Annotated in this window: 51 protein-coding genes and 1 pseudogene (1 of these 52 cut by a window edge); 29 read left to right on the top strand and 23 right to left on the bottom strand. The window is 74.1% G+C overall.

Translation table 11 applies throughout. The features are described from left to right. Nucleotides 1-133 precede the first annotated feature (133 nt). Nucleotides 134-373, bottom strand: coding sequence for a chaplin (locus ACZ6J5_RS03620; RefSeq protein WP_469387178.1), 240 nt, complete (start codon nt 371-373; stop codon nt 134-136). 409 nt (nt 374-782) lie between these two features. Here ACZ6J5_RS03620 and ACZ6J5_RS03615 point away from each other — a divergent pair, with 409 nt between their 5' ends. The 9 genes from ACZ6J5_RS03615 (at nt 783) to ACZ6J5_RS03575 (ending at nt 11,836) form a co-directional block, all read left to right on the top strand. Next, entirely contained in the window at nt 783-1,871 is a 1,089-nt protein-coding gene (locus tag ACZ6J5_RS03615) for a DUF3344 domain-containing protein (protein ID WP_469387176.1), read from the top strand. Beyond that, a complete protein-coding gene (locus ACZ6J5_RS03610; RefSeq protein WP_469387174.1) occupies nt 1,765-2,988 on the top strand; it encodes a glycosyltransferase in 1,224 nt (407 codons plus the stop codon). The genes ACZ6J5_RS03615 and ACZ6J5_RS03610 overlap by 107 nt, the downstream gene beginning before the upstream one ends. Then, complete coding sequence (locus tag ACZ6J5_RS03605) at nt 2,985-4,418, top strand: sugar transferase (RefSeq protein WP_469387172.1); 1,434 nt, start codon at nt 2,985-2,987, stop codon at nt 4,416-4,418. Before ACZ6J5_RS03610 ends, ACZ6J5_RS03605 begins: the two co-directional genes overlap by 4 nt. A gap of 2 nt (nt 4,419-4,420) precedes the next feature. Beyond that, on the top strand, nt 4,421-5,755 hold the full coding sequence (locus ACZ6J5_RS03600) for an O-antigen ligase family protein (RefSeq protein ID WP_469387170.1): 1,335 nt from the start codon (nt 4,421-4,423) through the stop codon (nt 5,753-5,755). Between the two features lie 616 nt (nt 5,756-6,371). Next, entirely contained in the window at nt 6,372-8,135 is a 1,764-nt protein-coding gene (murJ, locus tag ACZ6J5_RS03595) for a murein biosynthesis integral membrane protein MurJ (protein WP_469387443.1), read from the top strand. After that, on the top strand, nt 8,050-8,871 hold the full coding sequence (locus tag ACZ6J5_RS03590) for a polysaccharide deacetylase family protein (RefSeq protein WP_469387169.1): 822 nt from the start codon (nt 8,050-8,052) through the stop codon (nt 8,869-8,871). Before murJ ends, ACZ6J5_RS03590 begins: the two co-directional genes overlap by 86 nt. A 20-nt stretch (nt 8,872-8,891) precedes the next feature. Then, complete coding sequence (locus tag ACZ6J5_RS03585) at nt 8,892-10,028, top strand: glycosyltransferase (RefSeq protein WP_469387441.1); 1,137 nt, start codon at nt 8,892-8,894, stop codon at nt 10,026-10,028. 12 nt (nt 10,029-10,040) lie between these two features. Further along, nucleotides 10,041-10,697 carry a YveK family protein gene (locus ACZ6J5_RS03580; RefSeq protein ID WP_469387167.1) on the top strand — a complete coding sequence of 219 codons (657 nt, stop codon included), beginning with the start codon at nt 10,041-10,043 and terminating at the stop codon, nt 10,695-10,697. Then, entirely contained in the window at nt 10,694-11,836 is a 1,143-nt protein-coding gene (locus tag ACZ6J5_RS03575) for a GNAT family N-acetyltransferase (protein ID WP_469387165.1), read from the top strand. The genes ACZ6J5_RS03580 and ACZ6J5_RS03575 overlap by 4 nt, the downstream gene beginning before the upstream one ends. Nucleotides 11,837-12,460: 624 nt before the next feature. On the opposite strand, the pseudogene ACZ6J5_RS03570 reads toward ACZ6J5_RS03575, so the two are convergent. Beyond that, nucleotides 12,461-13,576, bottom strand: a pseudogene (locus ACZ6J5_RS03570) (glycoside hydrolase family 26 protein); the annotation flags it as partial. Nucleotides 13,577-13,735: 159 nt separating this feature from the next. On the opposite strand from ACZ6J5_RS03570, the gene ACZ6J5_RS03565 reads away from it, so the two are divergent. Next, nucleotides 13,736-15,052, top strand: a complete 1,317-nt coding sequence (locus ACZ6J5_RS03565) for a carboxylate--amine ligase (protein WP_469387163.1) — start codon at nt 13,736-13,738, stop codon at nt 15,050-15,052. Nucleotides 15,053-15,174: 122 nt separating this feature from the next. Further along, nucleotides 15,175-16,434 (top strand): FAD-dependent oxidoreductase, encoded by a 1,260-nt coding sequence (locus ACZ6J5_RS03560; RefSeq protein ID WP_469387161.1) that lies wholly within the window; start codon nt 15,175-15,177, stop codon nt 16,432-16,434. 69 nt (nt 16,435-16,503) lie between these two features. On the opposite strand, the gene ACZ6J5_RS03555 is transcribed toward ACZ6J5_RS03560, so the two are convergent. After that, a complete protein-coding gene (locus ACZ6J5_RS03555; protein WP_469387159.1) occupies nt 16,504-16,737 on the bottom strand; it encodes a chaplin in 234 nt (77 codons plus the stop codon). Nucleotides 16,738-16,895: 158 nt separating this feature from the next. Continuing rightward, a complete protein-coding gene (locus ACZ6J5_RS03550) occupies nt 16,896-17,099 on the bottom strand; it encodes a hypothetical protein (protein WP_469387157.1) in 204 nt (67 codons plus the stop codon). A 118-nt stretch (nt 17,100-17,217) separates the two neighbouring features. Between ACZ6J5_RS03550 and ACZ6J5_RS03545 the strand changes: the two genes are divergently transcribed. Further along, on the top strand, nt 17,218-18,246 hold the full coding sequence (locus tag ACZ6J5_RS03545; RefSeq protein ID WP_469387155.1) for an LCP family protein: 1,029 nt from the start codon (nt 17,218-17,220) through the stop codon (nt 18,244-18,246). Nucleotides 18,247-18,287: 41 nt separating this feature from the next. Here the strand turns inward: ACZ6J5_RS03545 and ACZ6J5_RS03540 are convergent, their stop codons facing one another. Both ACZ6J5_RS03540 and ACZ6J5_RS03535 read right to left on the bottom strand, forming a co-directional pair. Next, complete coding sequence (locus ACZ6J5_RS03540) at nt 18,288-20,315, bottom strand: thioredoxin domain-containing protein (RefSeq protein WP_469387153.1); 2,028 nt, start codon at nt 20,313-20,315, stop codon at nt 18,288-18,290. A 166-nt stretch (nt 20,316-20,481) separates the two neighbouring features. Further along, nucleotides 20,482-20,877: a rodlin gene (locus tag ACZ6J5_RS03535; protein ID WP_329423445.1), complete on the bottom strand. Its 396-nt coding sequence runs from the start codon at nt 20,875-20,877 to the stop codon at nt 20,482-20,484. A gap of 295 nt (nt 20,878-21,172) precedes the next feature. Here ACZ6J5_RS03535 and ACZ6J5_RS03530 point away from each other — a divergent pair, with 295 nt between their 5' ends. Beyond that, nucleotides 21,173-24,346 (top strand): tetratricopeptide repeat protein, encoded by a 3,174-nt coding sequence (locus ACZ6J5_RS03530; RefSeq protein ID WP_469387151.1) that lies wholly within the window; start codon nt 21,173-21,175, stop codon nt 24,344-24,346. Between the two features lie 129 nt (nt 24,347-24,475). Here ACZ6J5_RS03530 and ACZ6J5_RS03525 read toward each other — a convergent pair whose 3' ends face one another. Further along, nucleotides 24,476-24,709, bottom strand: a complete 234-nt coding sequence (locus tag ACZ6J5_RS03525) for a hypothetical protein (protein WP_469387149.1) — start codon at nt 24,707-24,709, stop codon at nt 24,476-24,478. Then, on the bottom strand, nt 24,702-25,583 hold the full coding sequence (mca, locus tag ACZ6J5_RS03520) for a mycothiol conjugate amidase Mca (protein ID WP_469387147.1): 882 nt from the start codon (nt 25,581-25,583) through the stop codon (nt 24,702-24,704). Before mca ends, ACZ6J5_RS03525 begins: the two co-directional genes overlap by 8 nt. Before the next feature lie 110 nt (nt 25,584-25,693). Between mca and ACZ6J5_RS03515 the strand changes: the two genes are divergently transcribed. The 4 genes from ACZ6J5_RS03515 (at nt 25,694) to ACZ6J5_RS03500 (ending at nt 31,741) form a co-directional block, all read left to right on the top strand. Continuing rightward, entirely contained in the window at nt 25,694-26,095 is a 402-nt protein-coding gene (locus ACZ6J5_RS03515; RefSeq protein ID WP_469387145.1) for a DUF4307 domain-containing protein, read from the top strand. A 190-nt stretch (nt 26,096-26,285) separates the two neighbouring features. Next, nucleotides 26,286-26,783: a transcription elongation factor GreA gene (gene greA / locus ACZ6J5_RS03510; RefSeq protein WP_469387144.1), complete on the top strand. Its 498-nt coding sequence runs from the start codon at nt 26,286-26,288 to the stop codon at nt 26,781-26,783. Between the two features lie 108 nt (nt 26,784-26,891). Continuing rightward, a complete protein-coding gene (locus ACZ6J5_RS03505; RefSeq protein WP_469387142.1) occupies nt 26,892-29,303 on the top strand; it encodes a protein kinase domain-containing protein in 2,412 nt (803 codons plus the stop codon). Between the two features lie 23 nt (nt 29,304-29,326). Then, nucleotides 29,327-31,741 (top strand): protein kinase domain-containing protein, encoded by a 2,415-nt coding sequence (locus tag ACZ6J5_RS03500; RefSeq protein ID WP_469387140.1) that lies wholly within the window; start codon nt 29,327-29,329, stop codon nt 31,739-31,741. Between the two features lie 52 nt (nt 31,742-31,793). Here the strand turns inward: ACZ6J5_RS03500 and ACZ6J5_RS03495 are convergent, their stop codons facing one another. The 3 genes from ACZ6J5_RS03495 to ilvA all read right to left on the bottom strand — a co-directional run bounded on the left by ACZ6J5_RS03495 (nt 31,794) and on the right by ilvA (nt 35,176). Continuing rightward, on the bottom strand, nt 31,794-32,657 hold the full coding sequence (locus ACZ6J5_RS03495; protein ID WP_469387138.1) for an ABC transporter permease: 864 nt from the start codon (nt 32,655-32,657) through the stop codon (nt 31,794-31,796). Beyond that, a complete protein-coding gene (locus tag ACZ6J5_RS03490) occupies nt 32,654-33,712 on the bottom strand; it encodes an ATP-binding cassette domain-containing protein (protein WP_469387136.1) in 1,059 nt (352 codons plus the stop codon). The genes ACZ6J5_RS03495 and ACZ6J5_RS03490 overlap by 4 nt, the downstream gene beginning before the upstream one ends. A gap of 231 nt (nt 33,713-33,943) precedes the next feature. Continuing rightward, the gene (ilvA, locus tag ACZ6J5_RS03485) at nt 33,944-35,176 is read right to left on the bottom strand and encodes a threonine ammonia-lyase (RefSeq protein ID WP_469387134.1); all 1,233 of its coding nucleotides are present in this window, start codon (nt 35,174-35,176) and stop codon (nt 33,944-33,946) included. A 170-nt stretch (nt 35,177-35,346) separates the two neighbouring features. Between ilvA and ACZ6J5_RS03480 the strand changes: the two genes are divergently transcribed. From ACZ6J5_RS03480 to ACZ6J5_RS03470, 3 genes are read left to right on the top strand one after another with little or no spacing between them, the layout of a single operon-like run. Next, complete coding sequence (locus ACZ6J5_RS03480; RefSeq protein ID WP_362472986.1) at nt 35,347-35,874, top strand: MarR family winged helix-turn-helix transcriptional regulator; 528 nt, start codon at nt 35,347-35,349, stop codon at nt 35,872-35,874. A 31-nt stretch (nt 35,875-35,905) separates the two neighbouring features. Then, nucleotides 35,906-36,370: a sigma factor-like helix-turn-helix DNA-binding protein gene (locus tag ACZ6J5_RS03475; RefSeq protein WP_469387132.1), complete on the top strand. Its 465-nt coding sequence runs from the start codon at nt 35,906-35,908 to the stop codon at nt 36,368-36,370. Continuing rightward, nucleotides 36,367-36,618: a hypothetical protein gene (locus ACZ6J5_RS03470; protein WP_469387130.1), complete on the top strand. Its 252-nt coding sequence runs from the start codon at nt 36,367-36,369 to the stop codon at nt 36,616-36,618. The genes ACZ6J5_RS03475 and ACZ6J5_RS03470 overlap by 4 nt, the downstream gene beginning before the upstream one ends. Before the next feature lie 43 nt (nt 36,619-36,661). Here ACZ6J5_RS03470 and ACZ6J5_RS03465 read toward each other — a convergent pair whose 3' ends face one another. After that, nucleotides 36,662-37,816, bottom strand: coding sequence for a cystathionine gamma-synthase (locus ACZ6J5_RS03465; protein ID WP_469387128.1), 1,155 nt, complete (start codon nt 37,814-37,816; stop codon nt 36,662-36,664). Nucleotides 37,817-37,888: 72 nt separating this feature from the next. Between ACZ6J5_RS03465 and ACZ6J5_RS03460 the strand changes: the two genes are divergently transcribed. Both ACZ6J5_RS03460 and msrA read left to right on the top strand, forming a co-directional pair. Then, nucleotides 37,889-38,995: a hypothetical protein gene (locus ACZ6J5_RS03460; RefSeq protein ID WP_469387126.1), complete on the top strand. Its 1,107-nt coding sequence runs from the start codon at nt 37,889-37,891 to the stop codon at nt 38,993-38,995. A 96-nt stretch (nt 38,996-39,091) separates the two neighbouring features. Further along, nucleotides 39,092-39,751, top strand: coding sequence for a peptide-methionine (S)-S-oxide reductase MsrA (gene msrA, locus ACZ6J5_RS03455; RefSeq protein ID WP_469387124.1), 660 nt, complete (start codon nt 39,092-39,094; stop codon nt 39,749-39,751). A 7-nt stretch (nt 39,752-39,758) separates the two neighbouring features. Here msrA and ACZ6J5_RS03450 read toward each other — a convergent pair whose 3' ends face one another. The 3 genes from ACZ6J5_RS03450 to ACZ6J5_RS03440 all read right to left on the bottom strand — a co-directional run bounded on the left by ACZ6J5_RS03450 (nt 39,759) and on the right by ACZ6J5_RS03440 (nt 41,643). After that, a complete protein-coding gene (locus ACZ6J5_RS03450) occupies nt 39,759-40,022 on the bottom strand; it encodes a hypothetical protein (protein ID WP_469387122.1) in 264 nt (87 codons plus the stop codon). 81 nt (nt 40,023-40,103) lie between these two features. Beyond that, nucleotides 40,104-40,493 (bottom strand): DUF1330 domain-containing protein, encoded by a 390-nt coding sequence (locus ACZ6J5_RS03445; RefSeq protein ID WP_469387120.1) that lies wholly within the window; start codon nt 40,491-40,493, stop codon nt 40,104-40,106. 106 nt (nt 40,494-40,599) lie between these two features. After that, nucleotides 40,600-41,643: an NAD(P)-dependent alcohol dehydrogenase gene (locus ACZ6J5_RS03440; RefSeq protein ID WP_469387118.1), complete on the bottom strand. Its 1,044-nt coding sequence runs from the start codon at nt 41,641-41,643 to the stop codon at nt 40,600-40,602. A 129-nt stretch (nt 41,644-41,772) separates the two neighbouring features. Between ACZ6J5_RS03440 and ACZ6J5_RS03435 the strand changes: the two genes are divergently transcribed. Continuing rightward, nucleotides 41,773-42,648 (top strand): helix-turn-helix domain-containing protein, encoded by an 876-nt coding sequence (locus ACZ6J5_RS03435; protein WP_469387116.1) that lies wholly within the window; start codon nt 41,773-41,775, stop codon nt 42,646-42,648. Nucleotides 42,649-42,720: 72 nt separating this feature from the next. On the opposite strand, the gene ACZ6J5_RS03430 is transcribed toward ACZ6J5_RS03435, so the two are convergent. Then, nucleotides 42,721-43,989 carry a L,D-transpeptidase gene (locus ACZ6J5_RS03430; RefSeq protein ID WP_469387114.1) on the bottom strand — a complete coding sequence of 423 codons (1,269 nt, stop codon included), beginning with the start codon at nt 43,987-43,989 and terminating at the stop codon, nt 42,721-42,723. A 202-nt stretch (nt 43,990-44,191) separates the two neighbouring features. Further along, a complete protein-coding gene (locus tag ACZ6J5_RS03425; protein WP_469387112.1) occupies nt 44,192-44,533 on the bottom strand; it encodes a hypothetical protein in 342 nt (113 codons plus the stop codon). Between the two features lie 109 nt (nt 44,534-44,642). Here ACZ6J5_RS03425 and ACZ6J5_RS03420 point away from each other — a divergent pair, with 109 nt between their 5' ends. Beyond that, nucleotides 44,643-44,912 carry a hypothetical protein gene (locus ACZ6J5_RS03420; RefSeq protein ID WP_469387110.1) on the top strand — a complete coding sequence of 90 codons (270 nt, stop codon included), beginning with the start codon at nt 44,643-44,645 and terminating at the stop codon, nt 44,910-44,912. 135 nt (nt 44,913-45,047) lie between these two features. Here the strand turns inward: ACZ6J5_RS03420 and hutH are convergent, their stop codons facing one another. From hutH to ACZ6J5_RS03395, 5 genes are all read right to left on the bottom strand, one after another. Continuing rightward, the gene (hutH, locus tag ACZ6J5_RS03415; RefSeq protein ID WP_469387439.1) at nt 45,048-46,589 is read right to left on the bottom strand and encodes a histidine ammonia-lyase; all 1,542 of its coding nucleotides are present in this window, start codon (nt 46,587-46,589) and stop codon (nt 45,048-45,050) included. A gap of 474 nt (nt 46,590-47,063) precedes the next feature. Continuing rightward, entirely contained in the window at nt 47,064-48,179 is a 1,116-nt protein-coding gene (locus ACZ6J5_RS03410; RefSeq protein WP_469387108.1) for a GGDEF domain-containing protein, read from the bottom strand. Nucleotides 48,180-48,301: 122 nt separating this feature from the next. Then, nucleotides 48,302-49,123, bottom strand: a complete 822-nt coding sequence (locus ACZ6J5_RS03405; protein WP_469387106.1) for an enoyl-CoA hydratase/isomerase family protein — start codon at nt 49,121-49,123, stop codon at nt 48,302-48,304. A gap of 40 nt (nt 49,124-49,163) precedes the next feature. Beyond that, the gene (locus tag ACZ6J5_RS03400) at nt 49,164-50,396 is read right to left on the bottom strand and encodes an adenylate/guanylate cyclase domain-containing protein (protein WP_469387104.1); all 1,233 of its coding nucleotides are present in this window, start codon (nt 50,394-50,396) and stop codon (nt 49,164-49,166) included. 180 nt (nt 50,397-50,576) lie between these two features. After that, entirely contained in the window at nt 50,577-51,428 is an 852-nt protein-coding gene (locus ACZ6J5_RS03395; protein WP_469387102.1) for a biotin--[acetyl-CoA-carboxylase] ligase, read from the bottom strand. A 134-nt stretch (nt 51,429-51,562) separates the two neighbouring features. Between ACZ6J5_RS03395 and ACZ6J5_RS03390 the strand changes: the two genes are divergently transcribed. The 4 genes from ACZ6J5_RS03390 (at nt 51,563) to ACZ6J5_RS03375 (ending at nt 54,281) form a co-directional block, all read left to right on the top strand. Next, nucleotides 51,563-53,164 (top strand): acyl-CoA carboxylase subunit beta, encoded by a 1,602-nt coding sequence (locus ACZ6J5_RS03390; protein WP_469387101.1) that lies wholly within the window; start codon nt 51,563-51,565, stop codon nt 53,162-53,164. 43 nt (nt 53,165-53,207) lie between these two features. Beyond that, the gene (locus ACZ6J5_RS03385) at nt 53,208-53,420 is read left to right on the top strand and encodes an acyl-CoA carboxylase epsilon subunit (protein WP_469387099.1); all 213 of its coding nucleotides are present in this window, start codon (nt 53,208-53,210) and stop codon (nt 53,418-53,420) included. A gap of 74 nt (nt 53,421-53,494) precedes the next feature. After that, a complete protein-coding gene (gene mmpB, locus ACZ6J5_RS03380) occupies nt 53,495-53,623 on the top strand; it encodes a morphogenic membrane protein MmpB (RefSeq protein ID WP_469387097.1) in 129 nt (42 codons plus the stop codon). Nucleotides 53,624-53,675: 52 nt separating this feature from the next. Further along, entirely contained in the window at nt 53,676-54,281 is a 606-nt protein-coding gene (locus tag ACZ6J5_RS03375; RefSeq protein WP_469387095.1) for a nucleoside triphosphate pyrophosphatase, read from the top strand. A gap of 57 nt (nt 54,282-54,338) precedes the next feature. On the opposite strand, the gene ACZ6J5_RS03370 is transcribed toward ACZ6J5_RS03375, so the two are convergent. Then, nucleotides 54,339-54,764: a hypothetical protein gene (locus ACZ6J5_RS03370; protein ID WP_469387093.1), complete on the bottom strand. Its 426-nt coding sequence runs from the start codon at nt 54,762-54,764 to the stop codon at nt 54,339-54,341. Nucleotides 54,765-55,137: 373 nt separating this feature from the next. Between ACZ6J5_RS03370 and ACZ6J5_RS03365 the strand changes: the two genes are divergently transcribed. After that, a protein-coding gene (locus ACZ6J5_RS03365) for an acetyl/propionyl/methylcrotonyl-CoA carboxylase subunit alpha (protein ID WP_469387091.1) crosses the window boundary here: on the top strand, nt 55,138-55,313 show its beginning. The gene runs 1,579 nt beyond the window's last position; the window shows 176 of its 1,755 coding nt (coding positions 1-176); the start codon lies at nt 55,138-55,140; the stop codon falls past the right edge of the window.

Raw genomic sequence — 55,313 nt, 5'->3', positions numbered from 1 at the left:
GTTGCACCGGACGGCGCACGGGGGTGCGTCCGAACGAGTCACCACCCAGTGAGCAGACGGCGAAAGGCCGGCGCGCCACCCCTGGCGGGGGTGGCGCGCCGGCCTCGGAAGGACCACGATCCGGCGTGCGAGATCAGGCGTTGATGCAGGTGTTGCCGAACGACGGGTTCAGGGCGCCGATCACGTTGACGGTGTTGCCGCAGATGTTGACCGGGACGTGGACCGGGACCTGCACGACGTTGCCGGACAGGACGCCCGGGGAACCGATGGCCGCGGCCTCTGCACCGGCGTCGGCGGCGGCGACACCGGCGGTGCCGGCGACGGCGGCGGCGGCACCGAGGGACAGGACGACGGCCTTCGCGATACGGGACATGAAGAGGATCTCCTCGATCGATGGGAAGCGACGGGTTCCACGCGGGCTGATCTGCCTGCGAGGTCGGCGCGGACGGTTCAGCCCGGCTCCTTCAACAACGGCCCGGGAATTCATCGGTTGCTCTCCCGAACGGGTGACGTTCAACCGATCTTTGGGCCATAGGAGGGTCATTCGAGTGACCGCGCCTGGAAAGGGGCAACACGCTCAACGAGGAACCGGCCGGAAGGATACGGAAGTTAGCGTTTGTGAGCATCTAATGCTTACTATCGCCCGCCGTGGGGGTTATAACGTTCCCGAACGTTGCTTCCGGTCCCGTCACGCGTTCTTGCATTTTGCGCGGACGACACCTTCCTCTCTCCCGGTCTACACGGGTCTTCCCTTCCTTCTCTCATCAAAGTGGAGAACCTGTATGCGGAATTCAGCGGTTCATGCCGTACGCCGGGGCGTGCTCTGCGCCGTGTCGTGCGCGGCCCTCTCCGCCGCGCTCCCGGCCGCATCCGCCGTCGCCCCTCCCCCCTCGGAAGCCACCCGACTCCCCTTCGCGCCGAGGTACCAGGCCGTGCTGCACGGCGGCATCGTCCGTGCCGCGAACGCCTCGGCCAAGGGGACGCTGGGCACCGAGTCCGTCAACGACGACGCCACGATGGGGTACGTGGACGTCGACGACGACGCCAACACCTACAACTCCAGCAGCGCCGAGCTGCGCGTCCCCGACGGCGCCCGGGTCACCTGGGCCCGTCTCTACTGGGGCGGCAACCTGCGCGTCGGCGAGCAGAAACCCCCCAAGGACAACGGGCGGGTGCTGATCGCCGAGCCCGGCGGCGACTACAAGGCGCTGCTCGCCGACACCGCCACCGGTCACCGGACCGGCGACGGCGCCGACGCCTTCCAGGCCAGCGCCGACGTCACCGAACTCGTCCGCTCGGCCCGCTCGGGGCTGTGGACCGTCGCCCAGGTCAACGTCGCCATGGGCCGCTCGGCCGTCGGCGGCTGGGGCGGCTGGACGCTGGTCGCCGCGTACGAGAAGGCCGACGAGCCGCTGCGCCGACTGGCCGTATGGGACGGTTTCGAAACGCTCGGTCCGAAGAACCGCGAGCTGGGAATCCCGGTCGGCCTCGGCAAGGACCGCATTCCCGAGGGAGCCGACGGCTCGCTCGGACTTGTCGCCTATGACGGCGACCGAGGGACTTCCGGGGATTACCTCGCGGTGGAATCCGAACGGGCTAAGACCGTCCGGCGGAGCAGGCTCTCCGATTCCGCGAATTCCGCGGACGACGTGATGAACTCCAGCATCACGGAATCGGGAACAAGTCGGATGGAACGACTGCCCGCTCATCAGAACACCCTGGGGTACGACTCCGACGTCTTCGATCTGCGGGGGGCGCTGCGCCATGGGGCCGATCGTTTCCACATCCGCGTCGGCACCCGGACGGACACCGTCTGGCTCGGCGCGCTCTTCCTCCAGGCGCGGGTCGAACGGGCCGGCGCCCGGCGCTGACGTGCTGCACGCGGTCCAGCCGGGCGACGGCGGGGTCGCCCGGGTCGTCACCGACCTGGTCCGCGCCCAGCGGGCGGACGGGCTGCGGGTCGCCGTGGCCTGCCCGCCCGGCACCGAACTCGCCGCGGCCGTAGAGGCCGAGGGCGCCGACACGTACGCCTGGCGCGCGGGCCGGGACCCCGGTCCCGGGACCCTGCGCGAGACCCGGGAGCTCGGCCGGCTGCTCCGTACCGCGCGCCCGGCGCTCGTCCACGCGCACAGCGCCAAGGCCGGGCTGTGCGCCCGGCTCGCGCTGCGCGGACGGGTTCCGACGGTGTATCAGCCGCACGCCTGGTCCTTCGAGGCGGTCGAGGGGACGACCGAGGCGCTCGCCCGCCGCTGGGAGCGCTGGGCCGCCCGCTGGACCGACCGGATCGTCTGCGTGAGCGAGGCGGAGCGGCGCACCGGCGAGGCGGCCGGGGTGCGGGCCTCCTGGGCGGTGATCCACAACGGGGTGGACGCCGTGCGCTTCGCGCCCGCCGAGCCGGAGCCCGGTCCGGGCGCGGACGGGACGGCCGGGCCGCTCGTCGTCTGCGTGGGGCGGCTGTGCCGGCAGAAGGGGCAGGACGTGCTGCTGGCCGCCTGGCCCGCCGTGCTCGACACCGTGCCCGGCGCCCGGCTCGTCCTGGTCGGCGAGGGCCCCGACGGGGAGGCCCTGCGGGCCGCCGCCGGGCCCTCGGTGCGCTTCGCCGGCGCCGTGGCCGACACCGCCCCCTGGTACCGGGAGGCCGACCTCGTCGTGCTGCCGTCCCGCTGGGAGGGCATGGCGCTCGCGCCCCTGGAGGCGATGGCGAGCGGGCGGCCGGTGGTCGTCGGCGACGTGGACGGGGCGCGGGAGAGCCTGCCGCCCGGTCACGAGGAGACCTGTCTGGTCCCGCCCGGGGACCCGGCCGCCCTCGCCGCCGCGCTCGGCCGCCTCCTCGGCGATCCCGGGCTGCGGCGCTCGCTGGGCCGGGAGGCCCGCGAGCACGTACTCAGCAGATTCGATGTGCGGCGCACCGGCGCGGCCGTCGCGGAGCTCTACCGCGAACTGGCCGGAGTGCGGTGCACGCAGCACAGAGAGCCGATTGCGCAGTGACTACCGAAAGCACCAGCCTTCCCTCCTCGCCGGGCTCCTGGCCCTCGGCGGGCTCCTTCGCGGGCCTCGGCTCCCTGGCGCCGCCGCGCGGCGGCGCCGACCGGGTCACGCTGCCGCCGCGGCGCCCGGCCCGCCGGCGGTCCACCGCCGTGCCGCTGCTGGCGGCCGACGCGGTCGCCGTCCTGCTCGCGGTCTGCGCGCTGTCCGTGGCGCACCGCCGCTGGGAGCTCTCGCTGCTGGTCGTCGGCCTCGTCGTGCTGCTCGACGGCCGGGCCGGGCTCTACCGCCCGGCCGCCCCGCTCACCGGGCCCCTGGACGAACTGCCCGCGCTGGCCTCCCGCGCCGGGGTCGCCTGGTGCGTGACGGCCGCCGCGGTCGCCGCGTACGCCCCGGCGCTGGCGATCGGCCCGCTGCGGCTGTGCGGGGCGTACGCCGCGCACCTGGCGGCCGTCGTGACGGTGCGCGGCCTCGTGCACGCCCGGCGCCGGCGGACGGTCCGGGCGCACCCCCGGTCGGCGCTGGTGGTCGGGGCGCCCGCGGCGGCCCGGCGGTTCGCCGCGGCGCTCGCGCAGCACCCGGAGTACGGCATCCGGCCGGTGGGCCTGGTGGCCGGGCGGACGGACGGCGAGCGGGGGCTGCCGGTGCTCACCGGCACCGAGGAGATCCACCGGGCGGTCATCCAGAACACCGTCCGCGACGCCGTCTTCCTCACCCCGGACGACGGCCTGGTGACGCTCTTCCAGCAGTACGGCTGCATCACCTGGCGGGTCGGCGGCGAGCCGCGCCCCGGCGCCATGGGCGACCACCTGTACGGCTACGGCAGCCACCGTCTGGTGCCGGTCGGGGAGCGGCGCGGGCTGACCGCGAAGCGGGCCCTGGACGTGGCGCTGGCCGCCCCGGCGCTCGCGGTCGCGCTGCCGGTGCTGCTGCTGTGCGCGCTGGCGGTGCGGCTCGCGGACGGGCCCGGGGTGCTGTTCCGGCAGGAGCGGGTGGGCCAGAACGGGCGCCTGTTCACGCTGCTGAAGTTCCGTACGCTGCGCCCGGCCGACGAGACGGAGTCGGCGACCCGGTGGAGCGTCGCCGACGACCGCCGGATGAGCGCCGCCGGGCACTTCCTGCGCAAGACCTCGCTGGACGAGCTGCCGCAGCTGTGGAACGTGCTGCGCGGCGACATGAGCCTGGTCGGGCCGAGGCCCGAACGGCCCTTCTTCGTGGCCCAGTTCAGCCGGGTGCACGCGGGCTACGCGGCCCGGCACCGGATGCCGGTGGGGCTCACCGGTCTGGCCCAGGTGCACGGACTGCGCGGCGACACCTCGATCGAGGACCGCTGCCGCTTCGACAACCACTACATCGACCACTGGTCGCTCTGGCAGGACGTGTGCATTCTGCTGCGCACGGCGGCCGGGCTCGTGCGACCGACGGGGAGCTGACGATGGCGACGGCCGTTTCGCTGCCGGGGACCGGCGGCCGGACCTCCCCGGCCGCCCCCGGGGTACGGGAGTGGGCGCGCCGGGCCGGGGCCCTGTCGCCGGTGCTCGCGGTGATCGCCCTGCTGCTCGTGCCGGGCGGCGGGGGTGGCGCGCAGGGCGGGACCGGCGGCACGGGCACGGTCGCCGACGCGGCTTCCGGGCTGCTGGTGCTGATCTGCCTGGTGCGGGTGGTGCGTTCGGGGGCCCGGCCGCTGAGCCGGGCGGCGGCGGTCGTGCTGGGGCTGCCGGTGCTCGGCATCTGCCTGGCCGCGATCACCTCCAACGACCCGGGCGCCAGCCTGCCGGGCGTGGCCCGCTACGTACAGATCTTCGTGCTCGTCCCGGCCGCCGTGCTGCTGCTGATCCGCGACCGGCGCGACTTCGCGGTGGTGGCGTGGGCGCTGGTCGCGCTGGCGCTGCTGGAGGGCGGGGTGGGCGTCGTGCAGTTCCTGACCGGCACCGGCGCCTCCTACCAGGGCGCGGACATCCGCGCGGTCGGCACCTTCGGGGCGACCGACGTGATGGGGATGGCGACCGTCGTCGCGTACGGGCTGGTCATCGCGACCGGGCTCGCGCTGGGCGGCACGGCGGGCCGGGCCCGTACGGCCGCCCTGGTCTGCGCCGGGCTGCTGTTCGTGCCGCTGGTGCTCTCCTTCAGCCGGGGCGCCTGGATCGCGACCGTGCTGACCGTGGCCGTCCAGCTCCTCCTGTCGGGGATCCGGCGGGCCGGGCGGGTGGCGCTGGTGGCGGGCGCGCTGGGCGTGGTCCTGGTGGGCGGGCTCGGCATCGGCTCGGACATGGTCAAGGAGCGGGTCACCAGCATCACGCAGGTCGCCGGGGCGCCGGACCAGTCGGTGACGGACCGGTACACGATGTGGGCCGCGGCGGGCCGGATGTGGCGCGCCGAGCCGCTGACCGGCGTGGGCCTCAAGGGCTTCCCCGCGTACCGCGACTCGAACGCCTCGCTGGCGCTGTCCTCGGGCAGCGACACGGCGGGCGCCGGCGCCGTCTTCCAGCGGCAGCCGCTGCTGTCGCCGCACAACATGTACCTGCTGGTCCTCAGCGAGCAGGGCCTGATCGGACTGCTCGCCCTCGCGGGCAGCTGGGCCGCGCTGCTGGTGGCGGCGCTGCGGCGGCGGCGCCGGGGCGCGGACTGCGCGCTGGTCGCCGTCGGGCTGCTGGCCTGGCAGCTCATCGACTTCTTCTACGCGGACATCGGCGGCCCCTCGACGGTCCTGATGTCGGTCGTCCTCGGCCTGGCCGCCTGGTGGTCGCTGGCGGAGGTGCGCCGTGCGTGACCCGTGGTCCGGCCCGCCGGACCCGACGGACACCGCCCCGGTCCCGCCCGCCCCGCTCTCGGGCGCGCGGGACCGGGGCACGCCCGCGAGCGGACGCCCGGGCGCCCCGGCGGGCCCGGCGGGCGGCGGCGCGGACCCGTGGACGGCCGGTCCGCCGGAGGACGCGCTGTGCGTGCCGCCGCCGGACGGGCCCAGGCCCGGGGACGGGCGGGGCGAGCGGGGCACGCGGGGCACGCGGGACGCGGCCGGACCCCTCGGGGGTCCGACGGCGTCCGGCGTGCCCGGCGGTCCCGGCGTGCCCGGCTCCCCCGTCGTCGACCCCTGGAGCGCCGCCGGTTCGGTCGAGGACACGCTGGACCTGCTCTGCGGGCTGCCGCCGGGGCGCGGGCACGGGGCGTGGGCCCTGGCCGGGGCGCCGGGCGCGCACGCCGCGGCGGTCGCCGGGCGGGCGGCCCGCGCGGCCGGAAGCCCCGCGCACCGGGGCGCCGCCGCGAGGACCGGGCGCCGGGCGGGGCACGAGACGGCACCGGCGGCGGAGCACGAGGGCCGTCCGTCGCTGCTGGGCGGGCGCCCGCTGGCCGGCGGCGCCCGCCCCCTGGAGTCCGCCGCGCGGCCGGTGCCGCCGCCCTCCGCCGAGCAGGGCTGGCGGCCGCAGGAGGCTCCCTCCCCCGCCGCGGCCTCCGGCGCCCGCGCCACGACCGGCACCGGCCGGCACGCGCGCCGGAAGGGCGGCCGCCCGGCCGCCGCCGGCTCCGGGCGCTTCCTGCTGCGGGCCGCGTTCGTGACGGCCGCGCTCACCGCCGTCGGCGCCGTGCTCGGACTCGTACGGGACCAGATCCTGGCCCGGTACTTCGGCGCGGGCGCGGAGACCGACGCGTTCCTGGTCGCGTGGACGGTGCCGGAGTTCGCCTCGACGCTGCTCATCGAGGACGCGATGGCGCTGATCCTCGTACCGGCGTTCTCCCGCGCGCTGGCCCGCCGTCCGGGCAGCCTGTTCGGGGACCCGGTGCGGGCCCTCGTCCGGGCCACGCTGCCGCGCCTGGTGCTCTCCGTGGCCGTGGTCTCCGCCGTGCTCGTGGCCGCCGCGCCGCTGCTGGTGTCCGCGCTGGCGCCGGGCCTGCCGGACCCGCGGCTCGCCGTCGACTGCACGCGCCTGACGGCGACCTGCGTGCTCTCCTTCGCGCTCGCCGGCTACTGCTCGGCCGCGCTGCGCGCGCACGGCTCCTTCCTGCCGCCGGCCGCGATCTACGTGGCGTACAACATCGGCATCATCGGCACCATCCTGGTGCTCCGGGAGCCCTTCGGGGTGCGGGCCGCCGCGGCCGGGGTCGCCGTCGGCGGCTTCCTGATGGTGCTGGTGCAGGCGCCCTCGCTGGTCCGGGAGCTGCGCAGCCGCCCCGTACCGAAGGAGGAGCCCACGCCCGTACCCGCCGGGGACGGGCGGCTGCTGGTGCTCGGGGTGATCGCGCCGGTCGTCGTCTTCGCGCTGACCCGCCAGTCGCAGATCCTCATCGAGCGCTTCCTGGCCTCGCCGCTCCCGGCGGGCGCCATCTCGCATCTGAACTACGCGCAGAAGATCGCGCAGATGCCGATGATCCTCTCCCTGATGCTGTGCACGGTCAGCTTCCCGGTCGTCGCCCGCGCCCTGGCGGCGGGCGAGGCGGAGGCGGCCCGGCGCCGGGTCGAGCGGGACCTGCTGCTCGCCTCGGTCGTGGTCCTGGTCGGCGCCTCCACCGTGATCGCCGCCGCCCCGCAGATCGTCGAGATCCTCTTCCAGCGCGGCGCGTTCGACGCCTCCGACACGGCCTCGACCGCCGCCGTGATGCGGGTGTACGCGCTCGGGCTGCTCGGCCAGACCATGGTCGGCGCCCTGGTCCGCTGCTACTTCTCCGCCGCCCGCCCGCTCTGGTACCCGGCCGCCGCGATGGGCGCCGGGCTCGCGGTGACCGGGCTCGCCGGGACCGTCCTCGCCCACCTGTGGGGCGCGGTCGGCATCGCCGGCGCCAACGCGCTCGGCATCACCGTGACCGCCGTGATGCTGCTGCTCGGCGCGCACCGCCAGTCCGTCCCGATCGACGTGCCACGCCTCGGCGAGGGCCTGCTGCGGCTCACCACCGCGGGCGCCTGGGCCACCGGCGCCGGCTGGCTGTGCGCCGTCCTGATCGGGTCGCCGGTGCTCGCCGTCGCCGTCGCCGCGCTCGTCGTCGTCGGCGTGTTCCTGCTGTTCGTCGCGTGCGCCGCCAAGGCGCCCGAGATTCCGCCCCTCCCCCGATCCGCCTGCCGAAGGACCCCCCATGCCCGCCGTCGCACTGCGTCGACTGCTGCCGAAGCCACCCCTGTGGGTGGCGATGTACCACTCGATCGCGGACAGCCCCGATGATCCGTACCAGGTGACGGTCTCGCCCGTGCGGTTCGCCCGGCAACTGCACTGGCTGGGCGACCGGGGGCTGCGCGGGGTCTCCGTGCGGGAGCTGCTCGCCGCCGCCGCCGAGGGGCGCGCCCGAGGCCTGGTGGGGCTGACCTTCGACGACGGCTACGCCGACTTCCTGGAATCGGCGGTGCCGCTGCTGCGCCGGCACGGCTTCACCGCGACCGTGTACGTGCTGCCGGGGCGGCTCGGCGGCGACAACGCCTGGGACGAACGGGGCCCGCGCAAGCCGCTGCTCGACGAGGACGGCATCCGGCGGGCCGCGGCCGCCGGCATGGAGATCGGCTCGCACGGCCTGCGCCACGTGGACCTGGTCGCGCTCGCCGACACGGCCGCCGGTCCCGGCGAGGCGGGTGCCGTCGCCGAGGCCGCGCTGCTCGCCGAGACCCGGCACAGCCGCGAGCTCATCGAGGACATCACCGGCGATCCGGTGGACGGCTTCTGCTATCCGTACGGGAAGGCCGACACCAGGGTGGTGCGCGCCGTCCGCGAGGCCGGCTACCGCTACGCCTGCGCCATCGACCCGGGCCCGCTGTCCGGCGTCCTCGCGCTGCCGCGGGTGCACGTAGGCGAGGCCGACACCTCCTGGCGGCTGACCGCGAAGCGGCTGCTGCACCCGCTGCGGCGCAGGCGGCCGGCCGGTCTGGTGCCCGCGCAGGGCGGCCCGGCCCCGGCGCTGCTGTCGTGAGCGCGGGGGCCCGCGCCGACCTGAGGGTGCTGCACGTGATCACCGGTCTGGGCATCGGCGGCGCCGAGCAGCAGCTGCGGCTGCTGCTGCGCCATCTGCCGGTCCAGGGCCGGGTGGTGACGCTGACCAATCCGGGGGCGGTGGCCGAGGGGATCGAGGCCGACGGCACCCCGGTGACGCACCTCGGGATGACCGGCAACCGGGACCTCGGCGCGCTGCCCCGGCTCGCCCGGCTCATCCGGCAGGGCGGCTACGACCTCGTGCACACCCACCTCTACCGGGCCTGCGTGTACGGCCGGGCCGCCGCGCGGCTCGCCGGGGTCCGCCCGGTCATCGCGACCGAGCACTCGCTGGGCGAGGCGCAGATCGAGGGGCGCCCGCTGTCGGCCGGGACCCGGGCCCTGTACCTGGCGTCCGAGCGGCTCGGCACCTCCACGGTCGCCGTCTCGCCGAGCGTCGCCCGGCGGCTGGCGGACTGGGGCGTGGCCCCGGCCCGGATCCGGGTGGTCCCGAACGGCATCGAGTCGGACCGCTTCGCCTTCGACCCGCGCGCGCGGGCCCTGACCCGGGCGGCGCTCGGGCTGCCCGCCGACGCGTTCGTGGTGGGCGGGGTCGGGCGGCTGGCGCCCGGCAAGCGCTTCGACCGGCTGGTGCGGGCGGTGGCCTCGGTGCCGGAGGCGCGGCTGCTGCTGGTCGGCGAGGGCGAGCGGCGGGCCGAGCTGCTGCGGCTGGCCGAGGAGTGCGGGGCCGCCGACCGGGTGCTGCTCGCCGGGGCGTTCCCTGACCCGCCGGCCGGTCCGGCGGGCGGGCGGCCCGATCTGCCCTCGCTGCTGGCGGCGATGGACGTGTTCGTGTCCACCTCCCCCGACGAGACCTTCGGACTCGCGGTCGTCGAGGCGCTGGCGGCGGGGCTGCCGGTGCGGTACGTGGCCTGTCCCGCGGTCGACGACCTGCCGGCGGACGCGGCGCCCGGCGCCCGCCGGATCGGCGCGTCCGTGCCCGAGCTGATCGGCGCGCTGCGCGAGCTGCGCGCCGCCGGGGCGGAGCGGCTGCCGCAGCCCGAGGCCGCCCGCCACTACGACATCGCGCACAGCGCCCGGAAGTTGCTGTCCCTCTACGACCAGGCCGTCCACGGCACCCCTCTTCCCGTGAAGTGAGAGCTGAGCACCATGACCACGAAGACCACGAACCCGCCACGTCCCGCGTTCCTCACCCCCGCCCGCTGGATGGTGCTGCCGGCCGCCGTGCTCGCCGGCGCGGCCCTCGGCGGCGGCTACGGCGCCCTGAAGTCCCCGCAGTACGCGGCGACCAGCTACGTCATCGTCGTCCCCGCCGAGAAGTCCGACCCTGCGTCGGCGCTCGGCTTCGCCCAGGCGTACGGGCGGGTCGCCACCGACATCGCGGTGACGGGCGACGCGCAGGTGTGGGCGGGGGTGTCCGCGGACACGCTGCGCGCGAGCGTGCAGGCGGCGACCTCGCCGGACGCGCCGATGATCTCGATCACGGCCCGCTCGGCGAAGCCCGCCCAGGCCGTGTCGATGGCCGACGGGGTGGCCCGCGCGCTGGTCCTGGACAGCTCGCACGTCGCCTCCAACACAGGCGTGAAGGTCGTGCAGTTCTCGCGCGCGACCAAGCCGGTGTCGCCGGTGTCCCCGTCGGCTCCGCTGTCGGCGCTGGTCGGCGCGTGTGCGGGCGGGCTGCTCGGCGGGCTGGTGCTGCTGGTCCGGCCGAAGCGGGCCGCGCGGGCGGAGGCGCGCCACTCGCGGCAGGGCGCCTCGGTGCCGGGTCCCGCGGTGGCGCAGCAGCCGGAACCGGAGGCGGTGTGAGCGGCAGATCCCTGTCCGCCGAGGTCTGCCGGGACGCGGCGGAGTTCGGCCGGCTCGGCCCCGAGTGGGCCGCCCTGTACGCCCGTTGCGCGACGGCGACGCCGTTCCAGTCGCACGCCTGGCTGCACTCCTGGTGGCTCTCGTACGGGCGGCCGGGGGCGCTGCGGGTGGTGCTGGTGCGGCGGGCGGACGGCACGCTGGTCGCGGCGGCACCGCTGATGCGGGCCCCGGGGCCGCTGCCGGTGCTGACCCAGCTCGGCGGCACGATCACCGACTTCACGGACGTGCTGCTCGACGACGCCTGCCCGGACGCGGTGCCGGCCCTCGCGGCGGCGCTGGCGGGCGCGGCCCGCGGCGGCCTGATCGACCTGCGCGAGGTCCGGCCGGGCGCGGCGGCGGAGCGGGTCTTCGACGCGTGGCGCGGCCCCCGGCGGCGGCTGGCGGACTCGCTGTGCCTGGAGCTGCCCGCCGTACCGATGGAGGCCCTGCTGGAACGCATCCCGTCGGGCAAGGCCCAGCGGGTGCGGGCGAAGCTGCGGAAGCTGGACGCGCTCGGCATCGACGAGCACATCGTGGCGGCGCCGGAGGTCCCGGCGGCGCTGGAGCGGCTGCTGACGCTGCACCAGCTCCAGTGGCGGGGGCGGGGGGTGACCGTGGAGCACACCAGCGAGCGGTTCGCCCAGCACCTGGCGCGGGCGGTGCGGCCGATGGTGGAGTGCGGGGACGCGATGGTCACCGAGTTCCGGCTGGCCGGGGACGTGGTGGCGGCCGACCTGACCCTGATGTCGCGGCGGCTCGCGGGCGGCTACCTGTACGGCGCGGACCCGGCGCTGCGGGCGCGCAAGGTGGACGTGGCGACGATGCTGCTGCGGCACGGCGCGCGGGAGACCAGCGCGAGCGGCCGGGCGACGCTGAGCATGCTGCGCGGCACCGAGCCGTACAAGCACCACTGGCGTCCCGAGACCGTGCCCAACCAGCGGCTCATGCTGGGCGTACGGAGCGCGGCGCCGCTGCTGTGGCTGCGCGCGGGCGCGGCGGCGGGGCGGCGCTGGGCGGCCGGGCAGGCGCGGGAGCGGGAGTGGCTGGGGCGGGCGCTGGGCCGGCTGCCCGGCCGGGCGCCGCACGGTGGCGGAGGATGAGCTCCACCGCCGTGCGGCGCCCGCGGCCGCGGGCAGGGGTCAGAAGGGCCAGACCCCCTTCAGCGCGCCCTTCCAGTCGACACCGAGCCCGTTGGCCCAGCCACCGGTCCCGGACACGGACTCCTTCACGGTTTCCTTCACGGACTCCTTCACGGACTCCTTCACCGTGTCCTTCCAAGACTCCTTCCAGGAGTCCTTGGGGACGCAGACCGGCCCGCCGATCCAGCTCTCGACCCATGAACCGAGGTTCACGGTCCAGCAGTTGGGCTTCGGCTCGGGCTTGGGCTCGGGCTTCGGTTCCGGCTTGGGCTCCGGCTTCGGCTCGGGCTTCGGCTCGGGCTTCGGTTCCGGCTTCGGCTCGGGCTTGGGGATCGGGACCGTCGGGTCCGTCGGCTCGACCGGGTCCGTCGGCTTGGTCGGCACCGTGGGGTCCGTGGGCTTGGTCGGGTCGGTCGGCTTGGTCGGGTCGGTCGGCTTCGTCGGCACCGTGGGCTTGGTCGGCACGGTCGGCTTCGTCGGCACGGTCGGCTTCGTCGGCACCGTGGGCTTCGTCGGCACGGTCGGCTTCGTCGGCACCGTGGGCTTCGTCGGCACCGTCGGGTCCGTGGGCTCGGTCGGCTCGGTCGGATCCGTGGGCTCGGTCGGCTCCGTCGGCTCCGTCGGCTCCGTCGGCTCCGTCGGCTCCGTCGGCTCCGTCGGCTCCGTCGGCTCCGTCGGCTCGGTCGGGACCTGGGGCTCGACCCCGTACAGCGCCTGCCGGAACACCTGCGACGACTTCGGATTGTCGTCGCACTGCCAGACGCCGTGCGGGCAGTAATCGGTGATCGTGTGATAAAGCGGCTTGTGCTGCCTCATCCATTCGAGCATCCGCCTCATGTACTCGGGGTTGTCTCCGTTCCGGAACAGACCCCATTCCGGATAGGAGATCCGCTTTCCGTGCTGGGCAGCGAAATCGACCTGCGCCTGCAGCCCGTAGGGCTCGCTGACGTGCTGCTCGAAAGTCGAATTCGCCGGCTGGTCGTACGAGTCCATGCCGATGATGTCGACGACGTCGTCACCCGGGTAGCACTCGGTCCACGGAACGGCGTCCCGGCCCCGGCTGGGGTTGAAGTCGAAGCGGAAGGTCTGCCCCGGCACGGAGCGCATCGCGGTGACGATGCGGGTCCAGTACTTCTTCCAGGACGTCGGGTCGGGCCCGCACCGGCTGGTGTACGTCGTGCCGTTCATCTCCCAGCCGAGGACGACGACGGTGTCCGGGACCCCCAGGTCCACCAGCTTCTCGGCCAGCTTCCGGAAGTGGTGGTCGTAGTACCCCGCCGCGCCCAACTGCAGCTGGCGGCGCACCTCGTAGTCGGAGACCCCGGCCTCGTTGCGCTCCAGCATCGGCACGTTGAGGACGAACAGGCGGTCGGTGCGCTGGTTGCGCCAGTCCGCCCAGGCGTCCAGGAAGCCGGTCGGGCCCTCGATGTTCGACCAGAGGTCGCCGGGGAGGTAGGTGTGCCCGACCCGGAGCTCGTGGCCCCCGAGCCAGCGCTCCAGCTGGGCGATCCGGGCCACCCCGGTCGGACCCGACGCCAGGAAGGCGCCCATGGCGCCCGACAGAGTCGGTTGGGGGTCCCGGGTCGTTACGGATTCGGCGGCGCGAGCGGGGGACGACAGCACGACAGAACCTGAGGCGAGGAGACCGGCGGTGAACACCCCCAACCACGCTCTCGAAGCCCGACTCTTTCGGTTCGCCATGGCAGGTCCTTCTTCCTCACGCCGTTTGATGGTCCGTCAGTCTGATACTCCGAAAGTATTCCTAATGAGCCGACCGAGAACTCGGCTTGGATCTGATCAATAGTCCATTAGAGGATTCTTCATCCCCCAGTTGGGGCACCCCGAGACGAAGGACATGCCGTGCCGAGTTTTGACAGCCGCGTCCCCGCGGTCCTTGTGCGGCTCGACCCGAACCCTTTTCATCACGGCACGCTCGGCGCGGCGCGGTCCCTGGGACGGGCGGGCATCCCGGTCCACGCGGTGGTCGAGTCGCTCACCAGTCCGGTCGTCCGGTCCCGCTATCTGCACGGCGCCCACGCCCGCCCCGCCGAGCCGTCCCCCGCCGAACTGACCCGGCTGCTGCTGCGGATCGCGGACCGGCTGCCCGGCGCTCCCGAGCACCCCGCCGTCCTGGTGCCCCTCGACGACATCACCGCCCTGTCGCTCGCCGAGTGCCGCCCCGAGCTCGCCGGCCGCTATCTGCTGCCCGACCAGTCGCCGGAACAGCTGACCAGGGTCGCCGACAAGGCCCAGCTCGCCGAGACCTGCCGGGCCCTGTCGCTCCCCCACCCCCGTACCGAACTGCCCTCCAGCGCCGACGAGGCCGCCGCCATGGCCTGGTCGCTGGGGCTGCCGGTGATCGCCAAGTGGAGCCGCCCCTGGCTGCTGCCGCCCGGCGGCGGGCTGCGCAGCACCACGATCGTCGGCTCGCTCGCCGAGGTAAGGGAGCTGTACGCGCGCACCCCGCAGGCCGGCAGCCGGCTGCTGCTCCAGGAGCTGCTGCCGGCCGGCCGCGACCTCGACTGGTTCTTCCACGGGTACGTGGACTCCGCCGGCGGCTGCGCGACCGGGGCGACCGGCCGCAAGGAGCGCTCCTGGCCCGACGGGGCCGGGCTCACCGCCGTCGGCCGCTGGAGCGCGAACCCGGCCGTGGACACGATGGCCCGCGACCTGCTGGCCGCGCTCGGCTACCGGGGCGTGTGCGACCTGGACTTCCGGCTCGACCGGGCGACCGGCGCCTACCACCTGCTGGACTTCAACCCGCGGCCGGGCGCCCAGTTCCGGCTCTTCGCGGACCGGGACGGGCTCGACGTGGTCCGCGCGATGCACCTCGACCTCACCGGGCGGGCGGTCCCGGCGCACACCCCCGCGTTCGGGCGCCGCTTCGTCGTCGAGAACTACGCGACCCTGTCCGTCCTCGCCTCGCCGCGCCGCCGGTACGCGGCCGAGCCCGGCGCCTCCCGGCCGCGCGGCGAGCGGATCGAGACGGCCTGGTTCGCGGGTGACGACCTCGCGCCGGCCTTCGCGATGCTGCGGGCCTGGCTCTCCCACACCCTGCGCAAGGGCCTGCTGTCGCTGCGCCGGAACCTGCGGGCCGGACGCGTCCGTCGCCCGGCCGACGAACTGTCGTCCCCGCCGCCGTCGCGCACCCGGTCCGGCCAGATGACCCAGCACTGAGCGGACACCGGCGTCCCGACCCCCGCCCCCTCCCCGTACCACCCCTCATTTCCCACCCTCTCTCCCTCTCTCCCCCTATCTCCCTCTCCCTCTCACGGAACGACGAAGGCGGAACACAGACGATGTACGACCTGGTGATTGTGGGCGCGGGACCCTACGGTCTGTCCGTGGCCGCCCACGCGGCGGCGCACGGGCTGAACCTGCGCGTCTTCGGGCGCCCGATGGAGTCCTGGCACGCCATGCCCTCCGCGATGTTCCTCAAGTCCGAGCCGTGGGCCTCGCACCTCTCCGACCCCAGGGGCGCGTACGGGCTCGACGCCTATGCGGCCACCCAGGGCGTCCGCGCCGAGCACGGGGTGCCGCTGCCGGTCGGCTTCTTCGCCGCGTACGGCGACTGGTTCGCCCGCCAGGCGGTGCCGGAGCTGGACGAGCGGCTGATCTCGCGCGTCGCGCCCGGCCCGGACGGGGTGGGCTTCGAGCTGACGGCGGAGGACGGCGAGACGCTCCGGGCGCGCACGGTCGCGCTGGCCGTCGGCGTGCTCCCCTTCATGGAGGTGCCGGGCCCGCTGCGCGGACTGCCCCGCCGGTACGTGACCCACTCCAGCCACCACGGCGAGCTCGACGCCTTCGCCGGCCGGGACGTCACCGTGATCGGCGCCGGGCAGGCGGCCCTGGAGACGGCCGCGATCCTCACCGAACAGGGCGCCGCGGTCCGCATCCTGGCCCGCTCGGACCGGCTGAACTGGAACACCGTGCCGCCCGCCCTGGACCGGGGCGCCTGGCGGTCGCTGCGCGCGCCGCACACGGGGCTCGGCTGCGGCTGGCAGAACCGGCTGTACGCGGACACCCCGGGGATCTTCCGGCGGCTGCCCGCCGCCACCCGCGAGCGGATCTTCGACTCGGCGCTCGGCCCGGCCGGCGCCTGGTGGCTGCGCGAGCGGTTCGCGGCCGTCGGGGACGTACGGCTCGGGCAGCGGGTGACGGCGGCGACGGTGACGGCGGACGAGCGGCTGCGGCTCGACGTGGCGGGCCCGGACGGGACCGGCTCGGTGGAGACGGACCACGTCATCGCGGCGACCGGCTTCGTGCCGAGCCTGGACCGGGCGGACGTGCTCGCCCCCGCGCTGCGGGACGGGCTGCGCCGGGTCGGGCCGGGCGGGGCGCCCGAGGTGGGGGCCCAGTTCGAGTCCTCCATGCCGGGCCTGTTCCTGGCCGGACTGCTGACGGCCCCCTCGTACGGGCCCTCGATGCGCTTCGTGTTCGGCGCGGGCTACACGGCGGGCCGGCTGGTCAAGGGGGTGCGCCAGCGGCTGCGGGCGGGCGGCGGCCGGGTGGGCCGGCCGCGCTCGGGCGAGGAGCGGGCGGTGGCCGCGTCCCGCTGACAGACGAGGGCCGGCCCCGGGGAACGTGGTGGACACTCCCCGGGGCCGGCCCCTTGCCGTACCCGAACGTCAGGCGTTGATGCAGGTGTTGAACGCGGCCGGGTTCAGCAGGCCGATGACGTTCACGCTGTTGCCGCAGACGTTGATCGGAACGTGGACCGGGACCTGGACCACGTTGCCCGAGAGGACGCCCGGCGAACCGACGGCGATACCCTCGGCACCGGCGTCGGCCATCGCCGGGGTAGCGGCGCCCAGGGCCATGATCAGACCGGCGACGACGGCGGCAGCCTTCTTACACTTCATTTCGTCTGGATCCTTTCCTACGGCGAAGACGGTTCTCCGCTGCACACTCCCCCAACGAATCCACCGAGAAAAGGAAACCGACGCGGCGCCGCACTCCCGCGATTCACTCCAACGCTTCCCCCGAATGCGCGCATTCGGGTGGCCGGGTGTCCGGGTGTTCAATGCGGCCAGATCGGCGTCCGGGTGAGCCGTTCCCATTCGCGGTCGGGGACTCCCGGCACCGCCCGCCCGGCCTGCGTCCACTGCCTGGCCAGCGAGGAGTAGAGCGGGAAGGGTTCCCGGTCGGCCGGCTGCGGGTCGGCCACATATCGGCTCTTCGGAATGAAGGCCATCCGCTCCCATTTCCCGGGTTCGGGCGCCATAATCGCTCCTTCCGGTGTGGTCCCGGAATCATGGCACAGCCTCCGCAGCGGAGTGATTCGTCCTGTCCATGTCGCGTCGCGTACCTGTGTGCGAATGCGTCCGATTTAACGTTTCGCCATGAAATTCCCCCGCCCAGGACGCCTCGTGCTCCTGTCCACGGCCCTGGTCGCGCTCGCCACCGGTTCGCTGGCGCTGGCCCCCTCCGACCTGCCCTCCCCCAAGTACGGCCTCAACCTGCTCGTGGTGGGCACCGACGTCCGCGCGGGCGTGACCGCCCAGGAGAGGGAGAAGTACCGGCTCGGCAGCGCCGAGTGCGCCTGCACCGACGTGATCATGCTGGTCCACGTCTCCGCGAAGAACGACCGGGTGAGCGTGGTGAGCCTGCCGCGCGACTCGCTCACCACCTTCCCGGCCGGCCACGTGGACCGGCGCACCGGCGAGGAGCACGACGCCCACCTCGCCAAGATCAACCACGCCTGGTCGGAGGGCGGACCGGGCCTCGCGATCGAGATCGCCGAGGCCACCACCGGGGTCCCCGTGCACCGCTACCTGGAGATCGACTTCCGGCGCTTCATGGACACCGTGAACCACTTCGACAAGGGCGTCCCCGTCTGTACGAAGACCCGGCTCAAGGACCCCGTGACCGGCATCGACCTGCGCGCCGGCACCACCCCGCTGCGCGGCGGACCGGCGCTCCAGTACGTCCGCTCCCGGCGCGCCGACGGCAAGATGGACTTCGGGCGCATCCAGAAGCAGCAGCTCTTCGTGGCGAACACCCTGCGTAACGTCCGGGACGGGCTGCTGCGCGACCCGAAGGCGCTGCGGGCCCTGGCGGCGGCCCTGCGGGGCACGGCGAAGGCCGAGCGCGGGATCTCGGTGCCGGAGCTGGTGACGCTCGCGGGCCGGCTGCGGAACGTCACCCCGGCCCGTACCCAGTTCGCGACGGTGCCGATCGCCGGGTTCAACGAGGACATCGAGGACGTGGGCTCCACCCTGGCCTGGGACGACGACCAGGCGGCCGAGGTGTTCGGCGCCCTGCGCACCGACCGCCCGCTCCCGAAGCCGCACCCGAGGCCGACGAGCGACATCCCGCAGGGGCTGGGCGACTACCGGCCGGTGACGGGCGACAAACTGCTCTGCAAGTGAGCGGAGAGGGGGCCCGCGCCCCCTCGCCCTCCCTCAGCCCCTCACCCCCGCAGGGCGCGGGCGAGCTCCGCCGGATCGGTCGTCGGCGCCTCGCAGGCGAAGTGCCGGCAGACGTACGCGGCGGCGGCCCCGCCCACCAGCGGACGGTCCTTGAGCAGCGGGAACTCCTCGCCGTCGGGCGGACCGAAGGCCAGCACCGCGCCGGGCGTGACGGCGTCGAGCGCGGTACGGCACAGGGCACGGAAGCCGTCGTCGTCACGGGCGCCGACCACGGCGATCTCGCGCGGCCCGTCGAGCAGCGCCTCCGAGACGGCGAGCCCCCAGCCGATGAAGCGGGGGGCGCGCGGGCCGAGCGCCTTGACCACGCCGAGGGCCCCCTCGGCGGCGGCCCGGTGGGGCGCGGAGCCGGTGTGCGCCGCGTACGAGAGGAGCGCGCCGGCGGCGGCGGTCCAGCCGGACGGGGTGGCGTTGTCGGTGGGGTCCTGGGGGCGCCGGATCAGCCGCTCGGCGTCGTGCGCGGTGTCGTAGAGCGCGCCGCCCTCGGCGGTGAACTGGTCGAGGACGATGTCGAGCAGGAAGCCGGCGAACTCAAGCCACACCCCCTCGCCGGTGACGGAGGCGAGCGCGAGGAAGCCCTCGGCGACGTCGCCGTAGTCCTCCAGCACCCCGGCGTTGCCGCCCGCGTTCCCGTCCCTGGAGGTCCGGGTCAGCCGCGCGCCCTCGCCGAGGTGCAGCCGGACCAGCAGATCGGCCGCCTCGGTGGCCCGCTCGACCAGGTCGGGACGGTCGAGCAGGGCGCCGGTCTCGGCGAGCGCGGCGATGGCGAGGCCGTTCCAGGCGGCGACGATCTTGTCGTCGCGGCCGGGGCGGGCCCGCTCGTCCCGGGCGGCGAGCAGCCGGTCCCGGATCCCGGCGATCCGCTCCGCGTCGGCGACCCCGGCGTCCTGCGGAAGCTGGAGCACGGAGGAGCCGTGCTCGAAGGTGCCCTCGTCGGTGACCCCGTAGTGGCGGGCGGCGTACGCGCCGTCCTCCGCGCCGAGCACGGCGACGAGCTGCGCGGGCGTCCAGGCGTAGTAGGCCCCCTCGACGTGCCGCCCGGTCCCGTCGTCGGAGTCGGCGTCGAGCGCGGAGGCGAAGCCGCCCTCGGGGGTGCGCAGTTCGCGGACCATGAAGTCGGCGGTCTCCAGGGCGACCCGGCGGGCGAGCTCGCTGCCGGTGGCCCGCCACAGGTGCGTGTACACCCGGCAGAGCAGGGCGTTGTCGTACAGCATCTTCTCGAAGTGCGGCACGACCCAGGCGCGGTCCACGGCGTAGCGCGCGAAGCCGCCGCCGAGCTGGTCGTAGATCCCGCCGCGGGCCATCGCCTCGCAGGTGTCGACGGCCATCTGGAGGGCGCCCTCGGCTCCCGTGCGGGCGTGGTGGCGCAGCAGGAACTCCAGCACCATCGACGGCGGGAACTTGGGCGCGCCGCCGAAGCCGCCGTGCTTCGCGTCGTACTCGCGGGTGAGCCCGAGCAGCGCCTGCGACAGCTCGGCCTCCCCGGGCACGCCGTCGCCGCCGTACGCGAGGGAGCGCCCGGCGAGGTCCTTGACGATCCGCCCGGCGACCTCGGCGACCTCCTCGCGCCGCCCGCTCCAGGCCTGCGCGACGCCTTCGAGGACCTCGGGGAAGGAGGGCATCCCGTGCCGGGGCTCGGGCGGGAAGTAGGTGCCGAAGTAGAAGGGCTCGGCGTCGGGCGTGAGGAACACGGTCATCGGCCACCCGCCCTGCCCGGTGGCCGCCTGCACGGCCTCCATGTACACGGCGTCGACGTCGGGCCGCTCCTCCCGGTCGACCTTCACGGCGACGAAGTGCTCGTTGACGAGCGTGGCGGTCCCGTCGTCCTCGAAGGACTCGTGGGCCATGACGTGGCACCAGTGGCAGGAGCTGTAGCCGACGCTGAGCAGGACGGGGACGTCGCGGCGCCGGGCCTCCTCGAAGGCCTCCGCCGACCAGGGCCACCAGTCGACGGGGTTGTCGGCGTGCTGGAGGAGGTAGGGGGAGGTCTCATGGGCCAGTCGGTTCGCCATGGGGCCATCCTCGCGCATCGGGGGGCGATACGGCGGAGCCCCGTCCGCGCGCCACGGTCGGGCGGGGGTGCGGGTGGGGCGGGCGGGGCATCGATAGATGCGAAGCGACCCCGTTCCTCGCAGGTCGAATGCGAGGAACGGGGCCGCTTCACGCGAGAAGCTGGCGTCAGCCGCCGACGTTCCCGTTCTGGGAGAGGACCTCGCCCAGGATGTGCGACAGAGCGTCGTCGCCCTTCTGCTGCACGGAGTTCTGGGTGCAGGTCTGGTTCGAGATCGGGTTGCCCAGGACGTCCTGGACCGCGATCGGAACACCGATGAGGGCGCCGATCGGAACCTGCGCCTCGACCTTCTGCACGTCGAAGCAGTGCAGGACGCCGCCGTTGATGAGGCCGAAGTTCGGGCTCATGTAGCCACCGGTGGAGTTGCTGCCGATGGACTGCTTCGACTGGTTGCCGATGATGTTGGCGCTGCCGCCGTCGTTGCCGGCAGCCATGGCCGTCGACGCACCCATGCCCACGACGGAGGCGGCAACCGCAGCGGTGGCAAGAACCTTCTTGATCACGAGATCTTCCTTCTTGAGCTCGATGGCCCGGAACTGCTCCGTGTTGACCGAAGCGACCTGATCAACTGCCTCGGTAGGGATTGGTTCCGGCGCGTCACCCGGACGCGGTATTCGGCACATGAACGCCATCGGACGGGAGCTCGTCGGGCAGTCGTTCGACTGGGTGGGAGTGGGGGCCGACTCCCTTGCAATCACTGGACGTTCGCACCGCTCCCTCGCGCCGAGGGGCGTCCCGCAGGACACTTGTCCTCGGACAGTTCGGGCCGGAACTCCCGGCCGGCGGAGGGGGACGGGGATGCGGGACAGCCACCGGGCCGAGGCGGAGCGCCTGTGGGAGGAGGCCGTCGCGGCGGAGGTGCGGCGCTCCGGGGGCCGCGTCGACGGCGAGGCGCTGCTGGGGCGCGGGCGGGCCGCGCTGGCCGCGATCACGGCCCCGGCCGCGGAGGAGTACGCGGCGTATCTGGCGGCGGTCGAGGCGGGTGAGGACGGGGCGGCCGGGACGGCCGGGCCCGTGGAGCTCGGTACGCCCGCGCTGATCACCGGGGTCGCCGCGCTGGCCGCGGTCGGCGGGGACCTCGCGCTGGGCACCGCCGCCGGGACCGCGTTCGGCGCGGGCGCCGTGGTGGCGGTGGCGGGGGCGGCGGCCACGGCGCTGAAGGCGGGGGTCGAGCGGCGGGCGGCGGCGCACCGCAGGGCCGGGGACCTCGGCCGGCCGGGCGGCGCCGAGCAGTTGCGGCTGCGCTGGCTGACGGCGCTGGAGGTGCGGGGCGTGCGGCCGTTCCTGGAGCAGCAGCGGGTGCTCCGGGGCACGGCGGGGCAGCCGCCGCAGAAGGTGGTCGAGCGGCTGCGGGGCGCGGACCGCAGCGCGGCGGCCCGGCGGCGCAGCGTGCTGGAGCAGTCGTTCGGTCAGTTGCCGGACCCGGCGGGGGTGTTCGCCGGGCGGCGGGGCGAGCTGGGGCAGATCAGCAAGTGGGTGCAGGAGGGCCGGGCCGCGACGACGACGCGGCCGACGGTGGTGATGCTGCACGGGGCGCCGGGCTCGGGTCGTACGGCCCTGGCGGTGCGGGCGGCGCACGCGCTGCGGGACCAGTTCCGCGGGGCGTGTGTGGTGGATCTGCGGGGCGGCGGGACGCGGGGCGAGAAGCCGCTGGCCACCCGGGAGGCGCTGCTGCACCTGCTGAACCGGCTGGGGGCGCCGCGCGAGCAGTTGCTGTTCCGGGAGCGCGCCTCGGCGGAGCAGCAGGTGCGGCGGCTCGCGGAGCTGTACCACCAGCATCTGACGGGGCTTCCGGTGACGGTGGTGCTGGACGACGCGGTGGACGCGGAGCAGGTGCGGACGCTGCTGCCGGAGCGCTCGGACAGTCTGGTGCTGGTGACCTGCCGCAAGCCGCTGGAGCTGGGCGCGGACGTGCCGGCCTCGGTGCACGCGCTGCCGGTGGCGGCGCTGGACGCGGCGGGCGCGGAGGAGCTGCTGGGCGCGGCGGAGGGCGCCCGGGGGCCGTACGACGCGGAGGGCTTCGCGCGGACGAGGGAGCTGTGCGGGGGGCTGCCGTTGGCGCTGCGGGCGGCCGGGGCACTGCTGGGCGGGCGCCCGGCGGGCACGGTGGCGGAGCTGCTGGGGGCGGCCGGGGCGGACGCGGGGCCGGTGGAGCGGGCGCTGACGGCGGGGTACGCGGCGCTCGGCGAGGACGGGCGGCGGCTGCTGCGGCGGCTGCCGCTGGCGGGGCGGGCCTCGCTGGGGGCGGCCGCGGCGGGGGCGCTGCTGGGGGCGTCGGACGCGGAGGGGGCGCGGCTGCTGCGGGAGCTGGCCGGGGCGGGGCTGCTGGACCACGTGCGCGGGGAGCGGTTCCGGCTGCACGACGCGGTGCGCGGTTTCGCGGCGGCGCGGCTGGTCGAGGAGGAGGACCAGGCGGACATCGCGGCGGCGCAGGAGCGGCTGATCCGGGACTACGCGGAGCTGGCGGACACGGTGATCCGGATGGTCGACGGCAAGATGTCGACCCGGGTCAACCGGGCGGCCCGCTTCGGCGGGCACGGCTTCGGGTCGCTGGAGGCGGCGCTGCGCTGGCTGGACGAGGAGTCCAGCTTCATCACGGCGACGCTGCGGCACGCGGAGGGGGTGGACCAGCAGACGGTGCTGGACCTGCTGGGCGCGCTGTGCGACCACTGCCTGCTGCGCGGGGACCTGTACCGGCTGGGTGAGATCAACGAGCTGGCGGAGGCGGTGGGGCAGGGGCTGCTGTCGCGTTCGGTGCAGTGGCGGACCGGCATCGCGGCCCGGCAGCTGGGTGAGCTGGACAAGGCCAGGACGACGCTGGCCTCGGTCGTCTCGCTGTACCAGGAGGCGCATCAGGACGCGGGGGCGGCGCTGGCGCTGTGCTCGCTGGGCATCACCCTGCACCACCAGGGCAGTCTGCGGGAGGCCTCGGCGCGGCTGCGGGAGGCGCTGGCCCTGCAGGAGCCGGAGTCGCTGGCGGCGGACCGGGGCTGGACGCTGCACGCGCTGGCGGCGGTGGAGCGGGACCGGGGCGAGCTGGCGGAGGCGCTGGCGCTGCTGGACCGGGCGCTGGCGCTGCACCGGGAGAGCGAGTCGCTGCACGGCGAGGCGTGGGCGCACTTCCAGCGGGGCCAGGTGTGGCTGCGTACGGGTGAGGCGGAGCGGGCGGAGGAGGAGCTGCGGCTGGCGCTGGAGCAGTACGGGCGCACCCATGACGGGCGCGGGCAGGCGTGGGCGCTGACGCAGCTGGCCCGGGCGCGGCTGGTCGCGGGGGATCCGGCGGCGGCGATGGACGGGCTGCGGCAGGCGCTGGTCCGGCACCGGGAGCAGGAGGACGCGCGGGGCGAGGCGTGGACGCTGTACTACCTGGGGCACGCGCTGGAGGAGCGGGGCGAGGGCGACCAGGCGGTGCGGGAGCTGGAGCGGGCGCGGACGATGTTCTCGCGGATGCGGGACGTCTACGGGCTGGCGTGCGCCCGTCACCATTCGGGCCGGGTGACGCGGGACCAGCGGGCCGCGCAGACCGGCAATCTGCGCAATTCAGGCTTCGCCCGGCAGCTTCTGATGGACGCGCGCGCGGACTTCCACCGTGTCGGGGCGGCCCACGGGGAGGCGTGGACCTGCCTGGAGCTGGCGATCGTGGACGCGGGCAACGGGCGCACGGCGCAGGCCCTGGACCTGTGCGGGGAGGCGGCCCGGCTGTTCGCCGGGTACGGCGACCGGCGCGGCGCCGACTGGGCCGCCTTCCTGCGCGTGACGCTGCTGCCGGACCCGGCGGCGGCCCGCGAGGAGCTGGCCGCCCTCACCGCCGCCCGCCATCCGTCCCGCGACCCGCGCGTGGCCGACTGCGCGGCGGCGTACGCCCACGTGCTGGACCGCGCCGCCTCCCCCGCCCCGGCCTGGGAGGCCTGGGCCCTGGGGATGGTGCCGGGCCGCGGGGCCCGCGAGGTGATGGGGGTGGAGCTGCCCTGACACCGGGCGGACGTCGGGACGAGTCCCGGCGGGCGGCCCCGGAAGCGTCCCGAAGCGGGCCCCGGCCGACGGCCGGGGCCCGCTTCGGGAGGGGTGCCCCTGCGTCTGGCGCCCCTCCTGCTGTCGCCCCTACTTCTTCGTCGCGGGCGTGGCCGGGGTGGCGGTGGCCGGGTCGGGGGCCTCGGTGAAGTCGATCTTGTGCATGTGGCGGTTCATCGACTTCATCAGGCCCCAGACGGCCAGCGCCAGCACGGCGAAGACGACGAACCCGAGGACGCCGGGGGTCACCTTGTTCTTGTCCAGTTCTTCGGCGGCGAAGGGGACAAGCTGGGTCAGTGCCAGATGTGCGCTCATGTCAGGCATTCTCGCGGATGCCCGCGAAGAGATCTTGCTCGGGGAGGGATGTGGCGACGAGGGACTTGCTGAGCTCGTACTCCTCGGTCGGCCAGACCTCCCTCTGGATCTCCATCGGGACCCGGAACCAGCCGCCGTCGGGGTCGATCTGGGTGCGGTGGGCGATGAGCGCCTTGTCGCGGGTCTCGAAGAACTCGGAGCAGGGCACGAAGGTGGTCAGCGTCCGCTCCTTGCGCTCGAACTCCTTCCAGCGCTCCAGCCACTCCCCGTACGGGGACTCCAGGCCGCGCTCCAGGAGGGCCTGGTGCAGGGCCTCGGTGCGGGGGCGGTTGAAGCCCTGGTTGTAGTAGAGCTTCTGGGGCTGGAAGGCCGGGCCGAACTCCGCCTCGGGGTACTTCTCGGTGTCGGTCGCGCCGTCGAAGGCCACCATCGTGATCTTGTGGGTCATGATGTGGTCGGGGTGCGGGTACCCGCCGTTCTCGTCGTAGGTCGTGATGACCTGCGGCCGGAAGCGGCGGATGCGGCGGACCAGCTCGCCGGCGGCCTTGTCCACGTCCGCGAGGGCGAAGCAGCCCTCCGGCAGCGGGGGCAGCGGGTCGCCCTCGGGCAGCCCCGAGTCCACGAAGCCCAGCCAGTCCTGCTCCACCCCGAGGATCTCGCGGGCCTCGTCCATCTCCTTGCGGCGCACCTCGTGGATGTTCGCCTCGATGTACGGGTCGCCCTGGAGTTTGGGGTTGAGGATCGAGCCGCGCTCGCCGCCCGTGCAGGTCACCACGAGGACCTCCACCCCCTCGGACACATACTTGGCCATCGTCGCCGCGCCCTTGCTCGACTCGTCGTCGGGGTGGGCGTGAACGGCCATCAGTCGCAGCTGCTCAGTCAAGACACGGTCCTCAGTGATTCGTCGCCTAGGGAGGTCTCTATAGTGACGGAATCGGGGGTGGGAAAAATTCCGGCCCCGTGGCCGAGGATTCCGGCGGCGAGAGGACGACCATGAGCGCGGTGCGTGAGCAGCTTCCCGAGGGGCGGTACGGCCGCTCCGCGGACGAGCGGGCCGACCGGAAGCTCAAGATCGCCGGAGCCGTGCTCGGCACCCTCTTCCTGGCCATGATCGGCTGGTTCGGCTGGCACTACGTCGGCGGTACGAAGATCAGCGCCGAGATGATCAAGTTCGACGTGGTGAGCGACACCGAGGTCCAGGTCCACCTGGAGATCCGCAAGGACGCCGACGCGACCGGCGTCTGCACGCTGCGCTCCCGCTCCGAGGACGGCACCGAGGTCGGCCGCAAGGACGTCCCCGTCGAGGGCTCCGCCACCCGCCAGGACACGGTCTACTCGATCCGTACGACCGCGAAGGCCACCAATGCCGAGCTCCTGGGGTGTACGGCGCGGTAGCGGTGGGTAGGGAGCCGGGGACGAGCCCCGGCGGGTCACCACGGTGACCTGGGGTGACGCGAACCCCACGGTTTATGTCCTCCCGCTTTTCGCCACTCATTGTTAGGCTCGTGGTTTCGCCCGCCCGGGAAGGGACGTCCTTCCCGTGTAGGGCGATGCTTTGTATTCCCAGTACCTACGAGGAGCACCTGTGACCCAGACCAGCGACAACGTCACCTGGCTCACCCAGGAGGCGTACAACAAGCTCAAGGACGAGCTTGAGTACCTGTCTGGTCCCGCGCGTACCGAGATCGCGGCCAAGATCGCCGCGGCGCGCGAGGAGGGCGACCTGCGCGAGAACGGCGGGTACCACGCGGCCAAGGAGGAGCAGGGCAAGCAGGAGCTCCGGGTCCGCCAGCTCACCCAGCTCCTGCAGAACGCCAAGGTCGGCGAGGCCCCCGCGGACGACGGCGTCGTCGAGCCGGGCATGGTCGTGACGATCGCCTTCGACGGCGACGAGGACGACACGATGACCTTCCTGCTCGCCTCCCGCGAGTACGCGAGCGGCGACATCGAGACGTACTCGCCGCAGTCCCCGCTGGGCATCGGCGTCAACGGCAAGAAGGCCGGCGAGGACGCCCAGTACGAGCTGCCCAACGGCAAGCTGGCGACGGTGAAGATCCTCGCGGCGAAGCCGTACAGCGGCTGATCCACCCGATCCACGCGCGCGAAGGGCCGGTCTCCCGGAAGGGGCCGGCCCTTCGCCATGCCCATGCAATGATCTGCGGCGGCAGGCCATACGAGGGGGGCGGGGCAGGTGCTGGGAGTTCTGCGCGAGGGCGCGCCGCGGCGGATCGGCCCGTACGAGGTGCTGGCCCGGCTCGGCGCCGGCGGCATGGGTGAGGTCTACCTGGCCCGGCTGGACAGCGCGTCCGGCGAGTTCTTCGCCGTCAAGACGGTGCGCCGGGACGTGGCCGGCGAACCCGCCTTCCGTGAGCGCTTCCGCCGCGAGATCCGGATCGCCGGCATGGTCCGCAGCCCGCACGCCGCCGCACCCGTCGGCGGCGACGCCGACGCCGAGGTGCCCTGGCTGGCCACCGCGTACGTCCCCGGACCCAGCCTCGGCCAGGCCGTCCGCCGCTCGGGGCCGCTGCCGTCCGACGCCGTCCGCGCCCTCGGCGCGCGCGTCGCCCGCGCCCTCGCCGACCTGCACGCCGCCGGGGTGCTGCACCGCGACCTCAAGCCGGGCAACGTGATGCTCGCCGTCGACGGGCCGCGCCTGATCGACTTCGGCATCGCCCGCGCCCAGGGCGCCACCACCATGACCGCGACCGGCCTGATGGTCGGCACCCCCTCCTTCATGTCCCCCGAGCACGTGGCCGGCGCCCGGAGGGTGACCGCCGCCTCCGACGTCTTCTGCCTCGGCTCCCTCCTCTGTTACGCGGCCACCGGCGAGGACCCGTTCGGCGACGGCCCCGTCGCCGCCGTGCTCTACCGGATCGTCCAGGCCGAGCCCGACCTCACGCGGCTCCCCGCCGAGCTGCGCGAGGCCGTCGGCGCCTGCCTGGCCGCCGACCCGGCCGCCCGGCCCGCCCCCGAGGTCCTGATCGGCCTGCTCGGCGGCGAGCGGCAGGCGCCGCGGTGGCCGGTCGCGGTCCGCGAGCACATCGGGGAGTACGGGGCGGAGCTCGCCCGGCTCGTCGCCTCCGGCGGCCCGCTCCTGGAGGTCCCGGTCACCGCCCCGGTCGTCACCTCCGGGCCGCCCGGACTGCACTTCGCGCCCACCGTCGCGCCCACCGGCCCGGCCCCGGCACCCGCGCCCGCGCCCGCCTCGCCGAAGCGCCGCCGCCGCGCCCTGGTCGCCGCCGTGGCCGCCCTCGCCGTCCTGGGCGGCGGGCTCGGCGCGTACCTGCTGTGGCCGGAGCCCGCGCCCCCGGAGAAGCCCGTCACCGCCGCGCCGAAGGCGCCCGCCGGGCCGCGCGCGCCCGGCGTCGACGACCAGGGCCTCGCCGACGCCTCCGGCTTCGTCCCGCAGAACGCCGCCCAGCGCCCGGCCGGCTGGAAGCCCTGGCGCGCGAAGCTGTCGGCGCCCGCCTTCGGCTGCTCGGGCAACGAGCGGGCGCTGGTGTGCCGGACGACGGACGGGCGGTACGAGGCACTGGACCCGGCGGACGGGAAGAGGCTGTGGGCGGTGGATCCGGGCAACGAGCGGGCCCCGCAGGACAGCTACATCAGCCCCACCGGCCAGGTCCTCATCGCCCAGGAGGCGACCCGGCCGGTCGTCCACGACGGGGTCGCCGTGCTCGCCTTCGGCGGCGAGGTCCAGGTCCGGGACGCGCGCAGCGGCGCGGTGAAGTGGAAGGCGGCGGCCCAGGCGGAGCAGGGCGAGCGCAGCCGCCCGCTGGTCGCCGACGACGTGGTCCTCGTCGCCGCGCAGACCGGGGACGACCAGAACGCCGGCGAGCACGTCAGCGTCTTCGCCTACTCCCTCACCGACGGGCGCCGGCTGTGGACGAAGGGGCTCAACAACATCGTCCTGTCCAAAGCCGAGTCCCGGAACTTCGGCCCCGTCGCCTACGCCAAGGGGCTCGTGTACGTGCTCAGCGACGGCGGGCTCGTCGCGTACGACGCGAAGACCGGGACCATCCGCGGGCAGGTGGACGACGCCGCGCGCGCCTGCGAGGAGATCCGGGTGTTCGGGGCGGACGCGTACTGCGTCGACACCTTCCACAACAGCAACACGGCACGCGCGCACCTCCTCGACGCCACGACGCTCAAGGTCAGGAAGACGCTGCCGGCGCCGCCCGGCGGGGTGGTCCCGGCCTTCGCCACCGACCGGCTGGCGGCCGGGTCCGCCGGCGCGAAGGGCGGCCTGAAGCTCTTCGACCCGCGCGACGGCAAGGAGCTCGGCTCGTACGCGGCGAAGGCCTCGCCCGCCGGGCGCTCCCAGGCCTCCTCGGCGCCGCTGCTCGCGGGCGACCAGGTGGTGTTCGGCGACTACACCTCGCTGTACACCGTGCGGATCGGCGCGGACGGCAGGCCCGGGGACCTGAAGGTCACCCCGGTGCCGGGGGCGCCGGGAGCGCGCGTCGAGGGGAAGGAGTACGACCCGAGCATCGGCTACCTCTACGCCCGGCGGCTGCGCGCCCCCGACGTGCTGCCCGTGGGCGGCCTCGCCTACCTCGTCTACGACCAGGGCGTCGTCGCCTCGGTCGCGCTCCCCCGCTGAGACCTTCGGAAAGGCGCCTCGCCGTGCTGGAAGCACTCCCCGCGGGACCCCCGCGGCTCGTCGGCCCCTACCGGCTGCTCGCCCGGCTCGGCGCGGGCGGCATGGGGGAGGTCCACCTGGCCTGCCGGGCGGACGCGCCGACGGCCGATCCGCACCGGATGGTCGCCGTGAAGACCGTGCGCGAGGACCTGGACGCCGACGCGGACTTCCGGACCCGCTTCCGGCGCGAGATCACGGCGGCGCGGGCGGTGGACAGCCCCTACGCGGCGCGGCTCGTGGACGCCGACGCGGAGGCGGCGGTGCCGTGGCTGGCGACCGAGTACGTGCCCGGTCCCTCGCTCGCCGAGGCCGTCGTCCGGTCCGGGCCGCTGCCGGTCGCGGCGGCGCGGGCGCTCGGGGCCACCCTGGCGCGGGCGCTGGACGCCGTGCACGGCGTCCAGGTGCTGCACCGGGACCTGAAGCCGGCGAACGTGCTGCTCGGCGCGGACGGGCCGAAGCTGATCGACTTCGGCATCGCGCAGGCCTTCGAGGCTACGGCGCTGACCTCGACGGGGCTGGTGGTCGGCTCGCCCGGCTTCATGTCGCCGGAGCACCTGACCGGCAGCCGGGCCGTGGTGCCCGCGTCGGACGTGTTCTGCCTGGGCGCGGTGCTGGCGTTCGCGGCGAGCGGGCGGGGGCCGTTCCACGACGACGAGATGGCGGCGGTGATCTACCGGATCAGCCGCGCCGAGGCCGAACTCGACGGCGTTCCGGCGGAGTTGCGGCCGGTCGTCGAGCGGTGCCTGCGGCTGGACCCGGCCGGGCGGCCCTCGGCGGCGGAGCTGGTGGAGCTGCTGGGGCCTGGGGAGCCGTCGGGGCCGTCGGGGCCGTCGGGGCCGTCGGTCGGCGGCTCGGCGGAGGAGGCCGCCGCCGAGGCCGCCGAGGTCTTCCCGTGGCCCTCCGGGGTGCTGTCGCTGCTCGCCTCGTACGGCGAGGCCGCGCGGGTGGTCGGCGAAGAGGCCGCGTCGGGGGCGGGCGTGGCGGAGCTGCCGACGCTGGCGCCGGTGGTGCCGTACTCCCCCACGGCGGTCGGCTACCAGCCCGCCGCCCCGGGGCCCGCGCCGCGCCGGCGGCCCTGGGCGGCGGTCTCGGCGGCCGTGGTGGCGGTGGCCGTGGTGGCCGCGGCCGGGGTGGTGTTCCTCGGCCGGGGCGGCGGCGGGCAGGACGGCGCGGGCGGGCCGGGGGCGTCGGGGAGCTCCGCACCGTCCACGAGCGCCCCCGGACCGGCGGCGCCGAGCACGCTGAGCCGGGTGATCCTGCCGTACGGGGGCGCGGGGCACACCGGCGACTACGGGACGGCGGGCACGGACCGGGCGTCGCGTCCGGCGGGCTGGTCACCGTGGACCGCGAAGACGGATCCGGGCACGGACACGTGCTCGCTCGCCCCGAAGGTGCTGCTCTGCGTCGGCCCCGGCGGCGCGGCGGTGGCGCTGCGGGCGGCGGACGGCACCCGGCTGTGGTCGGTGCCGGGACGGGAGGCGCCCGGCGCGCCGGGGCAGCCGTCCTCGGCGGGGCACCCGGCGGTGGTCGGCGACACCGCGTACGTCACGGGCCCGACCGGGATCACCGCGTACGGACTTGAGGACGGGCGCCGGAGGGGCGAGATCGCGGCGCCCGGGAGCGACTGGGCGATCAAGGGGTCCGACCTGCTCGACGGCGTGCTCTACTCCGCGTACCTCGACCGGCGGGGCCGGGGCACCGGGCTGGTGGCGGCCGTTCGGCTCGACGGGAAGGGCGCGGGCCGGGAGCTGTGGCGGACCCCGCTCGACGCCATTCCGGAACAGCCCGTGGCGGGCGGGGGCCGGGTGTACGTACCGGTCCACGTGGCGACACCGGTGGCGCTCGACGCCCTCACCGGCAAGGAGTCGGCGCGCGCGGCGGCCGGGATCGAGTGCGGCGAGATCGTGGTGCACGGGGACTCCGTGCTCTGCCCGGGCGACCAGGACCGGGGGATGCCCGTGCTCGACGCGCGGACCCTGAAGCGGAAGCGCACCCTGGGCGCGGGCCGGTGGATCACGGGCACCCCGGCGGTGCGGGCGGACGGGACCGTGGCGGTGACGCTCGGCCGGACCGATAACGACAAGGAGATGGTCGCCTACGACCTGGCGAGCGGCCGGGAACGGTGGCTCGCGACGGCGATGGCCTTCCGCGCCGACCCGACCCAGGCGTTCTTCGCCGGAGACCGGGTGGTGGCCACCGGCCAGAACCAGGTGACCTCGTTCCCCGCGGCCGGACCTCCGGCGCGGACGGAGGACATCCCGGTCTCGGCGGCCACCGTGCCCGAGGGCGTCAGCGAGAGCGCCCTGACCCCCGGACCGGCACTGGCCGCCGGAGGGGCCGTGTTCGTGCCCTTCTCCGACGGCCTGGTGATCTCCGTCTATCTCCCCTCGGCGAGCTGAGCGACCCGAGCGCCCGCCCTCGCGCCCGCCCGCACGACCGCCCGCGCGCCCGTCACACCGCCGCCGACCGGTACTTGCGCACCGACAGCGTGCGGAAGACCACCACGATGAGGACCGAGTAGATCAGCGAGGCCCACACCGGGTTCTGCATCGGCCAGGCGTCGGAGGTGGACAGGCCGGGATTGCCGAAGAGCTTGCGGCAGGCCTGGACGGTGGCGCTGAACGGGTTCCACTCGGCGACCGGCTGGAGCCAGCCGGGCAGCTTGCTGGAGTCCACGAACGCGTTGGAGATGAAGGTGACCGGGAAGAGCCAGATCAGTCCGCCGGAGGTCGCCGCCTCGGGGGTGCGCACGGACAGCCCGATCAGCGCGCCGATCCAGGTGAAGGCGTAGCCGAGCAGGAGCAGCAGGCCGAAGCCGGCCATGACCTTCGCGAAGTTGGTCGGCGCGTCCGAGCCGGGGCGCCAGCCGACGAGCAGGGCGACGAGCGCGAGGACGGTGAGGGTCAGGGCCGTCTGCACCAGGTCGGCGAGGGTCCGCCCGGTGAGCACGGCGCCCCGGGCCATCGGCAGGGAGCGGAAGCGGTCGATGAGGCCCTTGTGCATGTCGTCGGCGATGCCCGCGCCCGCGCCGGCCGTGGCGAAGGTGACCGTCTGGGCGAAGATGCCGGCCATCAGGAAGTTCTTGTAGACGTCCGGGTCGGTGGTGTTCCCGATCTGCATCGAGCCGCCGAAGACGTACGTGAAGAGGATCACGAACATCACGGGCTGGATCAGCCCGAAGATGATCATCTCGGGGATGCGCATCATCCGGATCAGATTGCGCTTGGTGACGACCAGCGAGTCGTGGATCGACTGGGCGACGGCGCCGCGCGGCTTGGAGCGGGGGCGGGGCGCGGTGTCGGTGAGGGTGGTCACGAGGCCGCCTCCGTCACCTTGGCGCGCTCACGGCCGGCACCGCCACCGCCGCCTCCGGAGCCGCCGAGGTCGTCGGGGTCGTCGGGGTCGTCTTCGGTCCCCTCCGCGGTGTGGCCGGTGAGGGAGAGGAAGACGTCGTCGAGGGTGGGGCGGCGCAGTCCGATGTCGTCGATCTCGACGCCGACGGCGTCCAGCTCGCGGATGACCTCGGCGAGCAGCTTGGCGCCGCCGGAGACCGGGACGGTGAGCCGGCGGGTGTGGTCCTCCACGGAGACCTCGCCCCGGCCGATGCCCGCCACCCCGTGGCGGGCGAGGACCTCGCGGGCCGGCGGGATCATCGCGCGGGTGTGCACGACGACTTCGACGCGCTCGCCGCCGGTCTGGGCCTTGAGCTGGTCGGAGGTGCCGCGGGCGATGACCTTGCCGTGGTCGACGACGCAGATGTCGTGGGCGAGGTGGTCGGCCTCCTCCAGATACTGCGTGGTGAGCAGGAGGGTGGTGCCGCCCGCGACGAGCTCCTGGATGACCTCCCACAGGGCCTGCCGGTTGCGCGGGTCCAGGCCGGTGGTGGGCTCGTCCATGAACATGACGGGCGGCGAGACGACCAGGGCGGCGGCCAGGTCGAGGCGCCTGCGCATGCCGCCGGAGTACGTCTTGGCGGGGCGGTCGGCGGCGTCGGCGAGGTGGAAGCGGTCGAGCAGCTCGCCGGCCCGCTTCTTCGCCGCCTTGCCGCTCATCTGGTACAGCTGGCCGACCATCTGGAGGTTCTCCCGGCCCGTCAGATACTCGTCCACGGCGGCGAACTGGCCGGACAGGCCTATGGAGCGCCGCACCTCGTTGGGATGCTTGAGCACGTCGATCCCGGCGACGACGGCCCTGCCGCTGTCGGGCTGGAGCAGGGTGGTGAGCACGCGGACGGCGGTGGTCTTGCCCGCGCCGTTCGGTCCGAGGAGGCCCAGGACGGTGCCCTCGGGCACGTCCAGGTCCACCCCGTCGAGAGCTCGTACGTCGCCGAAGGTCTTCACCAGACCCTCGGCGTGGATCGCGCCGTGCATGTGGGTTCTCCCAGCGAGTTTGGCGGGATTCTCTTGTCACTTCTGGCCGGATTCAAGCGCTTCCGTCCAAGTCTAGGGACGGCGGGCGGGCCGCGCCCAGTGAATATGTGACGCGGACCACTCGACCTCGGACCACAAGCTAACGCGATACATCGCGACACACAAGCCCTGTGGACAACCGGACACCCGGGCCCCCGGACACCCGGACACCCGGACACCCGGGCCCCCGCCTCAGCCCAGCACCGTGTACCCCGCGTCCCGCAGCGCCTCCGCCACCTCCGCGCAGTGCTCCGGGCCCTTGGTCTCCAGGTGCAGCTCGACCTCCACCTCCGTCAGCCCCAGCCTCGGGTCGGTCCGCACGTGGCCCACGTCGAGCACGTTGGCGTCCACCACCGTCAGCACCGCGAGCAGCGTCGCGAGCGCGCCCGGCCGGTCGGTCACCTTCACCCGCAGGCTCAGATAACGGCCCCCGGCGACCATGCCGTGCCGCAGCACCCGCTGCATCAGGAGCGGGTCCACGTTCCCGCCCGACAGCACCGCCACCACCGGCCCCCGCCCGAAGGACCGCGGCTCGGCCAGCAGCGCCGCCACCGGGCTCGCCCCGGCCGGCTCCACCACCAGCTTCGCCCGCTCCAGGCACAGCAGCAGCGCCGCCGCGAGCTGGTCCTCCGTCACCGTGCGGACCTCGTCCACGAACTCCCGGACCAGCTCGAACGGCACGTCCCCGGGCCGCCCCACCCGGATCCCGTCCGCCATCGTGGCCGGCGACTCCACCGCCACCGGGTGCCCCGCCGCCAGCGACGGCGGATAGGCCGCCGCCCCCTCCGCCTGCACGCCGATCACCCGCACGTCGGGCCGCAGCGACTTCACCGCGAGCCCGATCCCGGCCACCAGCCCGCCGCCGCCGACCCCCACCAGGATCGTCCGCACCTCCGGGCACTGCTCCAGGATCTCCAGGCCGACCGTGCCCTGGCCCGCGATGACGTCCGGGTGGTCGAAGGGGTGGATGAACACCGCGCCGGTCCGCGCCGCGTACTCCTCCGCCGCCGCCAGCGTCTCGTCCACGACGTGCCCGTGCAGCCGCACGTCCGCCCCGTACTCCCGGGTCGCCGCCACCTTCGGCAGCGGGGCGCCGACCGGCATGAAGACCGTGGAGTGCACGCCGAGCAGCGAGGAGGCCAGCGCCACGCCCTGCGCGTGGTTGCCCGCCGACGCGGCGACCACCCCGGCCGCCCGCTGCTCGGGCCGCAGCCCCGCGATCCGCACGTACGCGCCGCGCAGTTTGAAGGAACCGGTCCGCTGGAGGTTCTCGCACTTCAGGTGGACCGGCGCCCCGACCAGCGAGGAGAGGTGGCGGCTGGACTCCAGCGCGGTGGTCCGGGCCACCCCGGCGAGCATCTTCTGCGCCCCGCGCACATCGTCGAGGATCAGGCGCTGAAAGGGGTCTGGCGTACGGAAGGTCATTTACATCGAGTTTCGCAGTTCACACGCCCTCCGGCCGCCCGGCGAGCCCTTGCCCCGCCCGGCCGGGATCCCGTTCCCGACCGGATCGCGCAGCGCCGGTACGGACCCGCGCGGGTCCGCGTACTCTGTCCCCCACCAACCGACCACCGCACGAGAGAGCCCCCACAGCCATGCCCACATCTCAGGACATGACGACAGAGCTTGACCCCGGCCTCCTCGATGCCCTCCAGCACCAGGTGGCCGTCTTCGCCAGACGGGCCGAGCAGACCCGGCTCGGCGGCACCGGGCAGCTCCGCAACTCGATGGACCGGGCCGCGTACCTGCTGCTCAACCGGCTCGACCAGGAAGGGCCCATGGGCGTCAAGGCGCTCGCCGCCGGCATGGGCATCGACTCCTCCACCGTCACCCGCCAGGTCGCCCCGCTCGTGGACACCGGCCTGGTCAAGCGCACCTCGCACCCCGAGGACGGGCGCGCCGTCGTGCTCCAGCTCTCCCCGCGCGGGCAGGCCCGCCTGGAGGAGGTGCGGCTCTCCCGCCGGCAGCTCATGGCGGAGGTCACCGAGGGCTGGACACCCGAGGAGCGCGAATCCTTCACCACCCTGCTCACGCGCTTCAACTCGGCCCTCTCCGCACGCCAGTCGGGGCTGCCCGTCGTCCAGGAGCCCGCCGCCCCTGCGGAGTCCGCGCCGGAGTCTTGACCCCGGGCGCGCGCTGGCCTCATATGAGGAGGTGCGCGAGCGGAGATCCAGCCCGGCCGACCGGAGCGGGCAGAGCGGTGAACACGCCTACCGCACCCGGGAGTTCGACGCGTTCGTCGCCGGGGCGGCGGGCCGGCTGCTGCAGACCGCGACCCTGCTCACCACCGAGCCCGCGCACCGCAACCCGCGCGCCCAGGCGCTGCTCACCGCCGCCCTCGCCCACACGTACGTCCAGTGGGGCAGGCTGCGCGGCGAGGATCCGTACGAGGTCACCCGCGCCGATCTGGCCACCCGCTTCGCCCGCACCGCCTGGCGGTACCACCGGGGCCTCGGCGGGGTGCTCTCCGCGCTCACCCCGCAGGAGCGCCTGATCGTCGTGCTCCGGCTGTACGAGGGGGTGGCCGAGGAGCAGACCGCGGCGCTGCTCGGGCTGCCGGAGGAGCGGGTGCGGGCGGTCTGCGCCCGGTCCGTCACCGCGCTGCGGGCCGCCTCGTGAACCGGCACGAGCACAAGGAGGACGAGGTCCGCCGGATGCTGGAGAGCGGGCACCCGCGCGTGCCGCGCGACCTCGCCGCGCGGGCCGCGGCCCGGGGGGTGCGGCTGCTGCACCGGGACCGGGCGCTGCGGCGGGCCGGGTGGGCGCTGCTCGCCCTCGCGGTCGCGGCCTTCGTCGTCTGGGCCTCGGTGGTGCGGCCCTGGGAGGCCCCGCCGGCCGGGACGACGCCGCCGCTCGAAGGCTGGTGAGGGCCCCGGACCGGACGGCCGGGGCCCCTTCCCCCGGCCCGTCCTAGCCGAGCGCCTCGCGCAGGTCGGCGAGCAGGTCGTCGGCGTTCTCGATGCCGACGGACAGGCGGACCAGGTCCGCCGGGACCTCCAGGGCGGAGCCCGCGACGCTGGCGTGGGTCATCCGGCCCGGGTGCTCGATCAGCGACTCGACGCCGCCGAGGGACTCGCCCAGGGTGAACAGCTTGGCGCGGTCGCAGACCTCGACCGCCGCCTCCTCGCCGCCCTCGACGCGGAAGGAGATCATGCCGCCGAAGTTGCGCATCTGCTTGGCGGCGACCTCGTGGCCCGGGTGCTCGGGCAGGCCCGGGTAGAGGACCTGGGTGACCTTCGGGTGCTGGGTCAGCATCTCGACGATCTTGCCGGCGTTCTCGGCGTGCCGGTCCATGCGGACGGCGAGCGTCTTGATGCCGCGCAGCACGATCCAGGAGTCGAAGGGGCCGGCCACGGCGCCCATCGCGTTCTGGTGGTAGGCCAGCTCCTCGCCGAGCTGCTCGTCGGCCGTCACCAGGGCGCCGCCGACGACGTCGGAGTGGCCGCCCATGTACTTGGTGAGGGAGTGCACGACGACGTCCGCGCCGAGCGCCAGCGGCTGCTGGAGGTAGGGCGAGGCGAAGGTGTTGTCGACGACCAGCTTCACGCCGGCCTGCCGGGCGACGCCGGCGACGGCCTCGATGTCGGTGATGCCGAGCAGCGGGTTCGACGGGGTCTCGACCCAGATCAGCTTCGTACGCTCGTTGAGCGCGCCGCGCACGGACTCGATGTCCGAGGTGTTCGCGACGGAGAAGTCCACGCCCCAGCGCTCGACGACCTTGGCGAAGAGGCGGAAGGTGCCGCCGTACGCGTCGTTGGGGATGACCACGTGGTCGCCGGGAACGAGGAGGGTGCGCAGCAGGCAGTCCTCCGCGGCGAGGCCGGAGGCGAAGGCGAGGCCGCGCCGGCCGCCCTCCAGCGCCGCCAGGTTCTCCTCCAGGGCGGTCCGGGTCGGGTTGGCGCTGCGGCTGTACTCGTAGCCGCCGCGGAGCCCGCCCACGCCGTCCTGCTTGTAGGTGGACACCTGGTAGATGGGCGGGACGACCGCGCCGGTCAGCGGGTCGGCGGTGTTGCCCGCGTGGATGGCGCGGGTCTCGAAGTTCTGGTGGGAGTGCTGGTCGCTCATGGTCAGGAGCGTAGTGCCGGGAGGCGCCCGCCGCCGCCGTATGTCCCAGCGGGCGTCCTGGACAATGGACGCATGGAGATTCTGTGGTTCCTGATCGCGCTCGGGCTGCTCTTCGGCGTCCTGGGCCCCTACGTGCTGCGGCGGCGCCGCGGCGGCATCCGGCAGGTGGCGCCCGGCGCCCCCGATGCGGCGGACCCGGAGGCGTACGGCTTCCTCCGGCAGGAACAGCAGGACGTACGGCTCCCCGGCCCCGACCGCGACCTGCTCGACGTGCTGGACGTCGTGCAGGCGACCCAGGACTGGCGGGCCGCCTCCCAGCTCCTGAAGGGCACCGCGAAGGAGGGCGAGCTGCGCTGGCAGCGGGTCCAGGCCTTCGCGGGCGCCGCGTCCCTGGAGCTGGCCGAGCGGCCGGGTGTCGGCGGGGCGTGGCTGCGGTCCTGGCGGGCCGACGACCCGAAGGACCCGGGCTGCGCGCAGGTGTACGCGGAGTTCCTGGTGCAGCAGGCGTGGCGGTCCTCGGCGGCGGGCACGGACGACTTCCGGATCATCCTGGAGGAGGCGCGGGCCGCGTGCGGCCAGGCCGCGCTGGCGGCGCCGGGCGACCCCGTCCCGTACCTCTCGGAGCTGGCGGTCGCGCGCGGGCTCGGCGACACCCACGAGCAGTTCGACCAGCTGTGGGCGAAGGTGATCGACCGGGCGCCGCAGCACATGGGGGCGCATCTGGCGGCGCTGCACTACTGGTGCGAGAAGTGGCACGGCTCGCGGGAGGAGGCGGACCACTTCGCGACCGCGGCGGCGGCCCGCGCCCCGCGCGGCTCGCTGCTGGCGGCGCTGCCGCTGTTCGCGGTCTTCGAGCACCAGCCGGACCTGGTGATCGTGCAGGACTACTACCGCACGGCGGTGGTGTCGAAGGCGATGGAGGGCGCGCTGTACGCGGCGCACTCGGCCCGCGAGGACGACCCGATGCTGGCGCACGTCCGGCACCTGCTGGTGCACTTCCTGATCCGCGCGGAGCGCTGGGAGGAGGCCATGCGGCTGCTGGTGCGGGTGGACGGCTACGTGGGCGCGCTGCCGTGGACGCTGAGCGGGGACCCGGCGCTGGAGTACACGGTGTACCGGAACCTGGCGGTGGCGGGCTACGAGTCGAACGGCGGCAGCCCGGCGACGCTGGCGCGCTGACCCGGCCTCGTACGAGGCGAGGGCCCCCGGCGGGAATCCGCCGGGGGCCCTCGTTGTTGTGAGGGGAGCCCCACGACCGTCGAGGAGAGATGCCCGATGTTCCTGTCCCGCACCCCCGTCCTCCCCACCGCCGACCAGGCCCTGCGCGGGCGCCCGGAGCCCGAGTTCGCGGTCCCGGAGCGGCACACCGTCCTCGGCACCCCGCTCCTCGGCCCCTATCCGGAGGGCCTGGAGGTCGCGGACTTCGGCCTGGGCTGCTTCTGGGGCGCCGAGCGCAAGTTCTGGCAGACCGAGGGCGTGTACACGACCCTCGTCGGCTACCAGGGCGGCCCGACGCCGAACCCGGTGTACGAGGAGGTCTGCTCGGGCCTCACCGGCCACACCGAGGTCGTCCGGGTCGTCTTCGACCCGTCGAAGGTCTCGTACGAGCGGCTCCTGAAGCTGTTCTGGGAGTCGCACAACCCGACCCAGGGCTTCCGCCAGGGCAACGACGTGGGCACCCAGTACCGCTCGGCCGTCTACACCCACTCCCCCGAGCAGGCCGCCTCGGCCGAGACCTCGCGCGAGGCCTACCAGAAGGTCCTGACCGGCTCGGGCTACGGCACGATCACCACGGAGCTCCTCCCGGCGGACGGCAACCCCTTCTACCCGGCGGAGGGCTACCACCAGCAGTACCTGGACAAGAACCCGGCGGGCTACTGCGGCATCGGCGGCACGGGCGTGTCGTGCCCGATCGGGGTGGCGGCGGCGGAGTGACGTCCTCCTAGGCGGTGTCGGCGCGGGCCGCGAGCAGCAGGTAGAGGCCAGCGCCGGCGCCGAGCGTCCAGCCCGCCGCCCACAGCGGCTGCACGCCCAGCCCGTACCCGGCCGCGAAGGTGAGGCCGCCGCACTGGACCGCCAGGGCGGCGGCCCGGTCGCGCGGCCCGCCGCCCGCCCACAGGCGGCGCAGCGGCCCCTCGCGCCGCCAGCAGATCCAGGTGACCAGGGCCGTCGTGACGGCGAGCACCGCGAGCAGCGGCGCGGGCATCGGCGGGGAGCCTGTGAACAGGCCCCCGTTCCCGCCATCGCGCTCACTCCCCCTCTTCAGGGGATCGTAGACGGCGCGGGATCAGGCCGAGGCGGCGGAGCGCAGGTACGACGCCGTCGTCGCCGCCGCGTAGCCCTCGGGGAGGCCGTCGATCAGGAGGACGTCGCCGGTCATGTGGCGGGTGCGGAGCGGTATCAGAGCCTGGTAGGGCTCGGAGTCGTACCAGCCCCGGGCGTCGGCCAGGCTCGGGAAGGCGATGATCACGACGGCGCCGGGCCACTCGCCCTCGCGGACCTCGCGCTCGGGGGCGCCGTGGACCAGGAAGCGTCCGCCGAAGGGGTCCAGGGTGTCCTGGATGCGCTCCATGTAGTCGAAGACCTCCTCGTCGAGGACGGGCTTCGGGCGCAGGTTGCCGATCGCGTAGGCGGGGGCGGGGGTCTTCGGGGGCTGGTGCCGCTGCGTCGTCGTCATGGGGACAGCGTGCCCGGGCACGGCCTCCGGGGTCGATGACCCGGAAGGTCATGCCCAGGCGGGGGCCGGGAGCCGGGGTCCCGGCCCCCGGCTCCCGGCCGGCGCGTCAGATCGTCGACGCGTCGATCACGAAGCGGTAGCGCACGTCGGAGGCGATGACCCGCTCGTACGCCTCGTTGATCCGGTCCGCGGAGATCACCTCGATCTCGGAGCCCAGGCCGTGGGCGGCGCAGAAGTCGAGCATCTCCTGGGTCTCGGCGATGCCGCCGATCATCGAGCCCGCCAGCGTCTTGCGCCCGCCGATCAGCGAGAACAGGCTGACCTTCACCGGCTCCTCGGGCGCACCCACGTTGACCAGGGCGCCGTCGGTCTTGACCAGGCTCAGGTAGGCGTCGAAGTCGAGCGGCGCGGAGACCGTGGAGATGACCAGGTCGAAGCTGCCGGCCAGGGTCTCGAAGGTCGCCGGGTCGCTGGTGGCGTAGTAGTGGTCGGCGCCCAGCCGGCGGGCGTCCTCCTGCTTCTTCAGGGACTGGCTGAGCACCGTCACCTCGGCGCCGAGCGCGTGTGCGATCTTGACACCCATGTGCCCGAGGCCGCCGAGGCCGACGATGGCGACCTTCTTGCCGGGGCCCGCCTGCCAGTGGGCGAGCGGCGAGTAGAGGGTGATGCCGGCGCACAGCAGCGGCGCGGCGGCGTCGAGGGAGATGCCCTCGGGGATGCGCAGGGCGTAGTTCTCGTCGACGACGATGTGGGTCGAGTAGCCGCCGTAGGTGGGCTCGCCGTGCTGGTCGAGGGCGTTGTACGTGCTGGTGCCGCCGTTGGCGCAGTACTGCTCCAGGCCGCGCTCGCAGTACTCGCAGGTGCGGCAGGAGTCGACGAAGCAGCCGACGCCGACGCGGTCGCCGACCGCGTGCCGGGTGACGCCGGAGCCGACCTCGGTGACGATGCCGGCTATCTCGTGGCCGGGCACCATGGGGAAGATGCCCTCGCCCCAGCCGTCGCGGGCCTGGTGGATGTCGGAGTGGCAGATGCCGGCGTACTTGATCTCGATGAGGACGTCGTGTGCGCCGACGGCCCGGCGCGGCACGGTGGTGCGCTCCAGCGGGGCGTTGGCTGCGGGTGCCGCGTAAGCGGAGACGGTCGTGGTCATGGCGGCAAGCCTGCCGGATCCGGGCGCCGTTACCCAGACCACTGCCCGGCCTATGTCCGGTGTGCCTACCACTGGCAGGGTCAGGTTCGTCCGCGCGTCCGCGGCCCCGGGCGGGAATACTGGGGAGACATGGACCTCAGTGCGGAACTCAGCGAATTCCTGCGCTCCCGCCGGGCGCGCCTGAAGCCGCAGGACGTGGGGCTGCCCGAGTTCGGGCGGCACCGGCGGGTGCCGGGGCTGCGCCGGGAGGAGCTGGCGCAGCTCGCCGGGGTGTCGGTGGCGTACTACACCCGGCTCGAACAGGGCAACGGGCGCAATGTGTCCATGGAGGTGCTGGACTCGATCGCGCGGGCGCTGCGGCTGAGCGACACGGAGCGGGCGCATCTGACGCACCTGGCGAAGCCGACGGTGAAGAAGCGGCAGAAGGCGGCCGTCGCGCGTCCGCAGAAGGTGCGGGCGGGGCTGCGGCAGCTCCTGGACTCGATGGAGGGCGTGCCCGCCTTCGTGCTGGGGCGGCGCGGCGACATCCTGGCCTGGAACCGCATGGCGCGGGCCCTGATGGGCGATTTCGCGGCCTGGGAGCCGCGCGAGCGGAACATGGCCCGGCTGGTCTTCCTGGACCCCAACGCGCGCGACCTGTACGTCGACTGGGAGTGCAAGGCGATCGAGGTGGTGAGCGTGCTCCGGCTGTACGCGGGGCTGCACCCGGACGATCAGGAGCTGCTGGCGCTGGTGGGCGAACTCTCGGTCCGGAGCGAGGAGTTCCGCTCGCTGTGGGCGGCGCACACGGTGACCGACAAGGGGCACGGGACGAAGCGGGTGCGGCATCCGCTGGTGGGCGAGATGACCCTGTCGTACGAGTCGCTGAAGGTGTCCGGGGACGACCCGGACCTGATGCTGGTGACGTATCACGCGGAGCCGGGCTCGCCCTCGGCGGACGCGCTGCGGCTGCTGGCGCAGTGGGGCGTGGACGAGCACGACGAGGCCGCGGACGTGCGGAAGTAGCGGCGGGCTCAAGGAGAGCGGCCCCCTCGGACCGGAGTCCGAGGGGGCCGCTTCCTCACGCGTGCGGGCGGATCAGACGGCGGAGCCGGCCTTCCACGCGGACCAGTTCATGTTCCAGCCGTTGAGGCCGTTGTCGGGCGCGATCGTCTTGTCCTTGGAGTTCTTGACGATGACGACGTCGCCGATGATCGACTTGTCGTAGAACCAGGCGGCCTGCTGGTTCGGGTCGCCGGCGCCCTTGACGTCGGCGAGGCCCACGCAGCCGTGGCTGGTGTTCACGGAGCCGAAGATCGAGCGGGAGCCCCAGTAGTTGCCGTGGATGAAGGTCCCCGACGTGGACAGGCGCATGGCGTGCGGCACGTCCTTGATGTCGTACTCGCCCTTGCCGTCGGAGTCGGTGAAGCCGACGGTGGCGCCGTTCATCCGGGTCTCCTTGAACTTCTCGGAGATCACCATCTGCCCGTTGTAGGTGGTGTTCTCCGGGGAGCCGGCGGAGATCGGGATGGTCTTGATCGTCTTGCCGTCCTGCTTCACGGTCATCGTCTTGGTGGCGACGTCGACGGTGGAGACCTGGTTGCGGCCGATCTTGAAGGTGACCGTCTTCTGCTGGACGCCGAAGACGCCCTTCGCGCCCTCGACGCCGTCGAGGTCGAGCTTCAGGGTGACGGTGGAGTTCTCGGTCCAGTACTTCTCGGGGCGGAAGTCGAGCCGCTGCGAGTTGAACCAGTGGCCGACGACCTCCTCGCCGGAGCTGGAGGAGACCTTGATGCCGCCCTGGACGGCCTTCTTGTCGGTGATCGCCTTGTTGAAGGTGACCGAGACCGGCATACCGACGCCGACGGTCGAGCCGTCCTCCGGCGTGAAGTTGCCGATGAAGCTGTTGGCCTGGGAGACCGTGGTGAAGGACGCGTTCTCGTGCGCCTCCAGACCGGCGGTGTCCTGGGCGGTCGCCGCGATCTTGTAGACGGTGGCGCGCTTGAGCTGCCCGGTCGGCTCCCAGCTGAGGCCGTCGGCCGATATACGGCCCTCGACGGCGGCGCCCTCGGCGGTGGTCATCTTGACGTCGGTCAGCTTGCCGTCGGTGACGGTGACCTTGGCGTCGTTGTTGATCGACGCGTTCTGGGAGCCGTTCTTCGGCGCGATGGTGATCTGCGCCTTGGAGGTCTTCTGCGCGGCTGCCTCGTCGACCTGGGCCTGCGACTGGGCGCTCTGGGAGGCGTCGGAGGCGCTGCCCTTGTCGCCGTCGTTGCACGCCGTCAGCACCAGCACGCCGCCGAGTACCGCGGCCGCCGCGGCCAGGCTCTTACGACGCTTGCCGTCCGTCATCACACGCTTCTCCATCGCCGCCGATTCCTGACTTCCTACTGAAACACCCATGTCTGCCCTCCGGTTCCGCTACCGGTGGGTTTGTGGGGAAGACCACTACGGGCACCACTGTCCGACACGCACCGGCGGAGGATCCGGTTCCCTGCCCCGGCGCGGATACGCCGCGGGGCCCCGGGACGCCGCCGTCCCGGGGCCCCGCGGCGCGGGTCGTCCGGGGTCAGGCGCGGTCCTCGTCGTCTTCCCGCGCACCATCTTCGTCCTCGAGGTCCCACTCCATCGCATCGGGGTCGTATTCGATCTCCTCGCTGCTCCAGGAGGCCTGGACGAGCTCGACGCCGGGGACGGTGCCGACCAGGTCGTAGGGCTCGACGAGGTACGCGAGGGCCTCGGCGCTGTCCTCGGCGACGGCGGCCCGCGCGTGGCTCCGCTCCTCCTCGGGCATGAAGGTGTCGGCGGCGATCCGGCCCTCGGCCGCCTCGGTCAGGGTCTCGGGGGCGTCGATCTCCAGGACCAGGTCGACCCGAAGGCGTACATAGCGTGATGTCTCGGATGTGCTCATGGCCGGAGCGTAGAGCGCCGGACGGCCTCGGCTTTCCCGCGACCCGGTGTGTTCATTAGCATCGCCCCACCGGCCAATTCGCGGTTTCCGCAAGGGGGATCACCACACCGTGTCCGTCGCCCGACGCCCGCTGCTCACCGCCACCGCCGCGGGGACCCTCCTGTGCGCCCTGTGGTTCGTCCCCTCGGCGAACGCCACGGACGAGCGGCCCCTGGGGGACGGGGGCAGAACCACCGGCACCGAGGCGGACCAGGACTCCCGGCTCGCCGAGACCGGCGGCTTCGACACCACCCCGTACCTGCTGGGCGGGACGGCGTTCCTGGGGGTCGGCGCGGGTTTCGTGACGCTGGCGATGCGGCGGGGCGACCGGTCCTCCTGAGCACACGCGACAGCCGCACGGGGCGAGGCTCCGTGCGGCTGTCGTGGCGTGCGTGGCGCGCCTGGCGTACGTACGCGGCGCGCCTTGTGTGCGTACGCGGTGTGGGCTGCGTACGCGTCGCGGGCGGCCTACGCCCTACGCGAGCGGTCCCGTGACCGGCTCGACGGCGGCGACGAGGGCGCCCTCGCGCACGAACGCGTCGGCGGCGGCCAGGTCGGGGGCGAGGAAACGGTCCGGCCCGGGCCCCTGGACCCCGGCCGCGCGCAGCGCCTCGATGGCGGCGCGGGAGGCGGGGGCGGGGGTCAGCCCGTGGCGCAGCTCGATGCCTCGGGTGGCCGCGTACAGCTCGACGGCGATGATCCGGTTGAGGTTGCCGATCGCGGTGCGCAGCTTGCGGGCGGCGGACCAGCCCATGGAGACGTGGTCCTCCTGCATGGCGGAGGAGGGGATGGAGTCGGCGGAGGCCGGGACGGCGAGCCGCTTCATCTCGCTGACCAGCGCGGCCTGGGTGTACTGGGCGATCATCAGGCCCGAGTCGACACCGGCGTCGTCGGCGAGGAAGGGCGGCAGGCCGTGCGAGCGGTTCTTGTCGAGCAGCCGGTCGGTGCGGCGCTCGGCGATGGAGCCGAGGTCGGCGGCGGCGATGGCGAGGAAGTCGAGGACGTACGCGACGGGGGCGCCGTGGAAGTTGCCGTTGGAGCGGACCTCGCCGTTGGCCAGCACGACCGGGTTGTCGACGGCGGCGGCCAGCTCGCGCTCGGCGACCAGGCGGGCGTGCGCCATGGTGTCCCGGCCCGCGCCGGCGACCTGGGGGGCGCAGCGCACGGAGTAGGCGTCCTGGACGCGGGGGGCCTCGCCACTCTGGAAGTGGCCGGTGAGCTCGGAGCCCTTGAGGACGGCGAGCATGTTGGCGGCGGAGGCGGCCTGGCCCGGGTGCGGGCGGATGGCGTGCAGCTCGGGCTCCAGCACCTTCTCGGTGCCGAGCAGGGCCTCCAGGGAGAGGGCCGCGGTGATGTCGGCCGACTTGTAGAGGGTGTCGAGGTCGGCGAGGGCCATGACCAGCATGCCGAGCATGCCGTCGGTGCCGTTGAGGAGGGCCAGGCCCTCCTTCTCGCGCAGCTCGACGGGGGCGATGCCGGCGGCGGCGAGCAGCTCGCCGGCGGGCTTGACGACGCCGTCGGGGCCCTCGGCGTCGCCCTCGCCCATGAGCGCGAGGGCGCAGTGGGAGAGCGGCGCGAGGTCGCCGGAGCAGCCGAGCGAGCCGTACTCGTGGACGACCGGGGTGATGCCCGCGTTGAGCAGGTCGGCCATGGTCTGCGCGACCTCGGGGCGGACGCCGGTGTGGCCGGAGGCGACGGTCTTCAGGCGCAGGAACATCAGCGCGCGGACGACCTCGCGCTCGACGGCCGGGCCCATGCCGGCGGCGTGCGAGCGGACGATGTTGCGCTGGAGCTGGGCGCGCAGCTCGTGGCCGATGTGCCGGGTGGCGAGGGCGCCGAAGCCGGTGGAGACGCCGTAGACCGGCTCGGGCTTCGCGGCGAGCGCGTCCACGGTGGCGCGCGCGGCGGTGAGCGCCTGGACGGCCTCGGATGACAGCTCGACGCGCGCGCCGTGGCGGGCGACGTCGATGACGTCCTGCGGGGTGGTGCCGGACGTCCCAAGGACGACAGTCTGCATATCCATATTCAGCACCCTACGGACTGAAGAGTGACCTGTCACTAGGGGACCGGTCACCGGCTCGACGGCTATCAGCCCCTTACCGGGTGACGTGGGCCCGGCCCGTCCCAGTCTGCCTCGCCGTAGCCCGCCCGGCCCGCCGACAGGTACGGCGACAGGTACGCCGACCGGCCCGTCGGCGGGGCCCGGCGGGCGGGGCCGGAGGGACGAGGCCGCAGGGACGAGGCCGGAGGGAGTGGGCCGGAGGGAGTGGGCCGGAGGGAGTGGGCCGGACGGAAAGGGCTGGACGGGCGGGGGGCGGACCATGGGGGAGTTCCCCGGGGACCGGTCCGAGGGGGCGTTCTTCCTCGTGCTCGGCCTCGGTCCTGAGCGCGGACGGGTACGCCGCCGTCGAGGTGTACGCGTGGACGTTCGGCGGGCGCCGGTAGGCCCCCGGCCCCGCACCCGCCCGGAAGAGGCATCGCGCCGCCGCCCCTACACCGGGGGCGCGTCCCGGAAGCGGCGGCGGTCCCGCGCCCCCGGCGGGGCGTCCGCCAGGCGGATGACCGTGCCGTCGCGGCCCGCCACCACCGGCTTCGGGGAGCGGGCCGCCTTCGCCTGGTACTGCGCCGCGTCCGCGAGCCGGAAGAGCCGGCGGGCCGACTTCAGCGGGCCGATCGGGTCGCCGGTCGAGGCGACTCCGCAGGCCACCCCTTCGCCCAGCTCCAGCTCCGCCGCCCGCACGCACAGCTCCTCGGCGACGGCCACCACCTCGTCGGCGCCGGGGCCCACGGAGAGCAGGCAGAACTCGTCGCCGCCCAGGCGGGCCGCCAGCGCGCCCGACAGCCGCGCCCCGCACCGTGACAGTACGGAGCCGAATCGTTCCAGCAGGCGGTCGCCGACCGCGTGGCCGTGCGTGTCGTTGACGCGTTTCAGACCGTTGAGGTCGCACACCACGAGGCTCACCACCGAGCCGTCGGCCCGGTAGCGCTCGATCGCCTCGTCGAGCCGGGTGTCCACAGCCCGCCGGTTGGCCAGCCCGGTCAGCGGGTCGGTGAAGGCGAGCTTGCGGACCTCCTCCAGCCGCTCCGACTGCGCGATCCCGGCGGCGACCACGGCGGCGAGCACCGTCGCGAAGTCCGCGTCGTCCCGGTCGAAGCACACCTCCCCGGCCCGCCGCGCCACGTACAGCTCGCCCCAGGCCCGCCCGTGCAGCACGATCGGCGCGACCACGCAGCAGCCGCGCCCGCGCCGCCGCAGCCCGGCGACCCGGCCGGTCCGCACCGTGTCGGAGGCGGTCTCCACCCAGGCGTCGGGCTCGCCGCCGCCCGCCCACTGCTCGTGCAGGAACTCGGTGATCTCCGGGAACTGGTGCACGGGATACGTCTCGGAGTCCGGGAACTCCTCCTCCCCGACCGCCCGTTCCCCCGCGTTCACCAGGACGCGCAGGCGCCCGTGGTCCCGCTCCCAGACCGAGAGCGCCGCGAAGCTGCCGCCGAGCGCCTCGCAGGCGCCCAGCGCCGCGGCCCTCCAGAACTCTCGCGGGGTGTGCGCCGCCGCCATCGCCTGCGCCAGCGCCACCACGGCCCGCAGCCGCACGTCCTCACCCATTCCTCCAGCTTAGGGAGGTTTGATCCATTTTCCCTTTCGAGACGTCACGGAAAGTTACATATAGTGAAAATCATGACGTAATCGGGACAAATAGGGGTCAGGTCAGGGGTGCGGCGGCCCCGTCACTCCCCCGGCCAGTTCGGCTTCCGCTTCTCGTTGAACGCCGCCACGCCCTCCGCCCGGTCGCCCGAGAAGGCCACCGAGCGCCAGGCCGCGTCCTCGACCTCCAGGCCCGCCCGCAGGTCCAGCCCCTGGCCCAGGCGCATCGCCTTCTTGGCCGCGCGCAGGCCGACCGGCGAGTTCGCCGCGATCCGGCCGGCCAGCTCCAGGGCGCCGGTCCGGGCGTCCTCCGCCAGCACGTCGACCAGGCCCAGCTCGCGCGCCTCGGCGGCCTCCACCCGGCGGGCCGTGAAGACCAGTTCGGCCGCGCGGGCCGCGCCCACCCGGCGCGGCAGCAGCTGCGTACCGCCACCGCCGGGGATCACGCCCACGGAGACCTCGGGCAGGCCGACCACGGCGGTCGCGTCGGCGACGATCACGTCGCAGGCCAGCGCCAGCTCGAAGCCGCCGCCGAGGGCGAAGCCGTGTACGGCGGCGACGGTCGGCATGGGCAGCTCCAGGACGCCCGTGTAGGCCGCGCGGGCGGTCGGCCGCTGCCGGACCAGGTCGGCGTCGCTGAAGGAGTTGCGCTCCTTGAGGTCGGCGCCGACGCAGAAGGCCCGGTCGTTCGAGGAGGTCAGCACCGTGACCCGGACGGCCGGGTCGGCGGCGAGCGCGGCGCAGGCGGCACCGAGGGAGCGGGCCATCTCGGAGGAGACGGCGTTCATCGCCTTCGGCCGGTCGAGGACGAGCTCGGCGACGAATCCCTCCCTGCGGACCGCGACGAACTCACCGAAACGCTCTTCCGACCGCTGCTCCGACCGCTCTTCCGACTGCTCCGCCATGACCGCACGCCCTCCCGGTTAACGACTGTTCACCGGGATCCTAGGTCGGACGGCGCCCCAGCAGCCAGGGCTCCACGACGCCCAGTCCGCGGACCGGCCGCTGCCACATCGGCTGGAGCGCGAAGCGGTACGTGGCGGCACGCTCGCCCTCGCGCTCCGCGCGGGCGGCCTCCTCGGCCGCCTTGGCCTCGGAGACCGGCGCCTCGCCGGTCCTGGTCAGCTCCTCGGCGAAGGCGCTGTCGACCAGGACGGCGTCCTTGGGGGCTATCGAGGTGAGCCTGCTGGCCAGGTTGACCGTGGTGCCGAACACGTCGCCCATCCGGGTCGTCACCGTGCCGAAGGCGATGCCGACGCGCAGCGCGGGCATGGTCTCGTCGTGGCTGAGCGTCTCGATCAGGCGCAGCGCGATCTCGGCGGCGGTCCCGGCGTCGTCGGCGGCGTACAGGACCTCGTCGCCGAGGGTCTTGATGAGCCGGCCGCCGTGCGCGGCGACCAGGTCGGCGCAGGTGGTCTCGAAGGCCTCGACGAGCTCGCCGAGCTCCTCCTCCTCCAGGCGGCGGGTGAGCCGGGTGAAGCCGACGAGATCCGCGAAGCCGACGGCGAGCCGCCGGTCGACCATCTCCTCGTCGTCGGCGGCCTGCACGAGGACCCGGCCGGTGGCGGCGGCGAGCTGCCTGCGCCACACGTAGATCAGGAACTCCTCCAGCTCGGGCAGGAGCAGCTCGACCAGGGGGTACGTGACCTCGGTGCGGGTCATGCCGGGCTCGGGCGGCTCGGTCAGGCCCTCCAGGAAGGAGTCGATCTGCCATTCGGCCAGGCGCGCGGTGGTCTGCCCGGTGGAGCGGGCGACCTGGACGGCCATCGGCTCGCTGAGCAGCCCGGCCTCGACGAGACCGGCGAGCCGCCGCAGGGCGAGGACGTCGGCCTCGGTGAGCGCCTTGGCCTGGCCGATGTCGGCGAAGCCCATGGCGCGCCAGAAGCGGGAGGCGAGCTCCATGGAGACGCCGGCGGTACGGGCGGCCTGGAAGGGGGTGTAGCGGCGGTCGGCGCCCAGGATGAGCTGTTCGAGGCGGATCGCCAGGGGGTCGTCGCTCGGCTCGGCCGTGTGGTCGACGACGTGGTGGGGGGTGGGGTACGCGGAGGGTTCCGGCGCTTCCGGGGCCGGGGGGGTCCCCGGGGGGCCCGAGGTCCCGGCCGGTGCGTCCGGTGCGTCCGCCGCGGCCGGTACGGCCGGCTCGGCCGTACCGCCGCCGCTCGCGTCGTCGACGGTCACCGGCCGCCTCCTGCCCGTTCCCTGCCCACTGTCCTGCCGTTCTGTCGCGTGGAAGGCGCTCACGACCGCGCCCCACGAATCGGGCTCCACGATACGGCAGGTGTGTGCTGGCTCACGCCCGAACCGGCCGCCACCCGGGGTGACCGACCGGTTCGGGCGCGCCGCGCGTCCGGGGCCGGGTCAGCCGGCCGCGCGCAGGTGGACGATGTCGCCCGCCGCGACGGCCTCGGTGCCGCCGCCCTCGGTGGCGACGACCAGGCGTCCGTCGCCGTCCACGCCGACCGCCTCGCCCTCCAGCGTCCGCTCGCCGGGCAGCTCGGCGCGGACCCGGCGGCCGAGGGTGGCGCAGCGCTCCTCGTACGCGGCCAGGAGCCCGGAGGCGTCCGGGTCGCCGCCGGCCCGCACCCACGCCCCGTACCCCTGCTCCAGGGAGCGCAGGACGGCCCGCAGCAGGGTGTCGCGGTCGGTGGAGACGGCGTCGGCGAGGAGCAGGGAGCCGGCCGTGGGGACGGGGAGCTCGTCCGGGCGCAGGCTGACGTTGAGGCCGAGGCCGACGACCACGCCGTCGGCGCCGGCCCGCTCGGCGAGGATGCCGCCGGTCTTGCGCTCCTCGCCGCCGACACGCACCAGCAGGTCGTTGGGCCACTTGAGGGTCAGGTCGGCCCCGGCGGCCTTCGACAGGCCGGTGGCGGCGGCGACGCCGGTGAGCAGCGGGAGCCAGCCCCAGCGGTGCACGGGCACGTCCGGCTTGAGCAGCACGGAGACGAAGAGCCCGGAGCGGGCGGGGGCGCTCCAGGTGCGGTCGAGCCGGCCGCGCCCGGAGGTCTGCTCCTCGGCGACCAGCACCGCGCCCTCGGGCAGCGCGTCGGCGCGGGCGGCCAGGTCGGTGTTGGTGGAGCCGGTGGACTCGACCACGTCGAGGGAGGTCCACAGCCCGTCGGGGCGGACGAGCGCGTGGCGCAGGGCGGGCGCGTTGAGCGGCGGCCGGTCGAGGTCGGACCAGCGTCCCGCGGAGCCTTGGGAGGACGTCATGCAAGCCAGCGTAGGTGTGGCAAACGCCGCACTGCCGAACCGTATCGGCGCCGATACGCTACGGGTCAGTAGCTCAGCAGTAGCCCATTCGTAGTCAACGAACCCCCCGTGACCAGGCAGGGAGCCGCATCCCGATGTCCGAGCCGGCAGAGCACGACGAGATCGACATTCACACGACCGCGGGCAAGATCGCGGACCTGCAGCGCCGGATCGGCGAGGCGACGCACGCCGGTTCCGGACGGGCGGTCGAGAAGCAGCACGCGAAGGGCAAGCTGACCGCGCGCGAGCGGATCGCCCTGCTGCTCGACGAGGGTTCGTTCGTGGAGCTGGACGAGCTGGCCCGGCACCGGTCGACCCACTTCGGCCTGGAGCGGAACCGCCCGTACGGCGACGGCGTCGTGACCGGCTACGGCACGGTCGACGGGCGTCCGGTGGCCGTCTTCTCGCAGGACTTCACGGTCTTCGGCGGCGCCCTCGGCGAGGTCTACGGCCAGAAGATCATCAAGGTGATGGACTTCGCGCTGAAGACCGGCTGCCCGGTCATCGGCATCAACGACTCAGGCGGCGCCCGCATCCAGGAGGGTGTCAGCGCGCTCGGCATGTACGGCGAGATCTTCCGCCGCAACACCCACGCCTCCGGGGTCATCCCGCAGATCTCGCTGGTCGTCGGCCCCTGCGCGGGCGGCGCGGTCTACTCGCCCGCGATCACCGACTTCACGGTGATGGTCGACCAGACCTCGCACATGTTCATCACGGGCCCGGACGTCATCAAGACCGTGACCGGCGAGGACGTCGGCTTCGAGGAGCTGGGCGGGGCGCGCACCCACAACACCACCTCGGGCGTCGCGCACCACATGGCGGGCGACGAGAAGGACGCGATCGAGTACGTCAAGTCCCTGCTGTCCTACCTGCCTTCGAACAACCTCTCCGAGCCGCCCGCCTTCCCGGAGACGGCCGAGACCGAGGCGACCGGCGAGGACCGCGAGCTCGACACCCTCATCCCGGACTCGGCGAACCAGCCGTACGACATGCACACGGTCATCGAGCACGTCCTGGACGACGGCGAGTTCCTGGAGACCCAGGCCATGTTCGCGCCGAACATCCTGACCGGCTTCGGCCGCGTCGAGGGCTTCCCGGTCGGCGTGGTCGCCAACCAGCCGATGCAGTTCGCCGGCTGCCTCGACATCGACGCGAGCGAGAAGGCCGCGCGCTTCGTGCGCACCTGCGACGCCTTCAACATCCCGGTCCTCACCTTCGTCGACGTGCCGGGCTTCCTGCCGGGTGTGGACCAGGAGTACGGCGGCATCATCCGGCGCGGCGCGAAGCTGATCTACGCGTACGCCGAGGCCACCGTCCCGATGATCACCGTCATCACCCGCAAGGCCTTCGGCGGCGCCTACGACGTCATGGGCTCCAAGCACCTGGGCGCCGACCTCAACCTGGCCTGGCCGACCGCGCAGATCGCCGTCATGGGCGCGCAGGGCGCGGTCAACATCCTGCACCGCCGCGCGATCGCGGAGGCCGAGGAGGCGGGCACCGCGGACGCCGAGCGGGCCCGGCTGATCCAGGAGTACGAGGACGCCCTGCTCAACCCGTACATCGCGGCCGAGCGCGGCTACATCGACGGGGTGATCCCGCCGTCCGACACCCGCCCGCAGATCGTGAAGGGCCTGCGTCAGCTGCGGACGAAGCGGGAATCACTGCCGCCGAAGAAGCACGGCAACATCCCGCTCTAGAACGCTGTCCAGTCGCCGTCCGATCGCTGGGAGGGACACCGGCATGATCAGAGTCGTACGAGGCAATCCGACCCCCGAGGAGCTGGCCGCCGCACTGGCGGTGGTCCAGGCCCGGGCCGCGGCCACGGCGGCGGCGGCCGTCGCGGGCGGCGGCCCGCGCACCCCGGAGGGCTGGTCGGACCCCGCCCGCATCGCGCGCGAGGCGCGCCACCGGCCGGGCCCGCGCGCCTGGGCGCGGTCCGCCTGGCCCGCCTGAGCCGTGCCGCGGGGGCCCGACTTGAGTACCCGTACTCAGGCGCGCCGGGCCCCCGGGGCCGCAGGATCGGGACCATGCTGTGGTCCGACCCGAAGAACGAGCCGCCGAAGGACATGCGCGACATGCAGGCGATGCTGCGCCGCGCGGGCGTGCTGCTCGGGTTCGCCATGGTGGTGCTGATGCTCGTGCTCGGCGGGCGCTGAGGCCGCGCCGATCGGCGCGGCGGGTGCCCGGGGCGCTCGCTACGCTGCCCCCATGACTGCTGACCGCCGCCGTGTCGTCCTCGCCTCCGCCTCCCCCGCCCGCCTCGGGCTGCTCCGCCAGGCGGGGCTCGCCCCCGAGGTGATCGTGAGCGGCGTCGACGAGGACAAGACGCACGCCCCGACCCCGGCCGAACTGGCCCTCGCCCTCGCCGAGGCCAAGGCCGCCCACGTCGCCGCCCGCCCCGAGGCCGCCGGCGCGCTGGTCATCGGCTGCGACTCGGTCCTGGAGCTCGACAAGCGGGCCCTCGGCAAGCCGGCCGACGCCGCCGAGGCCACCGCCCGCTGGCACGCGATGCGCGGCCGGGTCGGCATCCTCCAGACCGGCCACTGCGTGTACGACACGGCGGCCAAGCGCTACGAGTCGGCCACCGCCTCCACCGTCGTCCGCTTCGGCAACCCGAGCGACGCCGAGATCGCCGCGTACGTCGCCAGCGGCGAACCGCTGCACGTGGCGGGCGCGTTCACGCTCGACGGGCGCTCGGCCCCCTTCATCGAGGGCATCGACGGCGACCCGGGCAACGTCATCGGCCTGTCCCTGCCGCTGCTGCGCACCCTGCTGGCCAAGCTGGACGTCTCCATCACCGACCTCTGGGCCTGAGGCCGGGGCGGGGGGGCTGCGGCGGGGCCTCAGGTCTGAGGCCTCAGGTCAGGGGCCTCAGGCGGGAGCCGGGGCCCCCTTCTCGGCCGCCTTGGGCTCCCCGTACGCCACGAGGGTCAGCACGATCAGTCCGACGACGAGCATCATCAAGGCGAAGGCCCCCCAGCCCAGCAGACCGACCGTCACCGCGCCCAGCACGCCGTGCACCACGGCGCAGCCGATCAGCAGGGCCCGGCCCGCGCGGCCGGGGCGGCGGTCGCGGAGGGCGGCGATCAGCGGGACGAGGCCGCAGAGCAGCAGCAGCGCCCCGGAGCCGAGGCCGAGCGCCCAGGTGCCGGCGTACATCGCGTCGGGGTGGAGCCCGTCGAGGGACATCGACTGGGCCTTCACGAAGCGCGCCATCACGGCGTTGAGGGCGACGATCCCGGGCGCTTCGAGGAAGAGCACGGCGGCCGTCACGAGCGCTATCGGTCTTCGGGCCACCTCGGCCACCCCCTGAACACGGCTGTTACCTCCGGTACGAACAACAGGGCGAAGGCTACTGGCCAGTAAATCCCCGGACAAGGGTTCGCGCGGCCGGACGGACGGACGCCGCTCGGGCAAAGAATGGATGAGCCATTCGTAGGGACCCCACAAAGAAACCCGTTTGGCGACTGGTCACGCGAACAGAGACCTGCGCCACACCTCGGGGCTACTGTGCCGTAAAGAAACCCTGCGTACCGTGGTGCGACAAGGGATTTCACGACCCGAGCAGGCCTGGTATCACGCTCCGTGTGGGCAAGCTCACCACTGGGGACGGGTCGAAAGGCCGTGTCGGCAGTCCCTAAACTCAGCTTGTTTCAAGGAGGGAGCCATCGTGCGCAAGGTGCTCATCGCCAACCGTGGCGAAATCGCTGTCCGCGTCGCCCGGGCCTGCCGGGACGCCGGGATCGCCAGCGTAGCCGTCTACGCCGATCCGGACCGGGACGCTCTGCACGTCCGCGCGGCCGACGAGGCGTTCGCCCTGGGCGGTGACACCCCGGCCACCAGCTA

The organism is Streptomyces sp. NPDC042100 (assembly GCF_055582325.1).
The sequence above is the reverse complement of the archived record's forward strand: the minus strand, read 5'-3'. Positions and strand labels throughout refer to the sequence as shown.

Excerpts from the sequence above, each read along its gene's own strand:
- ACZ6J5_RS03390 (WP_469387101.1), top strand. The coding sequence starts at position 51,563 with ATGTCCGAGCCGGCAGAGCACGACGAGATCGACATTCACACGACCGCG.
- ACZ6J5_RS03610 (WP_469387174.1), top strand. The coding sequence starts at position 1,765 with ATGGGGCCGATCGTTTCCACATCCGCGTCGGCACCCGGACGGACACCG.
- ACZ6J5_RS03440 (WP_469387118.1), bottom strand. The coding sequence starts at position 41,643 with ATGACCACGACCGTCTCCGCTTACGCGGCACCCGCAGCCAACGCCCCG.
- ACZ6J5_RS03480 (WP_362472986.1), top strand. The coding sequence starts at position 35,347 with ATGCCCACATCTCAGGACATGACGACAGAGCTTGACCCCGGCCTCCTC.
- ACZ6J5_RS03530 (WP_469387151.1), top strand. The coding sequence starts at position 21,173 with ATGCGGGACAGCCACCGGGCCGAGGCGGAGCGCCTGTGGGAGGAGGCC.
- ACZ6J5_RS03465 (WP_469387128.1), bottom strand. The coding sequence starts at position 37,816 with ATGAGCGACCAGCACTCCCACCAGAACTTCGAGACCCGCGCCATCCAC.
- ACZ6J5_RS03405 (WP_469387106.1), bottom strand. The coding sequence starts at position 49,123 with ATGGCGGAGCAGTCGGAAGAGCGGTCGGAGCAGCGGTCGGAAGAGCGT.
- ACZ6J5_RS03590 (WP_469387169.1), top strand. The coding sequence starts at position 8,050 with ATGCCCGCCGTCGCACTGCGTCGACTGCTGCCGAAGCCACCCCTGTGG.
- mmpB (WP_469387097.1), top strand. The coding sequence starts at position 53,495 with ATGCTGTGGTCCGACCCGAAGAACGAGCCGCCGAAGGACATGCGCGAC.
- ACZ6J5_RS03460 (WP_469387126.1), top strand. The coding sequence starts at position 37,889 with ATGGAGATTCTGTGGTTCCTGATCGCGCTCGGGCTGCTCTTCGGCGTC.
- ACZ6J5_RS03410 (WP_469387108.1), bottom strand. The coding sequence starts at position 48,179 with ATGGGTGAGGACGTGCGGCTGCGGGCCGTGGTGGCGCTGGCGCAGGCG.
- ACZ6J5_RS03385 (WP_469387099.1), top strand. The coding sequence starts at position 53,208 with ATGATCAGAGTCGTACGAGGCAATCCGACCCCCGAGGAGCTGGCCGCC.
- ACZ6J5_RS03525 (WP_469387149.1), bottom strand. The coding sequence starts at position 24,709 with ATGCCTGACATGAGCGCACATCTGGCACTGACCCAGCTTGTCCCCTTC.
- ACZ6J5_RS03435 (WP_469387116.1), top strand. The coding sequence starts at position 41,773 with ATGGACCTCAGTGCGGAACTCAGCGAATTCCTGCGCTCCCGCCGGGCG.
- ACZ6J5_RS03395 (WP_469387102.1), bottom strand. The coding sequence starts at position 51,428 with ATGACGTCCTCCCAAGGCTCCGCGGGACGCTGGTCCGACCTCGACCGG.
- ACZ6J5_RS03545 (WP_469387155.1), top strand. The coding sequence starts at position 17,218 with ATGAAATTCCCCCGCCCAGGACGCCTCGTGCTCCTGTCCACGGCCCTG.
- ACZ6J5_RS03515 (WP_469387145.1), top strand. The coding sequence starts at position 25,694 with ATGAGCGCGGTGCGTGAGCAGCTTCCCGAGGGGCGGTACGGCCGCTCC.
- ACZ6J5_RS03555 (WP_469387159.1), bottom strand. The coding sequence starts at position 16,737 with ATGAAGTGTAAGAAGGCTGCCGCCGTCGTCGCCGGTCTGATCATGGCC.
- ACZ6J5_RS03600 (WP_469387170.1), top strand. The coding sequence starts at position 4,421 with ATGGCGACGGCCGTTTCGCTGCCGGGGACCGGCGGCCGGACCTCCCCG.
- ACZ6J5_RS03620 (WP_469387178.1), bottom strand. The coding sequence starts at position 373 with ATGTCCCGTATCGCGAAGGCCGTCGTCCTGTCCCTCGGTGCCGCCGCC.
- ACZ6J5_RS03615 (WP_469387176.1), top strand. The coding sequence starts at position 783 with ATGCGGAATTCAGCGGTTCATGCCGTACGCCGGGGCGTGCTCTGCGCC.
- ilvA (WP_469387134.1), bottom strand. The coding sequence starts at position 35,176 with ATGACCTTCCGTACGCCAGACCCCTTTCAGCGCCTGATCCTCGACGAT.
- ACZ6J5_RS03540 (WP_469387153.1), bottom strand. The coding sequence starts at position 20,315 with ATGGCGAACCGACTGGCCCATGAGACCTCCCCCTACCTCCTCCAGCAC.
- hutH (WP_469387439.1), bottom strand. The coding sequence starts at position 46,589 with ATGCAGACTGTCGTCCTTGGGACGTCCGGCACCACCCCGCAGGACGTC.
- ACZ6J5_RS03490 (WP_469387136.1), bottom strand. The coding sequence starts at position 33,712 with ATGCACGGCGCGATCCACGCCGAGGGTCTGGTGAAGACCTTCGGCGAC.
- ACZ6J5_RS03560 (WP_469387161.1), top strand. The coding sequence starts at position 15,175 with ATGTACGACCTGGTGATTGTGGGCGCGGGACCCTACGGTCTGTCCGTG.
- ACZ6J5_RS03550 (WP_469387157.1), bottom strand. The coding sequence starts at position 17,099 with ATGGCGCCCGAACCCGGGAAATGGGAGCGGATGGCCTTCATTCCGAAG.
- ACZ6J5_RS03580 (WP_469387167.1), top strand. The coding sequence starts at position 10,041 with ATGACCACGAAGACCACGAACCCGCCACGTCCCGCGTTCCTCACCCCC.
- ACZ6J5_RS03430 (WP_469387114.1), bottom strand. The coding sequence starts at position 43,989 with ATGGAGAAGCGTGTGATGACGGACGGCAAGCGTCGTAAGAGCCTGGCC.
- msrA (WP_469387124.1), top strand. The coding sequence starts at position 39,092 with ATGTTCCTGTCCCGCACCCCCGTCCTCCCCACCGCCGACCAGGCCCTG.
- ACZ6J5_RS03445 (WP_469387120.1), bottom strand. The coding sequence starts at position 40,493 with ATGACGACGACGCAGCGGCACCAGCCCCCGAAGACCCCCGCCCCCGCC.
- ACZ6J5_RS03375 (WP_469387095.1), top strand. The coding sequence starts at position 53,676 with ATGACTGCTGACCGCCGCCGTGTCGTCCTCGCCTCCGCCTCCCCCGCC.
- ACZ6J5_RS03450 (WP_469387122.1), bottom strand. The coding sequence starts at position 40,022 with ATGCCCGCGCCGCTGCTCGCGGTGCTCGCCGTCACGACGGCCCTGGTC.
- ACZ6J5_RS03425 (WP_469387112.1), bottom strand. The coding sequence starts at position 44,533 with ATGAGCACATCCGAGACATCACGCTATGTACGCCTTCGGGTCGACCTG.